This is a genomic window from Streptomyces sp. M-16 (genome assembly GCF_052114405.1).
Classification (GTDB): domain Bacteria; phylum Actinomycetota; class Actinomycetes; order Streptomycetales; family Streptomycetaceae; genus Streptomyces.
Genome location: NZ_JBFRER010000004.1, coordinates 1 through 57671 on the forward strand (window position 1 = coordinate 1; position 57671 = coordinate 57671).

A 57671-nucleotide genomic window follows, 5' to 3' on the forward strand; every position below is an offset into this window, starting at 1 on the left:
GCTTCCTTTGTACTCACCCTCTCGGGCTTTCCTCCGGGCTTTCGTTCTGTGTTCTTGCGTTTCCGACTCTATCAGACTCTTTCGTGTCCGATTTCCTCGGTGCTTTCGAGGTTCTGCGCATTCGCGCTTTCCCTTTCCGGCGGTTCCGACTCTATCAGATTCTTTTTCCTGGCCGTTACCGGCTGGATTGGAATTCCGATGGCCTTCGGGGGGCCTTTCCCTTTCGGGTGGAATCAGACTTTATCAGGTCTCCCTGGTTCTGATTCCCACCCGCCCGCACGTGGCAACGGGCACACGTGTGTGCCCGGGTCCCTGCGAGGTGGAGACGTAAACGTACTGGAGCGGGGCCCCCGGACGCAAATCCGGTTGCCCCGCTCCAGTGAGGTCGCTACGAACGCGGAGGTCAGACCTCTACGACGACCGGGAGGATCATCGGGCGGCGGCGGTAGCTGTCCGACACCCACTTGCCCATGGTCCGGCGGATGAGCTGCTGGATCTGGTGCGGCTCGGCGACGCCGTCGGCGGCGGCGCGGGCGATGGCTTCCTCGATCTTCGCGGCGACCGCGCCGAAGGCCGGGTCCTCGATGCCGGAGCCCCGGGCCTGGATGTTCGGGCCGCTCACGACCTTGCCGGTGGTGCTGTCGACCACGACGTAGACCGAGATGATGCCCTCGTCACCGAGGATGCGGCGGTCCTTGAGGGAGGCCTCGGTGACGTCGCCGACCGAAAGGCCGTCCACGTACACGTAGCCGGCCTGGACCTTGCCGGAGATCCGGGCCTTGCCGTCGATCAGGTCGACGACCACGCCGTCCTCGGCGATGACGATGCGGTCCTTCGGGACGCCCGTCATGGCACCGAGCTCGGCGTTGGCGCGCAGGTGGCGCCATTCGCCGTGGACCGGCATCAGGTTCCGCGGCTTGCAGATGTTGTAGAAGTACAGCAGCTCGCCCGCGGAGGCGTGGCCGGAGACGTGCACCTTGGCGTTGCCCTTGTGCACGACGTTGGCGCCCCAGCGGGTCAGGCCGTTGATCACGCGGTAGACCGCGTTCTCGTTGCCCGGGATGAGGGACGACGCCAGGATGACCGTGTCGCCGGGGACGATGCGGATCTGGTGGTCGCGGTTGGCCATGCGGGACAGGGCCGCCATCGGCTCGCCCTGGGAACCCGTGCAGACCAGCACGACCTCGTCGTCCGGCAGGTCGTCGAGGGTCTTGACGTCGACGACCAGGCCGGCCGGAACCCGCAGGTAGCCCAGGTCACGGGCGATGCCCATGTTCCGGACCATCGAGCGGCCGACGAACGCGACGCGGCGGCCGTACTCGTGGGCGGCGTCGAGGATCTGCTGGATGCGGTGGACGTGGCTGGCGAAGGACGCCACGATGATCCGCTTCTGGGCACCCGCGAAGACGCCGCGGATGGCGTTGGAGATGTCGCGCTCCGGCGGGACGAAGCCCGGGACCTCGGCGTTCGTCGAGTCCGAGAGGAGGAGGTCGATGCCCTCCTCGCTCAGACGCGCGAAGGCGTGCAGGTCGGTGAGGCGGTTGTCCAGCGGGAGCTGGTCCATCTTGAAGTCACCGGTGCACACGACCATGCCGGCGCCGGTGCGGATGGCCACGGCCAGGGCGTCCGGGATGGAGTGGTTGACGGCGATGAACTCGCAGTCGAAGGGGCCCAGGTTCTCGCGCTCGCCCTCCTTCACCTCAAGGGTGTAGGGGCGGATGCGGTGCTCCTGGAGCTTGGCCTCGATGAGGGCCAGGGTCAGCTTGGAGCCGATCAGCGGGATGTCCGGCTTCTCCCGGAGGAGGTACGGGACGGCGCCGATGTGGTCCTCGTGACCGTGGGTGAGGACGATGCCCTCGATGTCGTCGAGACGGTCCCGGATCGACGAGAAGTCCGGCAGGATCAGGTCGATGCCCGGCTGCTCCTCTTCGGGGAAGAGGACACCGCAGTCGACGATCAGCAGACGGCCGTCGAACTCGAAGACGGTCATGTTTCGGCCGATCTCGCCGAGACCGCCCAGCGGGGTGACCCGCAGGCCGCCCTTCGGGAGCTTCGGCGGCGGGCCCAGTTCAGGGTGCGGATGGCTCAAAAGTTTCTCCTTCACCACGCGCGCCACGTACCCCTGGAGGCACGCGGCGCGCATGTCATTCGTGCACTTGCTTTTGTCTATTCTGATCTTGGTTATTCAGTTGTGAAGTCTGTTGTCAGAGCTGTACCCCGCCGGCGGCAAGATCGATCTTGAGCTGCGCCGTCTCTTCGTCGCTGAGGCCGACGAGCGGGAGGCGCAGCGGGCCCGCGGGCAGGCCCTGGAGGTTCAGCGCGCCCTTGGTGGTCATCACACCCTGGGTGCGGAACATGCCGGTGAAGACGGGCAGCAGCTTCTGGTGGATCTCGGTGGCCTTCTGCACGTCGCCGCCCAGGTGGGCGTCGAGCATGGCACGCAGCTCGGGACTGACCAGGTGGCCGACCACGGAGACGAAGCCGACCGCGCCGACCGACAGGAGCGGCAGGTTCAGCATGTCGTCACCGGAGTACCAGGCCAGGCCGCTCTGGGCGATGGCCCAGCTGGCTCGGCCGAGGTCGCCCTTGGCGTCCTTGTTGGCCACGATACGGGGGTGCTCGGCCAGCCGGACCAGAGTTTCGGTGTTGATCGGGACACCGCTGCGGCCCGGGATGTCGTAGAGCATGACCGGCAGCTCGGTGGCGTCCGCGATGGCCGTGAAGTGCCGGTAGAGGCCCTCCTGCGGCGGCTTGCTGTAGTACGGGGTCACCGCGAGCAGGCCGTGGGCGCCGGTGCGCTCCGCCTGGCGGGCGAGCTCCAGGGTGTGCCGGGTGTCGTTGGTGCCGATTCCGGCCACGACGTGGGCGCGGTCGCCGACCGCTTCGAGTACGGCTCGTACGAGGTCGTTTTTCTCCGCGTCGGTGGTCGTGGGCGACTCACCGGTGGTGCCGTTGATGATCAGGCCGTCGTTGCCTGCGTCCACCAGGTGGACGGCGAGCCGCTGCGCGCCGTCGAGGTCAAGTGCGCCATCCGCCGTAAACGGCGTGATCATGGCGGTGAGGACCCGCCCGAAGGGGGTCTGCGGAGTCGAGATCGGAGCCATGGGTAACACGCTACTCGCTGCCATGCTCGCAGTGTCCCCTCGGGGGACGTCAACACTGGGTTGGAGCCCGGCACTGCCTGCTCGGGGGTTCAAGCAGTGCCGGGTCCGTTTGATCAGCCTAGATGAACTTTACGAAACGCCGCAATACGGACACTTGGGACTTGGTCCGCACATCTGTACGCCGCACGTGCATCGGGCCTTACGGGGCAACGCGACCGTTGCCGTTGAAGGCGGCGTAGGTCAGCGGCATGAGCTTGGCCCACTCCCGCTCCATCTTCTCGCCGACCATCTCGATCTCCCGCTGCGGGAAGGACGGCACCGCCGCCAGCTCGTGCTGGGTGCGCAGACCGAGGAAGTGCATGAGCGAGCGCGCGTTGCACGTGGCGTACATCGAGGAGAAGAGGCCCACCGGCAGGACCGCACGGGCCACCTCGCGGGCCACGCCGGCCGCGAGCATCTCCTGGTACGCCTCGTAGGCCTGGCGGTACGAGTCCTCCATGACCCGGCCCGTCAGCTCCTGCTGCGCCTCGGTGCCCTCGACGAAGACGTACTTGCCGGGACGGCCCTCCTGGACGAGCTTGCGCTCCGCGTCGGGGACGTAGAAGACCGGCTGGAGCTCCCTGTAGCGGCCGGACTCCTCGTTGTAGGACCAGCCCACGCGGTGGCGCATGAACTCGCGGAACACGAAGATCGGGGCGCTGATGAAGAAGGTCATCGAGTTGTGCTCGAAGGGGCTGCCGTGGCGGTCGCGCATCAGGTAGTTGATGAGGCCCTTGGACCGCTCGGGGTCCTTCTGCAGCTCCTCCAGGGACTGCTCGCCCGCCGTGGAGACGCGGGCGGCCCACAGCACGTCGGAGTCGGCGGCGGAGTGCTTCACCAGCTCCACCGTCACATCGCTGCGGAAGCTGGGTTTCTGGTCTGAAGCGGCGGTCTCGCTCACGCGGGGTCCTTCCGAACGGGTCTTTCCTGGGGCGCGCCCACTCTACGGCGCCGACCGGGGGCGGCCGCGCACGCGCCGGGCCCGCCGGAGGGCCGCTCCGGGCGCGCCCGCATCACCCGACCGGCTGACGGACCGCCATGAATTTTGGTTAATGTCCCGAATTCCGGCACCGATTGGGCCCTCCGCTCGTCCTACAGGGAGAACGTGTTCCGTCCCGTCCGCAGCGCCCCCAGGGGCCCGACCGTGAGGAGAGTCGCTCCCGATGTTTCGCCGGCGCGAACCCGTCCCCTTCGCCTTCGTCGCCGAGGCCGACCGATTCCGCAGTAACGTCACTCCGCCGCCGCGCGAGAGTCTGAGCAAGACCCAGATCGCCGCCCGTAGTCTGGTCGGACTGACCGTGGTGGCAGGGCTCGTCGGCTCGCTGCTCTTCGGGATGCCCGCGCTGCAGCCGTACAAGGCGACCGAGAAGGCGCAGCAGTCGGAGGCGTCCGAGGGGCGGTAGCCTCACGGGCACAGCCCAACCGAACGTGCATGTGAGTGAGGTCCAGCCGTGCCCCTGCCCTTCTTGACGGCCGACGGCGTATTCGACGCACAAGAGGACGAAGCCCTCCCGCATGCGGATCCCGAACGCTGGCGGCGCCCCTACCGGCCCGGCCCCTGGCGGGTCGCCGGCGCGGCGCTGCTGCTCCTGGTCTCCGCCTTCATGCTGCTGGCCACGGTGATCATCGCCTTCGCCGGCACCTGGGACGGCGCCGCCGTCGCCGGGGCCGCCTCGCTCACCGTGATCGGCTGCGCGTTGCGCATGCTGCGCACGGGCGTGTGGGTGAGCCCGGCGGGACTCCGCCGGGTCGGGTTCTTCGGGACCCGCTCGATCGCCTGGAGCGAGATCGACACGGTCCGCAAGGTCCAGCAGCCGGTGCGCTGGCTCGGGCTGCCGAGGACCGTGCAGGGACAGGCCCTGACGGTGGCCGGGCACGGCGGCGCGGAGCTCCCGGTGCTGCTGACCGACCACAGCGCCGACTTCCTGTCCCGGGGCGAGGCCTTCGACCGCGCGGCCGGCCGGGTGGAGGCGTGGGCCCGGGAGTACCGGGCCGTGCCCGCCTGACGGCGGGGAGCGGCCCGCCCGTGTGGGGCCCGTACGGGGATCAGACCTGTACGGGCCCTTCGTGTGCCGGCCGGGCGGCGGCGTGCAGGGCGATCGCCCGCTGCATCGCCTTGCGGGCCCGCGGGGTGTCGCGGGCGTCGTGGTAGGCCACGGCGAGCCGGAACCAGCTGCGCCAGTCCCCCGGAGCGTCCTCCGTCTCGGCCTTGCGGCGCGCGAAGACCTCGTCGGCGGAGTCCCGCAGGATCCGCCCGTAGCCGTCCCGTTCCAGTTCGTCGACGGGCAGGCCGCCCTCGGCCTCCAGCTCGGCCGCGAGCTGGTTGGCGCGGGTGACGAACCGGGTGTTCATCCAGAGGAACCAGATGCCGATGACCGGCAGGATCAGCACGGCCGCACCGAAGGTGACGGTGAGCCAGGTGCCCTGCTGGAGCAGCATCACGCCCCGGCTGCCGACCAGGACGAAGTAGACGACCAGGACGGCGGCCGTGAGGAAGTACGTGATCTTCGCGCGCATGGGAGCTACTGCCTCATCAGCCGAGGTCGAGGAAGTTTTCCAGGCCGAAGGTGAGGCCCGGGGTCTGCGTCACGCGGCGGGCGCCGAGCAGGATGCCCGGCATGAAGCTGCTGTGGTGCAGGGAGTCGTGACGGATGGTCAGGGTCTCGCCCTCGCCGCCGAGGAGCACCTCCTGGTGGGCCAGCAGGCCGCGCAGGCGGATGGCGTGCACGGGGACCCCGTCGACGTCCGCGCCGCGGGCGCCGTCGAGGGCCGTCGCGGTGGCGTCGGGCTGGGCCCCGAGCCCGGCCTCGGCGCGGGCGGCCGCGATGAGCTGGGCCGTACGGGTCGCCGTACCGGAGGGGGCGTCGACCTTCTTCGGGTGGTGCAGCTCGACGACCTCGACGGATTCGAAGTAGCGGGCGGCCTGGACGGCGAACTTCATGGTGAGGACCGCGCCGATGGAGAAGTTCGGGGCGATGAGCACCCCGGTCCCGGGGGAGGCGGCGAGCCAGGTGTCCAGCCGTGCGAGGCGGTCCTCGGTCCAGCCGGTGGTCCCGACCACGGCGTGGATGCCGTGGCCGATGAGGAAGTCGAGGTTGTCCATCACCGAGTCGGGGGTGGTCAGCTCGACCGCGACCTGGGCGCCCGCCTCGGCGAGCGCCTCCAGCTTGTCGCCACGGCCCAGGGCCGCCACCAGCTCCATGTCCTCGGCGGCCTCGACCGCCTTGACCGCCTCGGAGCCGATGCGGCCCCGGGCGCCGAGGACTGCCACGCGCAGCTTGCTCATGTTGCTTCCTTCGTGTCCGTACGGAACTAGGCGACCGCTTCGTCGAGGCGGGCGGCCTGCTTCTCCTTGAGCGGGCCGATCACGGCGAGCGAGGGCCGCTGTGCCAGTACATCCTGGGCGACCGCGCGGACGTCGTCCGGGGTCACGTCCGCGATGCGGGACAGCATGTCGTCCACCGACATCTGGTCGCCCCAGCACAGCTCGCTCTTGCCGATCCGGTTCATGATCGCGCCGGTGTCCTCCAGGCCGAGGACCGTGGAGCCGGACAGCTGGCCGATGGCGCGCCGGATCTCCTCGTCGGTGAGGCCTTCGGAGGCGACCTTGTCGAGCTCGTCGCGGCAGATCCGCAGCACGTCGTGGACCTGGCCGGTCCGGCAGCCCGCGTAGACGCCGAAGAGACCGGTGTCGGCGAAGGCCGAGGTGTACGAGTACACGCTGTAGGCGAGGCCGCGCTTCTCCCGGACCTCCTGGAAGAGGCGGGAGGACATGCCGCCGCCGAGGGCGGTGTTGAGCACGCCCAGGGCCCAGCGGCGCTCGTCGGTGCGGGCGATGCCCGGCATGCCGAGGACCACGTGGGCCTGTTCGGTCTTGCGGTTGACCAGGTCGACGCGGCCTGCGGTGCGGATGCGCTTGGTGCCGGTGCGGGGACCGATCGGCGCCGCGTCGGTGTGTCCGAGCGCGCCGGCCTTCTCGAAGGCCGCGCGGACCTGGCGTACGACCTTGTTGTGGTCGACGTTGCCGGCGGCGGCCACGACCAGGCGGGTGGGATCGTAGTGCTTCTTCCAGAAGCGGCGGATCCGGTCGGCGCCGAGGGCGTTGATCGTGTCGACGGTGCCGAGGACGGGGCGGCCGAGCGGCGAGTCCCCGTACATGGTCTGCGCGAACAGGTCGTGGACCATGTCGCCCGGGTCGTCCTCGGTCATCGCGATCTCTTCGAGGATGACCCCGCGCTCGGCGTCGACGTCCTCCTCGCGGATCAGCGAGCCGGTGAGCATGTCGCAGACCACGTCGATGGCCAGCGGCAGGTCGGTGTCGAGCACCCGGGCGTAGTAGCAGGTGTACTCCTTCGCCGTGAAGGCGTTCATCTCGCCGCCGACCGCGTCGATGGCGGAGGAGATGTCGAGGGCGCTGCGCGTGGCGGTGCCCTTGAAGAGGAGGTGCTCCAGGTAGTGCGTGGCGCCGTTGAGGGTGGGCGTCTCGTCCCGGGAGCCGACGTTCGCCCAGATGCCGAAGGTGGCGGAGCGGACGGAGGGCAGCGTCTCGGTGACGACGCGCAGGCCGCCGGGCAGGACGGTGCGCCGGACGGTGCCGATGCCGTTCTGCCCCTTGAGCAGGGTTTGGGTACGGGCGACGGCCCGCCCCTCCGAAGAGGGGCGGGCCGTCACACGCGAACTACGCGACGTCACTTGTCGGAGTCGTCCTTGTCAGCGTCGTCACCGGCGGCCTCGCCGTCGATCACGGGGATCAGGGAGAGCTTGCCGCGCTGGTCGATCTCGGCGATCTCGACCTGCACCTTGGTGCCGACCGCGAGCACGTCCTCGACGTTCTCCACGCGCTTGCCACCGGCGAGCTTGCGGATCTGCGAGATGTGCAGCAGGCCGTCCTTGCCGGGCATCAGGGAGACGAAGGCACCGAAGGTGGTGGTCTTGACGACCGTACCCAGGTAGCGCTCGCCGACCTCCGGCATGGTCGGGTTGGCGATCGCGTTGATCGTGGCGCGGGCGGCCTCGGCGGCCGGGCCGTCGGAGGCACCGATGTAGATGGTGCCGTCGTCCTCGATCGTGATCTCGGCGCCGGTGTCCTCCTGGATCTGGTTGATCATCTTGCCCTTGGGGCCGATGACCTCACCGATCTTGTCCACGGGGATCTTGACGGTGATGATCCGCGGGGCGAACGGGGACATCGCGTCCGGCGTGTCGATCGCTTCCATCATCACGTCGAGGATGTGGAGGCGGGCGTCGCGGGCCTGGGTGAGGGCCGCGGCCAGGACGGAGGCCGGGATGCCGTCCAGCTTGGTGTCGAGCTGGAGGGCGGTGACGAACTCCTTGGTGCCGGCGACCTTGAAGTCCATGTCGCCGAAGGCGTCCTCCGCACCGAGGATGTCGGTGAGGGCGACGTAGTGCGTCTTGCCGTCGATCTCCTGGGAGATCAGGCCCATGGCGATGCCGGCGACGGGGGCCTTGAGGGGCACGCCGGCGTTCAGCAGCGACATGGTGGAGGCGCAGACCGAGCCCATGGACGTCGAACCGTTGGAGCCGAGGGCCTCGGACACCTGGCGGATCGCGTAGGGGAACTCCTCGCGCGTCGGCAGGACCGGCACGATCGCGCGCTCGGCGAGCGCGCCGTGGCCGATCTCGCGGCGCTTGGGGGAGCCGACGCGGCCGGTCTCGCCGACGGAGTACGGCGGGAAGTTGTAGTTGTGCATGTAGCGCTTGCGGGTCACCGGGGAGAGGGTGTCCAGCTGCTGCTCCATGCGGAGCATGTTGAGGGTGGTGACGCCCAGGATCTGGGTCTCGCCACGCTCGAACAGCGCCGAGCCGTGCACGCGCGGGATGGCCTCGACCTCGGCGGCGAGGGTACGGATGTCCGTGAGCCCGCGGCCGTCGATGCGGACCTTGTCCTTGATGACGCGCTCGCGCACCAGGGCCTTGGTCAGGCTGCGGTAGGCGGCGGAGATCTCCTTCTCGCGGCCCTCGAAGGCCGGGAGGAGCTTCTCGGCGGCGATCTCCTTGATGCGGTCCAGCTCGGCCTCGCGGTCCTGCTTGCCCGCGATGGTCAGCGCCTGGGAGAGCTCGCCCTTGACGGCGGCCGCGAGGGCCGCGTACACGTCGTCCTGGTAGTCCAGGAAGACCGGGAACTCGCCCTCGGGCTTGGCGGCCTTGGCGGCCAGGTCGGCCTGGGCCTTGCAGAGGACCTTGATGAACGGCTTCGCGGCTTCGAGGCCGGAGGCGACGATCTCCTCGGTCGGCGCCTCGGCGCCGCCCTTGACGAGGGCGATGGTCTGCTCGGTGGCCTCGGCCTCGACCATCATGATCGCGACGTCGCCGTCTTCGAGGGTGCGGCCCGCGACGACCATGTCGAAGACGGCGTCCTCGAGCTCGGTGTGCGTCGGGAAGGCCACCCACTGGCCGCGGATCAGCGCGACGCGGACGCCGCCGATCGGGCCGGAGAAGGGCAGGCCGGCCAGCTGGGTGGACGCGGACGCGGCGTTGATCGCGACGACGTCGTACAGGTGGTCGGGGTTGAGCGCCATGATCGTCGCGACGACCTGGATCTCGTTGCGCAGGCCCTTCTTGAAGGACGGGCGCAGCGGGCGGTCGATCAGGCGGCAGGTGAGGATCGCGTCCTCGGAGGGACGGCCCTCACGGCGGAAGAAGGATCCGGGGATCTTGCCGGCCGCGTACTGGCGCTCCTCGACGTCCACCGTCAGGGGGAAGAAGTCGAGCTGGTCCTTGGGCTTCTTCGACGCGGTGGTGGCGGACAGCACCATCGTGTCGTCGTCCAGGTAGGCAACGGCGGAGCCGGCGGCCTGGCGGGCCAGACGGCCCGTCTCGAAGCGGATGGTGCGGGTGCCGAAGGAACCGTTGTCAATGACGGCCTCGGCGTAGTGGGTCTCGTTCTCCACTAGCGTTTTCTCCATTTTCGTCGTCTCCGTCCACCACCCGTGTGGTGGGGGACGGTTTCGGAGAAGCGCTCCTGGCGTGCGGGCCGGTCTTCGATCGAAGCACCCGGTTCCGATCCCCGTCACGGGGATTTCCGGATGCCACTACCGAGGACCGGCGGCGTAGGGCCGGCGCTCCTCCTCTTCGGTCGTGCGCTGTGTCCAGACTACAAAGCGTCCGGTACGCCGCGCACGTACAGCAAAGGGAGCGGCCCCATCGGTGTGGGAACCGCTCCCTTCACAGCGTCTTTACTTGGCGCCGGCCGCACCGCGACGGATGCCGAGGCGCTCGACCAGCGTACGGAAGCGCTGGATGTCCTTCTTGGCCAGGTACTGCAGCAGGCGGCGACGCTGGCCGACCAGGATCAGCAGACCACGACGGGAGTGGTGGTCGTGCTTGTGGGCCTTCAGGTGCTCGGTCAGGTCCGAGATGCGGCGGGAGAGCATCGCGACCTGGACCTCGGGAGAGCCGGTGTCGCCCTCCTTGGCACCGAACTCTGCGATGATCTGCTTCTTCGTAGCGGCGTCGAGCGGCACGCGTACTCCTCGTTTGGTCTTCGTAGCCACCGAGTGCCCCAGGTCGAATTCTCTGGGGATCTTCCGTAACTCGGGAGGCGGGGTCCGCTGAGCGCAGCCTCCAGAGGATGTCCGGGGGCGCGTACACAAACGGCCGTCACACAGCGTACCAGGCTGCCGGGTCGCGCCGTCTCAGCTGGTGAGAGAGCGGGCGCGGCCGTAGACGTCGAGCACGGCCAGGGTCAGCGGGACCAGGCTGAGCAGTACTGCGGCCTCGGTGAGGTCGAGCAGCCGTCCCCAGAAGGGTGACAGGCCCTTGCGGGGGATGACAAGCGCAATTCCCGCGAGGAGGGCCGCGCCGGCGGCGACGGCGGCCGAGAGCCAGATCGTACGGAGGTCCAGGCCGCCGCGGTCGTGGTAGCGCACGAAGTCGAACATCAGATCGATGGGCGGGTGCAGCGCGAGGCCCAGGACCAGCAGCGCCACGGAGGCCAGGCCGGCGACGAGGGCGCAGACCACCTGGGAGGTGTACCGGAAGAGTCGCGCCCGCAGCAGCATGGCCAGGCCCGCGGCCAGGGCCAGCAGCCGGCCCCAGGTGTTGTCGGAGAAGCCGAGGACGGCGGCCGAGCCCACGACCACGGCGGCGCAGCCCCCGACCAGGCCGAGGAGCATCTCGTGGCCGCGGCGGGCCTGGGCGGCGATCTGCTCGGCGTCGAGCGGGGCGCCCTGGTCGTGCCCGGGGGCGGCGGGGGCGTCCGGGTCGAGGCCGGGGGCGCTCTCGTAGCGGTCCGGGGTCCCTGCCGGGTACTCGATGTACTCGGCCGCGCTGCGCGGGGCGGCGTACCCGATGGGCAGCCGGGCGAAGCGGGCCGAGAGGCCGGGGAGGAAGGCGACGAGCCCGATGGCGACGGGGGCGCAGACGGCGGCGGTCGCGGTGGCGGAGGCCTCGGCGGCGATGGCGGCGAAGGTGGCCAGGGTCCCGGTGGCGGCGAGGAAGGTGGCCGCGACGAAGGGGGCGTCGCCGTGCGGGGTGAGCGCCACGAGGGCCACGGAGGCGACGAGCACGCAGAGGCAGCCGAGCAGGAACTGCAGACGGCCCGGACCGTGGCCCGCTCCGGCGGCGACGATGCCGGAGCCGGCGATCAGGAGGTGCGGCAGGCCGCCCAGGCCGAGCGCGACCGCGGAGCCGCGGTCGCGGTAGACGCGGGCGCGCACCCCGGCGGCGGCGGTGAGCAGGACGCCCACCGCCCCGGCGATGATCCCCGGCAGCCCGTGCATGTCGTGCCGGAGGGGGTCGGCGTACCAGAGGACGAACCCGAGCAGGACGAGCAGCAGGGCGGCGCCGGCCAGGCCCGCCCCGCGCAGCATGTCGTCGCTCCAGCGGTGCCGGTCGCGCACGACCGCCGCGGCGACGGCGTCGGAGACGTCGTCGAAGACGGCCGGCGGCAGGGACTCGGCGAAGGGGCGCAGGCTGAGCACCTCGCCGTCGAGGACCTGCTGGGCGGCGAGGGTGCGGGCTCCGTCGAGGACGGCGCCGGAGCGGCGCACGAGGTGGAATCCGGTGGGGGCGCCGACGGGCTGGGTCTGGCCGGTGAGGCGCAGCAGCTCCGGATAGACGTCGGCGACGGCGATGTCCTCGGGGAGGGCGACGTCGATGCGGCTGTCGGGAGCCACGACGGTGACCCTGCAGAACCCCGTCGCCTCGGCCGTACTCACCTGTGGGACCCCCTGATTGGCGCCGGTGGCGGCGTCGGATTCGCGGATGCGCATGCTGCGCGCGCCACCCTACCCGGCGGGGGTGTGACTGTCGGCAAGTAGGATCACCGGGCGCGGAGGAGTCCCCCTCCACGCCCGGGACTTGGGGGCGCCGGTTGCGACGTCCCGTCCGTTTTCAAGGGATTGATGCTCCGGTGAGCCAGATCGTCGTCAAACGCCCGCCCCGGTCCCTGCCGCCCGAAGTGCCTTCGGACGAGCTGAGGCTGGAGGCTCCGCCGGAACTCCCGCGGGGGCAGCAGGAGGGCATGCTGATGCAGCTCCTGCCGATGCTCGGCATGGGCTCGTCGGTCGTCTTCTTCTTCATGCCGGGTGCGGCGCCGTTCATGCGCATCATGGGCGTGCTGATGCTGGCGTCGACGGTGGGCATGGTCATCGCCCAGCTGGTGCGCTTCCGGCGCGGTACGCAGGGGCAAATGGCGGACGTGCGCCGGGACTACCTCAAGTACCTCGCGCAGACCCGCCGTCAGGTGCGCAGGACCGCGCGGGCGCAGCGTGACGCGCAGCTGTACCTGCACCCGGCGCCCGAGCAGTTGTGGTCGGTGGTGGCGGAGGGCTCGCGGCTGTGGGAACGCCGGGTCGGCGACGCGGACTTCGGTCAGGCGCGGCTGGGTCTGGGCGCGCAGCGGCTCGCGACGGCGCTGGTGGCTCCGGACACGGCTCCGGTGGACGAGCTGGAGCCGCTGACGGCGGGCGCGATGCAGCGCTTCCTGAAGGTGCACTCCTCGCTGGACGGGCTGCCGGTGGCGCTGTCGATCAGGGCGTTCTACCACGTGACGGTCTCCGGGGAGCCGGAGTCGGCGCGCGGGACGGTCCGGGCGCTCGTGGCGCAGCTGGCGACGCTGCACTCCCCCGAGGACCTGGTGGTGGCGGTGGTGGCGGCGCCGGGCGCGGTGCCGTCGTGGGACTGGGTGAAGTGGCTGCCGCACACGCAGGTGCCGGGTCAGGTCGACGGGGCGGGTACGAAGCGGCTGTTCGGCGACGACCTCGGTGAGCTGGAGGAGCTGCTGGGCTCCCGGCTGGAGGGACGGTCGCGGTTCAGCCGCGAGGTGTCCCCGGTGCTGGAGCAGCCGCACCTGGTGGTGGTCCTCGACGGTGGACTGGTGCCGCCGGACTCGGCGTTCGCGGCGGCCGAGGGCCTTCAGGGCGTGACCATCGTGGAGGTGGTGGCGGGCGAGCTGGACGAGCCGCGCGGCGGCCTGTCGGTCGTGGTGCGGCCGGGCAGGCTGCGGCTGGAGTCGGGCGCGGGCGTCGCGTACGAGGGCACGCCGGACACCCTGTCGCTGCCGGCGGCGGAGGCGCTGGCGCGTCAGCTGGCGCCGCTGCGCACGGGCGGCGGGGACGACGACGAACCGCTGCTGGCGAACCTGGACTTCACCGATCTGCTGAACCTGGGCGACGCGGCGGCCGTCGACGTGTCGCGGACCTGGCGGCCGCGTTCGGCCGGTGAGCGGCTGCGCGTGCCGATCGGCGTGGGCGAGGGCGGCGCGCCGGTGATGCTGGACCTGAAGGAGGCCGCGCAGGAGGGCATGGGCCCGCACGGGCTGTGCGTGGGCGCGACCGGTTCGGGCAAGTCGGAGCTGCTGCGCACGCTCGTGCTGGGCCTGGCGGTGACGCACACCTCGGAGACGCTGAACTTCGTGCTCGCCGACTTCAAGGGCGGTGCGACCTTCACCGGGATGGGTCAGATGCCGCACGTCGCGGCGGTGATCACCAACCTGGCGGACGACCTCACCCTGGTGGACCGGATGGGCGACTCGATCCGCGGGGAGCTCCAGCGCCGGCAGGAGCTGCTGCGCTCGGCGGGCAACTACGCCAACATCCACGACTACGAGAAGGCCCGCGCGGCGGGCGCCCCGCTGGAGCCGCTGGCCTCGCTGGTCCTGGTGATCGACGAGTTCAGCGAGCTGCTCACGGCGAAGCCCGACTTCATCGACATGTTCATCCAGATCGGCCGCATCGGCCGTTCGCTGGGCGTGCACCTGCTGCTGGCCTCGCAGCGGCTGGAGGAGGGCAAGCTGCGCGGGCTGGACACCTACCTGTCGTACCGGATCGGCCTGCGGACCTTCTCGGCGGCGGAGTCGCGCACGGCGATCGGCGTGCCGGACGCGTACCACCTGCCGTCGGTGCCCGGTTCGGGGTACCTGAAGTTCGGTACGGACGAGATGACCCGGTTCAAGGCGGCGTACGTGTCGGGCACCTACCGCTCGGGGGGGCCGGACCTGTCGGTGGGACCGTTCCCGGTGGAGCGGCGGCCGGTGCTGTTCACGGCGGCTCCGGTGCCGGTGGTGTACGCGGCCCCGGACCCGGCGTACCTGGCGGCGGGCGCGGTCCGGGAGGACGACGCGCTCGCGGACACGGTGCTCGACGTGATCGTGGGCCGGCTGGAGGGGCAGGGGGTGCCGGCGCACCAGGTGTGGCTGCCGCCGCTGGACCAGGCTCCGCCGCTGGACCAGCTGCTGCCCGCGCTGGCGCCCTCGGCGGAGCGGGGGCTGCACGCGGAGGGGTACACCCGGCCCGGTGGGCTGGTCGTTCCGCTCGGTCTGATCGACAAGCCCTTCGAGCAGCGCCGCGAGGTGCTCTACCGGGACTTCTCGGGGGCGGCGGGCCACATGATGGTGGTCGGCGGCCCGCAGTCGGGCAAGTCGACGCTGATGCGGACGCTGATCTCGGCGTTCGCGCTCACGCACACCCCGCGCGAGGTGCAGTTCTACGGGCTGGACTTCGGCGGCGGCGGTCTGTCGGCGGTGTCGGAGCTGCCGCACGTGGGCGGGATCGCCTCCCGGCTCGATCCGGAGCGGGTGCGGCGTACGGTCGCGGAGGTGGCGGGGGTCCTCAACCGGCGCGAGGAGTTCTTCAGGGCGAACGGCATCGACTCCATCGCCACCTACCGGCGGCGGCGCGCGGCGGGGGAGCTGCCCGGCGAGGCGTGGGGCGACGTGTTCCTGATCGTCGACGGCTGGGGTGGTTTCCGTACCGAGTACGAGGGCCTGGAGCCGGTGGTCACGGACCTCGCGTCCCGGGGTCTGGGCTACGGCATCCACGTGGTGGTCACGGCGGCCCGGTACATGGAGGTGCGGGCCGCGCTGAAGGACCAGATGCTGAGCCGGCTGGAGCTGCGGCTCGGCGACGTGATGGACTCCGAGTTCGACCGGCGGGTCGCGGCCAACGTGCCGACGGGGATGCCGGGACGCGGCCAGGTGCCGGAGAAACTGCACTTCCTGGGCGCCCTGCCGCGCGTCGACGGCGCGCACGACGCCGAGAGCCTCTCGGAGGCCACGGCCGCCTTCGTGGCGGCGGTGCGCTCGGGCTGGTCGGGGCCGGCGGCTCCGGGCGTCCGGCTGCTGCCGCGGCTGCTGCACGCCGACCAGCTGCCCAAGGGCGGGGAGTTCCCGGAGCGCGGGATCGCGATCGGCATCGACGAGACCGCGCTGGAGCCGGTGTTCGTCGACTTCGAGACGGACCCCTTCTTCCTGGTGTTCGGCGAGAGCGAGTCGGGCAAGACGAACCTGCTGCGGCTCATCGCCCGGCAGATCGCCGACCGGTACACCCCGGACCAGGCCAAGCTGGTCGTGGGCGACTACCGGCGCGGGCTGCTGGGGGCGCTGCCGGAGGAGTACCTGCTGGAGTACGCGCCGATGGCGAGCTCCCTGCAGATGCACATGGAGGCGCTGGGCGGAGTGTTCTCACGCCGGCAGCCGCCGACCGACGTCACTCCGCAGCAGCTGCGCGACCGCAGCTGGTGGACGGGCCCGGACGTGTACATCGTGATCGACGACTACGACCTGGTCGCGACGAGCCAGGGCAATCCGCTGGCGCAGCTGGTGGAGTTCCTGCCGTTCGCCCGCGACACGGGGGTCCGCTTCATCATCGCGCGCAGCTCGGCGGGCGCCTCCCGGGCGCTGTACGAACCTTTCATGCAGCGCGTCAAGGAGCTGGGCGCGCAGGGCGTGGTGCTGTCGGGCGACCCCTCCGAGGGCGATCTGCTGGGCACCGTACGGTGCCGCCCGATGCCGCCGGGCCGCGGTTACTTCGTCTCCCGCAGGCGCGGCACGTCGCTCGTCCAGCTCGGGCGGATGGCGGGGCCGTCCTGACGGGGAAGCCGGCCGCCGCCGTCGCCTCCGGGCGGGGCGGAGGCCGCCGCCCGGCGGGCGTCCTCGGTGATCATCGGGAAACACTCCCCCGCCCCGGCCGGCAGCACCGATAATCGGCAGACCGCGGTAGCACCGCACCACCGAGGGAAGGGCCGCACATGGGCACCCAGCAGGAGAAGGACGAGCTGTACGCGCTCGACATCAGCGGCGTCGAGTGGCAGGGCCCGCCCGGGACCAGCCCGGACGAGGAGCGGGTGGAGATCGCCAGGCTGCCCGAGGGCGCGGTGGCGATGCGGTCTTCGCTGGACCGCGACACGGTGCTGCGGTACACGGCGGCCGAGTGGGAGGCCTTCGTCCTGGGGGCCCGGGACGGGGAGTTCGACCTCACCTGAGGGCGGTCGTGCATGCGCGAAGGGGGCGCGCCCGCGGTGGGCGCGCCCCCTTCGCGCGGGCGCCGTGCGGAGGGGTACGGGGCTCAGAAGGCCTCGGTGAACAGGCGCGAGGCCTTCACGTCGGTGGCGCGGTAGTCGCCCTTGCCCTGCTCGATGATCCGGGCGACCTTTTCGAGCTCCTGCTGCATGTGGTCGGCGCGGCGGTGGTACTTCGTCTGGAGGTTGACGTACTCCATGTGCGCCTCACCGTCCCAGGTGTCGGTGACGACCTTCACGGCCGCCTCCATCTCGTCGAGGTCCTTGAGGATGTTCTTCGAGACGACGCGGATGCGGTCCGCCATCTGCTGGACGCTCTCGTACCGTACCCGGGTGTGGCCGTCGGTGCCGGACATGATCTTCTCCTTCGCGGTGGGGTTGCTGGGGACGGCGCCGGACTCAGATGCCGTCGAGGCCCGAACGGCCGCCGCTGCCGCCGCCGATCGAGTTGAACGCGGCGCGCACCTCGTCGTCCTGGGCGTTGGTCAGGTTCTTCGTCTGCGAGACGGCGTTGTGCAGGACGCCGAGCAGACGGCGGATCTCGTCGTGGTCGATGTTGAGGTCCGACTGGGCCTTCTTGAAGCCCTCGGCACCCACACCGGTCCAGCCCGCGCTGACGGTGGCCAGGATGTCGGCCAGCTCGCGGGACTGCGTGGTCACGGCATTGGCCGTCTCGGAGATCTTGTTGGCCGCCTTGACGACCGGATCGTCCGCAAGACCGAAGTTGTTCGTCATCCGAAGCTCCTCACTTCTCAATTCCCCGGCAGAACCGGCGGATTGCAGGGCGGAGCGGACCTTCGCGACGCGGAATTCCAGTCACGCGCGCCGCACTTCCCCCTCCGCTTCACGAATCCCCCGATCACAGTCGTGAAGCCTGCGGTCACTCTAGCCAGTTCGGGTCCCACGCCCAACACCGGTGGGCCGTCACCGTAGATGAACCGTGACCGTTCACTGCAAACGGCGTCGGCGGCGGCTCCGGGCCTCGCGGACGACCGTCGCGGTGGCGGCGATGACGGCGATGAGGACGGCGCCGACGCCGAGAGCGTACGTGCCGATCCGCTCCTCGCGCTCATGGGCGGTTTCCGACAGGGCGAGTTCGGCCGCCCGGGGCGCGGCCGCCGGGGGCGGGCCGGGGTCCGGGACGGGTGCCCGGGGCTCCTCGCGGTCCTGGGTGACGGCGCGTACCGGGTCCACCACGCCCCAACCGACGTAGTCGTCACGGCCGTTGACGGCGCGCTCGGCGGTGTTCTGGATCTGCCAGACCACCTCCTGCGGGGTCCACTGCGGGTGCTCGGCGCGCAGCAGGGCCGCGACCCCGGCGACGTAGGGGGCGGAGAAGCTGGTGCCGTTGTCGATGCACTGGCCGAAGCCGGGGACGGTGGAGACCATGTCGACACCGGGGGCGGCGACGCCGATGAAGTCGCCCGGCTGGGAGAACGCGGCCCGCTCGTTGTTGCGGTCGGAGGAGGCCACGGCCAGGACCCCGGGGAAGGCGGCGGGATAGGTCCGGCGCTTCTGGCCGTTCAGGCCGTCGTTGCCGGCCGAGGCGACGACCACCGCCTTGGCGTCCAGGGCCCGCTGGACGGCCTTGCCCAGGTCGGAGTCGGGGGTGAGCGGGGCGTCGGTGTCCTGGGAGATGTTGATGACCTGGGCGCCCTTGGCCACCGCGTGGTCGATGGCCTGGGCGAGGGTGGCCGCGTTGCCGTTGCCCTGCCCGTCGTTCTGCCGGATGGGGATGACGGTGGCCTCGGGGGCCAGGCCGACGAAGCCGGTGCCCTCCTGGGGACGGGCCGCGATCAGGCCGGCGACCTTGGTGCCGTGCCCGACGGTGTCGTTGGTGCCGTCGCCGCCCTTGGGGTCGAGGAAGTCCCGGCCGGCGCCGGGGTCGAGGGCGCCGGAGAGCTGCGGGTTGGCGCGGTCCACGCCGGTGTCGATGACCGCGACGCGGACGCCCTTGCCCTTGGTCCGCGCCCACAGCGCGTCCAGCATGAGCCGCTGGAGGGCCCAGGGCCGGTCGGCGATCTGCTTCTTCATGGGGAAGGTGCACTCCCCCGCCCCGGCGAGCCTCAGGGCGTACGGGGCCGGGGACGGCGGCGCGGACCGGGCGCCGGGCGCGGCGCCGACGGCGGCACCGTACGCCGCCACGAGGGCCAACGCGGTGCCCGCCAGCACGGCGCGGGGCGTCTGCGGCACGGGCGGCCTCCTCATGAACCCTGCGGCTGACGGGCGGAGTTGGTGTCGAGGCGGGGCCCCTTGGAGAGGAACTCCGACCAGGCGATCGGCACCATGGCGGGCACGACCCCGCCGTAGCCGAGCCGGATCTGCGCCTGGCTGGCCTCGGGGCGACCGTCGCCGGCCCCGCCCGGGGCCTGCGGGTCGGGCGCGCCGATCTTCGACTGCGCGGCGTCGCTGTCGCCGTTGGCCTGGACGGCGTAGCGCAGGCCGGTGTCGGTGACCAGGAACAGCGATCCGCCGGCCGTGGTCTGGCGGCCCTGGACCTGGGTGTAGAGCAGGCCCGTGCCGGGGGTGACGTAGGAACTGGTGCCGCTCGCGGCGATGTCGACGGGGAATCCGGTCCCGGCCCAGGTGCTCAGCGTCTGGTTGCCCTGCCCGTCGACCGAGCGCAGCACGTTGCAGACGGTGTCGCGCCGTTCGGCGCCCTGCGGAGCACCGGGGGTGTCGGCGACCCGGTTGACCTGCTTTCCGCGTTTGCGCGGCCACCGGGCCTCGTCCTTGAAGGGGGTGGCGTCGGAGCCCAGGGACTGCAGGTCGATCTCGTGGGCCTTGCCGTGCATGTTGAGGCTGTCGGTGGCCGGCGAGGAGATCAGCAGCCAGGCCACGAACTCCGAGACGGGGGCGACCCGGTCGGGCAGGACGACGTAGTGCTGCGTACCGGAGCCGGTCTGGGCCGTCAGCACCATGCCGACCTTGGCGTCGGCCGCGCCCAGGCCCGGGACCGCCGCGTTCGCGCCCGGGGTGCCGGGCAGTTGAGGGAAGGCCAGGTCGTCGCCCGCATTGAGGGTGGCGAGCCACTCCTCGGTGACCGGCTGCGGGGTGGCGCCGGTGCCGACCAGGGCGGTGGTGAGGGTCGCGGAGTCCGGTTTGCCCTCCGGGAAGCGGTACTTGGTGCCCGTCGCGTCCACGAGGAAGCGCTCCTTGGCCCCGCCGGTGCTCTGCACGTACAGCACCTGCCCGTCGGCGGTGCGGCGGGCGTCGTCGAGCAGTCCGGCCTCGCGGTCGGCGAGCACGAACGCCGCCGTCTGGACGCCCCGGCCGTTGCCGCCGGGCTGCTGGCAGACGGCCCAGCGCTTGGCCTTGCCGGCCTCCTGCTTCGCGGGGAGCCGGTCGGGGGCGTAGGGGATGCCGATGATGGGGCCGCGCGGGGGCTTGCCCGCGTCGAGCACCTTGTCCTCGACCTGGACGACCTTGAACTTCTGCGGGTCGAGGAGGAGCCGCGCGGAGGCCAGGTTCAGCACGGGGTGCAGCCGGGTCTGGTCCTTGCCGCCGACCTTGGTGGTGAGGACCACGTACCGGGTCGTCGACTGCTTGCCGACGATGACGGTGGCGCCGGGCTCGTCCCAGCCCTTGGGCGCCTGCGGTTTGAACATGCCCCAGGCTCCGAAGCCCGCGACCACGAGCGCCCCGATCACGACCCCGGGCACGACGGCGCGCAGCGGCCTGGGCGCACCCTCCTCGGTGCCGGTGGCCGAGGGCTGCAGGAACGCGGCCACCGTGCGCCGCTTCGCGAAGGTGTACGCGTTGAGCTCATCACGTCGTGATGCCATGACCGCCTGCTTCTCCCCGCACGGCCCGGCCGGTGGGGCCGCTCCCCGGGCCTTGGTTGTCGGACCGGGGACCTACTATGCCTCTTGACGGAGGGTCGGCAGGGGGCGGGTAGGCTGGGAAGTCCGCTCAGCGCCTTCCGGACCGGGGTAATTCAGGGCTTGTTGGGGTGGATCGGGGAGGTTCCGGAGCCGGCGGCCGCCGCCGCGCGGTGCCGGACGCGCCGGGTCCGCCCCCTTGATGGGGAGGTGTGCGAGTGAGGGCCACCGCGACGGAGCCGCAGGCGGCCGCGGCCGCACCCGGACGGGGCGGGGTGACCCCGCATCCGAAGTCGAGCCCGGGCCGGTTCGGGCCGTTCCGATTGCAACAGCTCGTACTCCTCCAGCTCGCCGCGGCCGTCCTGCTCGTGGCGTGGATGGGGGAGCCGCTGCTGCTGGTGCCCGCCGGCGTCCTGGCCCTCGTCCTGGTGCTGCTGGCCGTGGTACGCCGCCACCAGCGGTCCCTGCCCGAGTGGATCGGCGGCGCGCTCGCGCTGCGGGCCCGGCGCCGCAGGGCCGCGTCGCTCGCGGTGCCCGCGGGGACCGAGCCGGGGCTGGCCCCGCTGGTCGAGGCCGATCCCGCCCTGCGGACGCTGACCTTCAGCGACCGTGACCGGCGGCCGGTGGGCATGGTGGGCGACGGGACCTTCCTGACGGCGGTGGTCCAGGTGGACATGGACGCCACCGCGCTGCGGCCGGACCGGGGGGCGCGACCTCTCCCGCTGTCCGCGGTACGGGACGTCCTCGAAGTGGACGGCATCCGGCTGGAGTCGGCACAGCTCGTCCAGCACACGCAGCCCGCTCCGGCCCCGCACCTGCCGGCCCGGTCGATGGCCACGCTCAACTACGCCCCGCTCCAGGCCCGGACGGGCGCCCCGGCCGTGCGGCTGACGTGGATCGCGCTCAAGCTCGACCCCGAGCTGTGCCCGGAGGCCGTCGCCGCCCGCGGCGGCGGAATGGCGGGGGCCCAGCGGTGTCTGGTGCGGGTCGCGGACCAGCTGGCGAGCCGGCTGACCGGGGCCGGGTTCCGGGCCGCCGTGCTGACGGAGCAGGAGCTGACGGGCGCGCTCGCGACCTCCTCCTGCGCGAACCCGATGGCGATCACCCAGGCGGGACGGGCGGCGAGCACGGGCCGGCGCACGGAGGAGACCCCGCGGTCCTGGCGCTGCGACGACCGGCGGCACACCACGTACTGGATAGCCCGCTGGCCGCAGTTGGGCGGTACCGGGGCGGGGCTGCCGCAGTTCGTGGCCCTGCTGACCTCGCTGCCCGCGCTGGCGACGAACTTCAGCCTGACGATGGCCCCGGCGGAGCGGCAGGGCGTGACGCTGACCGGGCACGTCCGGGTGACCGGGCGCAGCGACGAGGAGCTCGTCGCGGCCCGGCGGGAACTGGAGCGGACCGCGCGGGGCGTACGGACGGGACTGGTCCGGCTGGACCGGGAACAGGTGCCGGGGCTGCTGGCCTCGCTGCCGTTGGGAGGTGCGCGGTGACGGGCTCGGCGAGGAACGCGGTCAGGGGCGGTTTCGGGCTGATCGGGCCGCGCCGGGAGCGGCACGTGGTCCCGGCGGGCGATCTGGACGCGCTGGCGCTGCCCGTCGGGGACGACGGGGTCGTCATCGGCGTGGACGCGGAGGGCCGCCCGGCGGTGCTCGGCGTGAACCGGCCCACGCCGTACGAGGTCACGCTGATCGGCGGCTTGTGGACGGCCCAGGTGCTGGCCCTGCGGACGGCGGCGACCGGGGCCCGGGTCGCGGTGGAGACCGGGCGCGGGCAGGTGTGGTCCGGGCTGGCCCAGGCGGCCGGCGGCGGACAGCAGTGCGTGACCCTGCACGACGTGGGCCGGGTGCCGCCGCAGGGCGCCTCGGCGGGCAGTCCGGTGCTGGTGATCCGGGACTGCGGGATGCGGCCGCCGCGCGGACGGGTGGTGGCCGGGCCGTGGCAGTCGGTGCTGACCCTGCTGCCGTACCTGAGCCCGGCGGCTCCGCGGCTGTGCCGGAACTCCGCGCTGGTGGGGGTGCAGCGGGTGTCCCCCGAGGAGGCGGAGCGGATCGGCGCCCTGATGGCGCTGCCGCGGGCGGCGGTGGAGTCCCTGCCGACCCTCGGGGACGGGGTGACGCTGTGGTGTACGCCGCGGGACCGGAAGTTCGTGATGACGCAGGGCACGGAAACGGAGACGGGCCTGCTGGGCGCGGCGCGGCGCATCGACTGAGACGGTGGTGCGCAATGACGGTTGCTCAGGGCGCGGGTGGCCTGTAGGCAGGAGTGCGGGGGCGCGACCTCGGGGGCCTCGGGGTCACGGGGCGCGATTAGGCTGAGCGCGGGCGCGGCGTCGAGTTGGGCGCCCGACCGGTGTTCGACAGACCAGGAGGACCAGTGAGCGGCGATCGGAACGAGAGGCGCGGCGGGACGTGGGACGTCCCGACGGACGATCAGTCCGACGCGGAGCCCGATGTGACGGGCGAGTTCACCATCGACTACACCCCGCCGGCCTGGTACACGCAGGGCGCGTCGGCGCCGGCCGCGCCGGTTCCGGGGCTGCCGGGGCTGCCCGAGGGCAGCGGATTCGAACCCCACCGGCCGTCGGACGTGGTCTCCCCGCCGACGATGCGGATCGCCCCGCCGGCCCCTCGCACCCCGTCCGACCCCCAGTCGGCGAGCGAGGCGCCGCTGTCCGCGTTCCCGGCTCCGGCGGACTCGGGCGCGCCCGCGTTCCCGGCTCCGACGGACGCGGTTCCGCCCGCGTTCCCGGCGCAGGGTCCGGCCGCCTTCCCGGCCCCGGCCCCGGCCGATGCCGTGCCGGCGTTCCCGGGTGCCGCTGCGGCCCCCTACCCGGCGCAGGGGGAGACCCCGGCGCCGTTCCCCGGTCAGGCCCCGCCCGCCCACCCGGGACAGGCGGGGAGTCCGGCTCCCGCCGGCGCGGCGGGGGACGCGGCCGCCCCCGCGCAGGCGCCTGCCGACGCGCCGTCGTCGCCCCCGGGGGAGCCCGCCGGATCTCCGGCCACTGCCGCGCCCTCGGCCTCCGAGGGCACGGCCCACGCCGACGCGCCCGCCCCGGACCAGCCCCGGGAAGCGGCGGCGGACGCCCCGTTCCGGGTGCCGGTGGTCGAGCCCATCGTCGTGCCCGCACTGCCGGAGGTCCCCGCGGCGCCCCGGACCGCCACGCCCGCCGAGGGCGTCAAGGTGCCGCAGGACGCCCCGCAGGGGCCGTACGCCCCCGCCCCCTCTCCCGCGGCTACTCCGTTCGGGGGACCCGGCCACGGGGGTGAGCTGCCTCCGCTGCCGCCCGCGTTCCCGTCCTCGGGTCCGCCCCAGGGGTACGGGTTCCCGCCCGTCGGCCAGCCGCAGCCCCAGGCCCAGGCCCCGCAGGGCTACGGCTTCCCGCCTCAGGCGACACCGCAGGCCCCCGTCGCCCCGTGGCCCCAGCAGCAGGCCGCGCAGCCACAGCCGCCGCAGCCGCAGCCGCCGCAGGGCCCGTACCAGCAGCAGCCCGGCCAGGGACCCGGCGCGCCGCTGGGCTACACCGCCGCCGTCGAGCTGTCCTCCGACCGCCTGATCCGCGCCAAGCAGAAGCCCAAGCCCACCCGCTCCGGCTTCCGCTTCGGCGGCAAGGCCGCCGAGGCCGACCGCCAGCGGAAGCTCGAACTGATCCGCACTCCGGTGATGTCCTGCTACCGCATCGCCGTCATCAGCCTCAAGGGCGGCGTCGGCAAGACCACGACCACCACCGCCCTCGGCGCGACCCTCGCCACCGAGCGCCAGGACAAGATCCTGGCCATCGACGCGAACCCCGACGCCGGCACCCTCGGCCGCCGCGTCCGCCGCGAGACCGGCGCGACGATCCGCGACCTGGTCCAGGCGATCCCGTACCTGCACTCGTACATGGACATCCGGCGGTTCACCTCGCAGGCCCCCTCGGGCCTGGAGATCATCGCCAACGACGTGGACCCGGCGGTCTCGACGACCTTCAACGACGAGGACTACCGCCGCGTCATCGAGACGCTCGGCCGCCAGTACCCGATCATCCTCACCGACTCGGGCACCGGGCTCCTCTATTCCGCGATGCGCGGGGTCCTGGACCTGGCCGATCAGCTGATCATCATCTCGACCCCGTCGGTGGACGGCGCGAGCAGCGCCAGCACCACCCTCGACTGGCTGTCCGCCCACGGGTACGCCGACCTGGTCTCGCGCTCGATCACCGTCATCTCCGGGGTCCGCGAGACCGCCAAGATGATCAAGGTCGAGGACATCGTGCAGCACTTCGAGACCCGCTGCCGCGGGGTCGTCGTCGTGCCCTTCGACGAACACCTGGCGGCCGGCGCCGAGGTGGACCTGGACCTGATGCGACCCAAGACCCGGGAGGCCTACTTCACCCTCTCCGCGCTGGTCGCCGAGGACTTCGTCCGCGCACAGCAGCAGGGCGCGCAGGCGCACTGGGGCGGACCCCAGCAAGCCCAGCAGCCCCAGCAGCCCCAGCAGCCCCAGCAGCAGCCGTACCCCCAGCAAGCCCCGCCGGCTCCGGCCCCGCAGCCGGCGGGCCCGTACCAGCAACCGCAGCAGCCCCCGTACGGCGGCCAGCCCTACCCGCAGCCCGGCCAGCCCTGGCAGCAGCCCCCGGGCCAGCCCCCGCGCGACCCGCGCCTCGGCTGAGCCGGGACACGGCAGACGAGCGAGAGGGCGCGTACCCACCCCAAGACGGGACGGGCCCGCCGGCTGCATCCCGTACAGGTCCAGGCCCACGCGGTCGATCGCGTACGCCTCCACGGTCCGCTCGGTGGCGTCGAACTGCACGTTCGTGCCGACCGAGATCGCCGCCGGCATCCGCTCGCCGTCCGCCGTCAGCCAGCCCGCGTACACCCCGTCGGCCGGGATCGCGGTGTGCGGCTGGGTCTCGACGTTCGCCGTCGGGTAGCCGAGCTCGCGCCCGCGCTGCGCGCCGCGCACCACGACGCCCTCGACCCGGTGCGGGCGGCCGAGGATCTCGGCGGCGCCGTCCATGTCCCCCTCGGCGACGAGCCTGCGCGCGAGGGTGGACGAGAACGGCACCCCGCCGCCCGCCTCGCCGCGCTCCACCAGGTCCACGACCTCGACCTCGTAGTCGTACGTGGCGCCCAGCTCCGTCAGGAAGTCGACGTTCCCGGCGGCCCGGTGGCCGAAGCGGAAGTTCGGGCCCTCGATGACGGCACGCGCGTGCAGCTTGTCGACCAGCACCTTCACGATGAAGTCGGCCGGGGACAGCTGTGAGAACTCCGCCGTGAAGGGCAGGATCAGCAGCGCGTCGACCCCGAGGCCGGCCATCAGCTCGGCGCGGCGGTCGTAGGGGGCCAGGATCGGCGGGTGGCTGCCCGGCCGGACGACCTCGCTGGGGTGCGGGCTGAAGGTGACGACCACCGAGGGCACGCCGAGGGCGCGCGCCTTCGCGACGGCCTGCCCGATGATCAGCTGGTGTCCCCGGTGCACACCGTCGTAGGAGCCGATGGTGACGACGCTGCGTCCCCAGTCCTGGGGGATGTCCTCCAAGCCACGCCAGCGCTGCACTGTGACCGCTCCTCGCCCGAACCCGTGTAGTCCCTGTACCGATTGCAGGTCTAAGACTGCCATGCCGGTGGCCGGGGCCCCGCATCGGCGTCCGCCTGAGGGCCGGGCCGCCTCATGTGACGTCCGGGGCGGCCCTGCTGAGGGTCTCCACGGTACGCCGGGCACCGGGTCCGAGGAGGGCCGCGGCATCGGCCTCCGCGTCCGTGAGCCAGCGTGCCACCAGCGCCCCGAAGGCCGGATCGGCGCGGGCCAGCTCCACCGTGCGGTGCTCGAAGACGACGGGCCCGCCGGGGGCCCGCAGCAGCCGGCGGCCGGTCCGCCGGAGCAGCTCCCGGGTGCGCTCCTCGGGGCGTACGGAGGCCGCGGCGGCGAGGGCCTCCAGGAAGGCACCCAGGACCGACGGATCGGCCTCCTCGCGCAGCAGTACGTCGGCCAGCTCGCCGCGCAGCGTCCGCGAGGGCTCCCCGCCCGGCGCGGCCAGCACCCGGGCCAGCTCGGACCGTACCGGCGGCGGGGCCGTGCGCAGCAGGTCCAGGACGAGGGCCCGCAGCACGGGCCCGGCGGCCGGGCCCTGTTCCAGACGCCGGTCGACGAACGCGGCGGCGTGCGGGGCGTCCTCGGGGTGGCCGGCCAGGTGGTCCCGTACGAGGTCGCCGGCGCGCCGGGCCAGCCCCGGAGTGGTCAGCCCGGCCAGCGCGCGCAGCACCTCGCCGTCGGCGCGGGCCCGCAGGGCGGCGAACACGGCGTCCGGGTCGGGCAGTACGGGCAGGGCGGCGACCAGCGCGGAGGCGGGCAGCCGGGAGCCGCTCCCGGGGTCGCGGAAGCAGTCGAGGGCGTCGGGCAGGTAGCGGGCCCGTACCTGGGGGTCGCGCAGCAGCACGGCGAGGGCGCTGCCGTGCAGGGAGGCGTCGCCGGGGCGGGCGAGCAGCGCCCGGGCGGCGTAGCGCAGCAGCTCGCGGTCCGCGGTGCTGCGCACGTGGGGGGCGGTGGCGAGGCCGTACGCGGCCGCGGCCACGCGGCGGCCGGGGCGCTCGTCGTGGGCCCAGCGGTCGACGGCGCGGGACATGGCGGAGGGCTCGTCCTCGGCGAGGACGGCGAGCAGTTCGTCGGCGCGGGGGTGACCGGCGCCGACGAGGGCCTCGGTGAGGTCGTCGACGGCCAGGGCCCGGTGGGTGTGCAGGAGGGCCTGGGCGGCGGTGGCGACGGTGGCTCCGGGGCGGCCGCGCAGGCGGCGTTCGTCGGTGAACCAGGCGCAGAGCAGGGGCAGGACGAGCTGCGGTGCGCGGGCGAGGCGGCGGGCGGCGGCCTCCAGGTAGTGGTGGTCGGAGGGCAGCAGGCGGCGCAGCAGGTCGAGCCGGTCGGACTCGGGCAGCCGCAGCCGGTTCCAGAACCAGCCGCCGAACTCCCCGGGACCCGCCCGGGCCACGTGCTCGGCGAGGGCGTGCAGGACGGGGAGGTGGGGGGCGGCGTCGGGTGCGGCGAGCAGGGTGCCGCGCAGCAGTCGGGCGGCCCACCAGAGGCGGTCGGGGTGGACCGGGCCGTCCGGCTCGGCCGGCTGTTCCGTGAAGGTGTTGAGGGCGCCGACCAGGCGGGTCAGCACACCCCGGGTCTCGGCGGGCGGGAGCCGCCGCAGGGCCTCCAGGACGGGTCCGATGCGGTGCCGGGGCACGGGCGGGCCGGGGGTGGCGGGGCCGCGGTGGACGAGGGTGTCCAGGGCGGTGGGAACGTCGAGGTGGGCCGCCTGGAGCCAGTCGGAGAGCTCCTCGTGCGCGAAGCGGTAGCCGGGGCCGGCGGGGACGAGCAGGCCCTCGGTGAGGACGGCGGAGGCCCAGCCGGTGCGCCAGGGGAACAGTTCCTCGAAGGAGGCCCGGTCCAGCTGGCCCTGCCCGGGGCCGAGGCAGCGCCGGGCGGCCTCGTGCACCCGCCCGGCCACCCGCGCGGCGAGCCGCCGCACCCCGGGCCCGTACACCACCCCCCGGCCGGCGCCGCCGCCCTCGGTCTCGGCACGGCTCTCGCCGGGCCCGGCGAAGCCCCGGCCCGCCCCCGCCCCGGCGCTCCGGTCCCCGGCGCGCCACGCCTCCTCCCGGCCGGGTCCGTGGCCGTCACCGGCCCCCGTCCACGGACCGGGCGACCCGGCGCTCCGCGGCCGCGGGATCCCGCCGTCCGGGGCGGGGCCCCGGCGGCTCCGCTCCCCGGCACCCCGGACGCCACCGGCCGCCTCCCCGGCGGGCCCCGCGCCCGTACCCCGGTCACCGGCGGTCCGGTGCGCGTCGGGACCGCGACCGGCGGCCCCGTCCGCGGCCTGCCCTTCCGGGTCCGGGCCGCCGCCATGGCCGCCGCCATGGCCGCCGCCGGAGTGCGTGCCGTCGGTATGAGTGCCGCCGGAAGGGGCGCCGCCGGAAGGGGCTCCGTCGGGGTGCGCGCCCCCGGTGTCGGCCCGGCCTCCCGCGTGCCGTCCGTCGGCGGGGCCCGTCGGCGGAGGGGTCCCGGGGCGCACGTCCCCCGCGGTCCACGCGGCCCCGGCCGGCGCGCCGCCGGTATCCGCGGCTCCCGCGGTACGGGTGCCCGCCCGCGGGCCCGCGGGGGGTGTGCCCGGGGGCTCCGGGCCCTCGGGGGCCCACGCCGGGGCGGTGTCGGCGACGGCGAGCCGGACGGCCACGCGCAGGGCCACCAGGTCCAGGTGCGCCGCGAACACCTCGTCCCGCCCCGGGCGGCCCGCCGTGACCTCGGCGGCTCGGATCCCGGCGAGCAGGCTCAGGGTGAGGGGGTGCCGGGCGTCGGCCTCCCGCACGGCGTCGTCCGGGATCCCCAGGCGGGCCCGCGCCGTCCGCGCCTCGTCCGGGGTCAGGTCCCCGACCGGGAGCGCGGGCGGCAGCCGCCGTGCCGCCCGGTCCGGGGCGTGCAGCATCCCCGGCGGGTACAGCTCCCCCGCGCGCTCCCAGTATTCGGGCCGGGCGGCGACCACCAGCCTGGCCCCGGTCCCGCCCAGCCACCCGGCGGTGGCTCCGGTCCACGGCGCGAGGCGGTGCGCGAGCTGCGGCGGCATCTCCTCGGGGGCGTCCAGCACGACCAGCAGCGCCCGCCCGGCGTCCGCCGCCAGCCCGGCCACCCGCTCGGCCGTCCCCGGCGGCACGGGCCCCGCCCCGCCGGCGGCGACGATCCGGCCGGCGGCTTCGAGGGCCCGTGTCACGGCGTCGGCCAGGGAAGCGTCCCCGCCCCGCAGGTCGGCCCCCCGCAGCCACAGCGTCGGCGCGGGGAGGGGGCCGCGCGCGCGGTCGGCGGCGAGGGCGGCGAGGGCGGTGGTGCGGCCGGTGCCGGGGGCGCCGACCAGACCCAGGACCTGGCGGTCCCCCGTGGTGAAGGCGGCCAGCCCGGCGGCGATCGCGGGACGCGGCACCGGTTCCGGCACGGCGCCGGGCGCGGATCCGGGCGCGGGCGCGGTGCCGGGGGCCAGGGGGAAGGCCGAGCCGAGGGTGATCGCGGTCAGCTCCAGCACGCCGGCGAGGTTGAGGTCGGCCCCGTACCCCGGCACGGTGGCGGAGTTGCGTGCCAGCAGGGCCGCGAGGGGGCCGTCGGGCACCGCCGCGGCGCAGGCGCGCAGGGGGACGGCGAAGCTTCCGGAGCGGTGCTCCGTGCCGAGAGCGGTGCCGAGGACCGCGAGGACCGCTCCGGTCTCCGCGTCGAGGACCGGCCCCCCGCAGGTCTCCGCGCCCCGCGTGAGGGCGTCCCGGCCGTCCGTGCCGATCGCCAACTCGACGGTGGCGGGCAGGAGGTGGGCGCGGCCGGCCGCGGTGTAGGTGACCTCCGTACCGGCCGCGAGCACCCGCGCCTGGCGCCAGCCCCGCGCGGGGAGGCGTACGTACGTCCCCGGAGGGATCACCTCCCGCATCGCGACCGGCAGCGGGCGCAGCCCCAGCCCGTCGGTCCGCACGAGGGCCAGCCCGAGGTCCGGCAGGGCGCTCACGTCCTGCGGGCCGGCGGGCCAGCGCCGGCCCCCCGGGCCGTGCAGCACCACCCGGGCCGGTCCGTCGACGGCCGCGTGGCTGGTGATCACCGTGCCGCGGTCGTCGGCCACGAAGCCGCTGCCGCGCGGTCGCCCGGCCTCGTCGCAGACCAGCACGAGCCCCACGGCGCCACCGGCCCCCGGTCCTCCCGCCCCGTCGCAGTCCGCGAGGACGCCCCCGGAGGCATCCCGGGAGGCGCCCCCGGGGACGTCCGTGGCGACGCCCGTCCCCAGGCGCGTGCCGAAGCCCGCGCCGAAGTCCGTGCCGGAGTCCGTCCGGGGCTCGGCCCCACGACTCCTCGCACCGTCGGTGACCTCGTCCGTCATCGCCGCACCACTCCCCTGCCGCGGGACCCCTGGTCACGACGGTAGGCAAGTGAAGATCAGCACGAAAAGCACGCGGGGCGAAAGCGCCCCCTTACGCTCCCCGCATTCACTCCGAGCGCCTGCTCGGACGGGTGAATACGGGGCTCCGGGTGGATAGAGACCTACCCGAGGGGGGTCGTGGAGCGGTGAGCGGCAGACCATGTGCGCTCACCGCTCGTCAGACGAAGACCGCGAGGGACTTCGCCTTGCCGTTCTTGCTCTCCACGAGCCCGAGCAGCTGCCCCTCGGGCCCGTAGACGGCGACCGTCCGGCCGTCCGGGTACTCGTCCGGCATGTCGATCCGGACCCCGTTGGCGAGCAGCGAGGCCCTCCGGGAGTCCAGGTCCCAGCGCGGGAAGGCGGCGGCCGCCGCCTCGCCGATCGGCATCACGGTCAGCTCCTCCTGGAGCTGGTCCAGAGTCCGCGCGCGGTCGAGCTTGTACGGGCCCACCCGCGTGCGCCGGAGCGCCGTGAGGTGGCCGCCCACGCCGAGGTCGGCGCCCAGGTCGCGGGCGAGGGCGCGGATGTACGTACCGCTGGAGCAGACCACGGAGACGACGAGGTCGACGACCTTGGTGCCGTCCTCGGCCTCCGCCTCCCGCATGTCGTACACCTGGAACGAGGAGATGGTCACCGGACGGGCCGGGATCTCGAAGTCCTCGCCGTCGCGGGCGCGCTTGTAGGAGCGCACGCCCTTGATCTTGATGGCGCTGACCTTCGACGGGACCTGCATGATGTCGCCGGTCAGCTTGGCGATGCCCGCGTCCACCGCCTCGCGGGTCACCCCGGAGGCATCGGCGGACGACGTGATCTCGCCCTCGGCGTCGTCCGTGAGGGTGTACTGCCCGAGACGGATGGTCCCGAGGTACTCCTTCTCGGTCAGGGCGAGGTGGCCGAGGAGCTTGGTGGCCTTCTCCACGCCGAGGACGAGGACGCCCGTCGCCATCGGGTCGAGGGTGCCGGCGTGGCCGACGCGACGGGTCTTGGCGATCCCGCGCATCTTGGCGACCACGTCGTGCGAAGTGAAGCCGGACGGCTTGTCGACGATGACAAGGCCGTCCGGAGTCTTCCCTGCGTTGGTGCTCATTCCGCGGCTGCGTCCTCGTCGTCCTCGTCGCCCGGCTTCTTGTACGGGTCGGCTTCGCCGGCGTACTGGGCGCCGGAGGAGACCTCCCGCACCTGGGCGTCGGAGGAGCGTGCCTTGTCGAGGAGGTCCTCGATGGTCTTGGCGTTCTCCGGGAGGGCGTCCGCGACGAAGGTCAGGGTGGGCGTGAACTTGGTTCCCGCCGCCCGGCCGACCGCGGAGCGCAGTACGCCCTTGGCGCTTTCGAGGCCCGCGGCCGCGCTGGCCCGGTCCTCGTCGTCACCGTAGACCGTGTAGAAGACCGTGGCCTCCCGCAGATCGCCGGTGACCCGGGTGTCCGTGATGGTCACGTGCGTACCGAGGCGGGGGTCCTTGACACCGCGCAGCAGCTTCTCGGCCACCACCTCCCGGATGAGGTCCGCCAGCTTCTTCGCCCGCGCATTGTCGGCCACTGGTCCGTCTCCTTCTTCCTTGCAGACAAGCAATCAGTCTTCATCACCGTGGAACCGCCGTCTCACGGACAGCAGCTCCACTTCCGGACGTGCCGCGACCAGCCGCTCACAGCGGTCGAGCACGTCCGATACGAACCCCGCGTCCCCACTCACCAGGGCGACCCCTATGCGGGCCCTGCGGTGCAGGTCCTGGTCGCCCACCTCGGCCGCGCTCACGGAGAACTTGCGTTGGAGCTCGGCGACGATGGGCCGGACGACGGAGCGTTTCTCCTTCAGCGAGTGGACGTCGCCGAGGAGCAGATCGAAGGACAGAGTCCCCACGTACATGCAGTTCCGGATGTCCCGCCGGTGCGGGTTAGGTGGCCCGCCGGGCCGTCGCCCGGAGGGATCTCCCGGTCGCGCGAGCGGCCGGTCACCAGAACCGTACACGCAACGGCCGGGGCCGATCGACGGATATTCCGCCGACCGGCCCCGGTGTTACAGCTGACTACGACACGGTGCGAACCGCCTCGCGCTTACGCGCGGGGCTTCTCGCGCATCTCGTACGTCGCGATGACGTCGTCGATCTTGATGTCGTTGAAGGAACCGAGGTTGATACCACCCTCGAAGCCCTCGCGGATCTCGGTGACGTCGTCCTTGAAGCGGCGCAGACCGGAGATGGTGAGGTTCTCGGCGATGACCTTGCCATCGCGCAGGAGCCGCGCCTTGGTGTTGCGCTTGACCTCGCCGGAGCGGATGAGGACACCCGCGATGTTGCCCAGCTTGGACGAGCGGAAGATCTCGCGGACCTCCGCCGTACCGAGCTCGACCTCTTCGTACTCCGGCTTGAGCAGACCCTTCAGGGCCGCCTCGATCTCCTCGATGGCCTGGTAGATCACCGAGTAGTAGCGGACGTCGACGCCCTCGCGGTCCGCCATCTGCGCGGCACGGCCCACGGCACGGACGTTGTAGCCGATGACGATGGCGTCGGAGCCCATCGCCAGCGAGATGTCCGACTCGGTGACCGCACCCACACCGCGGTGCAGGACGCGGATGTCGACCTCTTCGCCGACGTCGAGCTGGAGCAGCGAGGACTCCAGGGCCTCGACCGCACCGGACGAGTCGCCCTTGATGATGAGGTTGAGTTCCTGGACCAGACCGGCCTTGAGGACCGAGTCGAGGTCTTCCAGGGACACCCGGCGGACGCGCTTGGCGAAGTTGGCGTTGCGCTCACGCGCAGCACGCTTCTCGGCGATCTGACGGGCGGTGCGGTCCTCGTCGACGACGAGGAAGTTGTCGCCGGCGCCGGGGACGTTGGTGAGACCCAGGACCAGGACGGGGGTCGAGGGACCCGCTTCCTCGATGTTGTTGCCCTTGTCGTCGAGCATGGCGCGCACACGGCCGTAGGCGTCGCCCACGACCATCGTGTCGCCGACGCGGAGGGTACCGCGCTGGACGAGGACGGTGGCGACGGCACCGCGGCCACGGTCGAGGTGGGACTCGATCGCAATACCCTGAGCGTCCTGCTCGGGGTTGGCGCGCAGGTCGAGCGAGGCGTCGGCGGTGAGGACGACGGCCTCCAGCAGGGAGTCGATGTGCAGACCCTGCTTGGCGGAGATGTCGACGAACATCGTGTCGCCGCCGTACTCCTCGGCGACCAGACCGAACTCGGTGAGCTGACCGCGCACCTTGACCGGGTCGGCACCCTCGACGTCGATCTTGTTGACCGCGACGACGATCGGGACGCCGGCGGCCTTGGCGTGGTTGAGCGCCTCGATCGTCTGCGGCATGACGCCGTCGTTGGCCGCGACCACGAGGATCGCGATGTCGGTCGACTTCGCACCACGGGCACGCATGGCGGTGAACGCCTCGTGACCCGGGGTGTCGATGAAGGTGATCTTGCGGTCTTCGCCGTTGACCTCGGTGCCCACCTGGTAGGCACCGATGCCCTGGGTGATGCCGCCGGCCTCGCCCGCAACGACGTTCGTCTTGCGGATGGCGTCGAGCAGGCGGGTCTTACCGTGGTCGACGTGACCCATGACGGTGACGACCGGCGGACGCGGCATGAGGTATTCCTCGCCGCCCTCGTCCTCGCCGAACTCGATGTCGAAGCCCTCGAGGAGCTCGCGGTCCTCTTCCTCCGGGCTGACGATCTGAACCTGGTAGTTCATCTCGCCGGCCAGCATTTCGAGGGTCTCGTCGGAGACGGACTGCGTGGCCGTGACCATCTCGCCGAGGTTCATCATCACGGCGACGAGCGACGCCGGGTTGGCGTTGATCTTCTCCGCGAAGTCGGTGAGGGACGCACCGCGCGACAGGCGAACGGTCTCGCCGTTGCCGCGGGGCAGCATCACGCCGCCGACCGACGGGGCCTGCATGGCCTCGTACTCCTGGCGCCTCTGACGCTTGGACTTGCGGCCACGACGGGCCGGACCGCCGGGACGGCCGAAGGCACCCTGCGTGCCACCACGGGCACCGGGACCGCCGGGACGCCCGCCGAAGCCGGGACGACCGCCGCCACCGGCACCGGCCGGACCGCCGCCGAAGCCGCCGCCACCCGGACGCGGGCCGCCGAAGCCACCGCCCGCCGGACGCGAGCCCGGACCGGCCGGACGACCGGCGAAGCCGCCGCCGGGACGACCGGCGCCACCGGGACGGGGACCGCCCGCACCGGGACCACGGCCACCGGGGCCGCCACCGGGACGGGGACCGGGACCACCGGCAGCGGGACGCTGCGGCATCATGCCCGGGTTCGGACGGTTACCGCCGGGAGCACCACCGGGACGCGGGGCGCCGCCCTGCGGACGGGGCATGCCGCCCGGGGTCGGACGGGCGCCGCCGGGACCCTGCGGACGCGGAGCGCCACCGGGGCCGCCCTGCGGACGCGGAGCACCCTGGCCGCCGCCGGCGCCGGGGGCACCGGGACGGGGAGCGCCGGCCGGACGGGGCGCCTGCGGGCGCGCCATGCCGGTGGAGCCGCCGGAGGTGAAGGGGTTGTTGCCCGGACGGGGACCGGCCGGACGGGCGCCCTGGGGACGCGGGGCCTGAGCGCCACCGGGGCGCGGGGCCTGGGCACCGGGCGTGGAGCCGGCCGGACGCGGGGCGCCGGGACGGGCACCGCCCTGACCCTGCGCCGGACGCTGCTGCGCCGGACGGGGGCCGGGGGCCGCGGCGGGACGCTCGGTGCGCGCCGGGGCGGCCGGGGCCGCCGGAGGCGCGGAGAACTCGGTCGCCACGGGAGCCGCCGGAGCGGGCTTCGGGGCGGCCGGAGCCTTGGGACCGGGACGCGGGCCGGGGGCGGCCGGAGTCACCGGGGCGCTGACGGCCGGAGCCTCGGCGACGGGCGGCTTGGGGGCCACCGGCGCACCGGGCTTCGGGGCAGCAGGACGTGCCGCGGCGGCCGGGGAGGGCGCCGCGGGCTTGGCGGGCGCGGCCTTGCGGGGCGCGCCGGGCTTCGCAGCGGACTTGCCGGCGTTGCCGCCGGGCCCCTGCAGTGCGTCAGTCAACTTGCGTACAACCGGCGCCTCGATCGTCGAGGACGCCGAACGGACGAATTCACCGAGTTCTTGGAGCTTGGCCATGACGACCTTGCTCTCCACCCCGAACTCCTTGGCGAGTTCGTATACCCGGACCTTAGCCACTTCGCTCCTTTTAGGTCCGGGTTACGCCGGACCGTCGCTACTTCATGGGCGTACTCATCGCGTACTCATCGAGTGCTCATCGCAATCTCGACCTACTTCCAACTCGCGAGGTACCTGACCGCACGGGATGTCCGTGCCGTACTTCTTCTTACGGTGTCGCCTCGGCCTCGACGGCCAGGGCTGTGCGCAGTGCCGCCGTGTCGAGCGCTCCTGCGGACCGTAGGGCCCGGGGGAACGCTCTGCGGCGGACCGCCTGGTCGAGGCAGACCGCGGCAGGGTGCACATAGGCACCCCGGCCGGGCAGCGTACCGCGTGGATCGGGGACGCATTCGTCCCCGACCGCCACGATGCGCAGCAGATCGCTCTTGGCCGCTCGCTCCCGACACCCCACACAGGTGCGTTCGGGGCATGCGCGGGCTTGCGTCCGGCCAGACACGCCTAAGTCTACCTCCCCGTACCGACCTCACCCCTTCAGGTGATAAATCGAACGGACGTTGTTGTGATCCACGAGCGGGCCTCCAGGTGCGGGCACCGCTCCGTGTCCATGTCTACCGGCCGGAAACCTCCGGCCGGTACTGGTTTATTCCCGGCCCCGGCCCTGGCCGCGGTCGTGACCGCGGTCCTGCGCGCGGTCCTGCGCCCGGTCCTGGTTCCGGTCCTGGCCGCGGCCGCCGTCACCCTCGCCGTCCCGGTCCGGGGTCTCCTCGGTGTCCGGGCGGATGTCGATGCGCCAGCCGGTGAGCCGCGCGGCGAGGCGGGCGTTCTGGCCCTCCTTGCCGATGGCGAGCGACAGCTGGTAGTCGGGCACGGTCACCCGGGCGGAACGCGAGTCCCAGTCGACGACCTCGACCTTGCTCACCCGAGCGGGTGACAGGGCGTTCGCGACCATCTCCGCCGGGTCGTCCGACCAGTCGACGATGTCGATCTTCTCGCCGTGCAGCTCGGCCATCACATTGCGAACGCGGCTGCCCATCGGGCCGATGCAGGCGCCCTTCGGGTTCAGGCCCGAACGGGTGGACCGGACGGCGATCTTGGTGCGGTGACCGGCCTCGCGGGCGATCGCGGAGATCTCGACGCTGCCGTCGGCGATCTCGGGGACCTCCAGCGAGAACAGCTTCTTGACCAGGTTGGGGTGGGTGCGCGACAGGGTCACGGAAGGCCCGCGGACACCCTTCGCCACTCGCACGACGTACGTCTTGAGACGGAGCCCGTGCGTGTACTCCTCACCCGGGACCTGCTCCTGCACCGGCAGGATGGCTTCCAGCTTGCCGATGTCGACCAGGACGTTCTTGGGGTCCTTGCCCTGCTGGACGACGCCGGTGATGACGTCGCCCTCGCGGCCGGCGAACTCGCCGAAGGTCAGGTCGTCCTCGGCGTCGCGCAGACGCTGGAGGATCACCTGCTTGGCGGTCGTCGCGGCGATCCGCCCGAAGTCCGACGGGGTGTCGTCGAACTCCTTGGGCTCCTGGCCCTCTTCGAGGTCCCTCGGGTCCTCCGTCGCCCACACGACCACGTGACCGTTGGTGCGGTCGAGCACGACGCGGGCACGCCTGAAGCTGCCCTCGGTGCGGTGGTACGCGATGAGGAGGGCCGACTCGATCGCCTCGACGAGCAGGTCGAAGGAGATCTCCTTCTCCCGGACCAGACCCCGCAGGGCACTCATGTCGATGTCCACGGCTACGCCTCCTCTTCCTTCTTGTCCTTGCGGTTGAACTCGATCTCGACACGCGCCTTGGCGATGTCGGTGAAAGCGATGCGGCGGGTGGTCGCCTTGCGGCCCTTCACACCCGGTACTTCGAGGTCCAGGCCCTCGTCGTCGACGCCGAGGATGCGGGCGACCAGTTCCCCGGCACCCTTTTCACCGTCGGCGGACAGCTGAAACTTCACGAGACGACCGGTCGCCCGAACGTAGTGACGGTGCTCGCTGAGCGGCCGGTCCGCACCCGGGGAACTGACTTCGAGGACGTACTCGTCCTCACCCATCACATCGGAAGCGTCGAGCAGGTCGGAGACCTCACGGCTCAGCTCGGCACAGGCGTCCAGCTCCACGCCCTCATCGGAATCCACGACGATCCGCAGCATGCGGCGCTTGCCCGCCTTGGACAGTTCGATCTCTTCGAGGTCCAGTCCCTTGGCGGTGACGAGCGGCTCCAGCAGTCCGCGCAGCCTGTCGCTCTGGGTGGTGCTCATCCGGGTGACTCCTCGGCCGCGTGTGCTGTTGTGGTTTTCGTCGCGTGTCAGGTCAAAGGGTATCCGGTCGCGGAGGGTGTTGCCGTCCGCTCTCCCCACGGGCCCCCGGGTACCGTGATCACACCCTGCCCAGACCCCACCCCCGAGGACGGCGCCGTGCCCTGGACCCTGCCCCCCCGGCCCTCCCGAAGGAGCCTGCTCACCGGAGCCGCCGGCGCGGCCGGGGCCGCCCTGCTCGCCGGATGCACCGACGGGGGCGGCCCGTCCGGGGACGGCACCGGGATTCCACTCGAACGGCGGATGCGGGACGGCGCCGTTCGTGACAGTGCGCGGCTGCTCGAACGCTACGACGCCACCCTCGCCGTGCATCCCGCGCTGGCGGAGCGGCTCGCACCGCTGCGGGCCGCCGTCGCGGCGCACTCGGCGGCCCTGGCCTTCCCGGCCCCGGACGCCGGGGGCCGCACCCCGGCCGCCCGTTCCTCCTCCCCCTCGCCCTCCGCCTCCGCGGCCACCACCGCGCCGTCCGGGCCCCCGGCGGCGAGCCGTGCGGCCGTCCCGCCGAAGCCCGCCGAGGCGCTGAGCTCCCTCGCCGACGCCGAGCGGAGCCTGTCGCAGGCGCGCACCATCGCGCTGGCCGGGGCCCCCGGGGAACTGGCCCGGCTGCTGGCCTCCGTCGCCGCCTGCGGCGCCGTCCACGCGTACCTGCTCACCTCCACCGGAGCCGCCTCGTGAAGCCCGAACCCTCCCCCGCCGGCCGTGCGCTGCAGGCCGCCCAGGCCGCCCTGGCCGCCGAGCACGCGGCGGCGTACGGGTACGGGGTGATCGGCGCCCGGGTCGCGGCGGACCGCGCCGCCGAGGCCCGCGACGCGTACGGCACCCATGTGGCCCGGCGCGACGCGCTCACCCGCACGGTGCGCGGGCTGGGCGGCGCGCCCGTGGCCGCCGAGGCGGCGTACGCCCTGCCCTTCGAGCTGCGCACCCCCGAGGACACCACGCGGCTGGCCGCCGTGATCGAGGACCGGGTGGCGGGCGCGTACTCCGATCTGGTGCGGGCGGCGGACGGCCAGTTGCGCCGCGAGGCGGCCGACGCGCTGAGCGCCGCGGCCGTCCGCGCGGCACGCTGGCGCGGCAGCGGCGTAGCCTTCCCTGGGCTCACGGAACGCTCCGACCGAGCTCCCACCAGCTGAAAGGGACCACGCACGCATGGCTTTCGAACCGCCGCAGCGGCTTGTACGGGCGCTCGGCGAGCTGCCGGAGGAGGAGCGGGACACCCAGTGGCTGGGGCGCCTGCCCGAGCTCACCGAGGAGGCGCTGCACCGGCGGCAGGTCGTGGCCCAGCGGGTCCAGGCCCCCGGCGGCCGCAGCAGCCTGGTGCTCCTCGTCCGGTACGCCGACGGCACCCCGGCGGCCCTCAAGCTGGCCCCGCCCGGGGCCCGGCCGGACCGGGAGCTGGCGGCGCTCGCCCACTGGGGCGGTTTCGGGGCCGTACGGGTCCTCGACTCCCGCCACCACGAGGCGGACGGGGCCCTGCTGCTGGAGCGGCTGCACCCGGAGGTCTCGCTGCGTTCGCTGCCGGACGCCAAGGCCCTGCTGGAGGCGTGCGGCACGTTGCGGCGGCTGTGGGTGGAGCCGCCGCCCGGTCACCCCTTCGAGACGGTGGCCGAGCGCACGGCCCGCCAGGGCGAGGCGCTGCGCGCCGCGCCCGCGGAGGTGCGGGCGCTCGCGGACTCGGCGCTGGCGGTGCGCGCGGAGCTGACGGCGCTGCCGGGCGAGGAACTGCTGCTGCACGGGAACTTCCGGCAGGGCAAGGTACTGGCCGGGGAGCGGGCACCGTGGCTGACGGTGGGCCCGGACCCGCTGGTGGGAGAGCGGGCCTACGACCTGGCCCGGCTGGTGCGGGACCGGCTGGAGGACCAGATGGCCACCTCGGCGGGGGCGGCCGGGGCCCGGCGGCGGGTGCACCGGCTCGCGGACTCGCTGGGGGTGGACCGCGACCGGCTGCGGGGCTGGACGGTGTTCAGGGCGGTGGAGTCCGGGGTGCGGGCGCTGGCCGCCGGGCGGCGCGGGGACGCGGAGCTGCTGCTGGAGTTCGCCGCCTGGCTGTAGGGCATACCGTAGGTAAGAGGTATGAGTCCGGCAGGGGGCCGTCATGGTCGAGGAACTGCTGACAGCGGCGGTGGCCGCCGCCGCGGGTGTGATGGTGTACACGGGCGTGGCGGCCCGGGTGGTGAAGCAGTACGAGCGAGGCGTGGTCTTCCGCTTCGGCCGGCTGCGGGACGGCGTCCGCGGCCCCGGGTTCACGATGGTGCTGCCGTTCGTGGACCGGCTGCGCAAGGTGAACATGCAGATCGTGACGCTGCCGGTGCCGGCCCAGGAGGGCATCACCCGGGACAACGTCACGGTGCGGGTCGACGCGGTCGTGTACTTCAAGGTCGTGGACCCGGCCAACGCGATCATCGAGGTGGAGGACTACCGGTTCGCGGTCTCCCAGATGGCGCAGACCTCGCTGCGTTCGATCATCGGCAAGAGCGATCTGGACGACCTGCTGTCCAACCGGGAGCAGCTCAACCAGGGGCTGGAGCTGATGATCGACAGTCCGGCGGTGGGCTGGGGCGTGCAGATCGACCGGGTCGAGATCAAGGACGTGTCGCTGCCGGAGACCATGAAGCGGTCGATGGCCCGGCAGGCGGAGGCCGACCGTGAGCGGCGGGCCCGCGTGATCAACGCGGACGCGGAGCTCCAGGCCTCGAAGAAGCTGGCGCAGGCCGCCGCCGTGATGTCGGAACAGCCCGCCGCCCTCCAACTGCGCCTGCTCCAGACGGTGGTGGCGGTCGCGGCGGAGAAGAACTCCACCTTGGTACTGCCGTTCCCGGTGGAGTTGCTGCGCTTCCTGGAACGCGCCGCCCCCGCGACGGCCCCGGACACCCCGGCGGCGGCGCCCGCGCCCGCGCCGGACACCGCCACCCGGGGCCGGGCTCCGGGCGCGCTGACGCCGGTCGCGTCACCGCCCCCTCCGGCGCGGCCCGAGGAGCGGCCGGAGGGGTGGCCGGAGGAGCAGCCGGAGGGCTGGCCCGAGGAGCGGCCGGAGGGGCGGCGGGCGGAGCCTGCCTAGGCCTGGCCGGCCGGTGCGTTCAGGCGGGCGAGGGCCTCGTCCAGGGGGAGTTCCTCGCGGGTGCCGGCCGCGCGGTCCTGGAGTTCGACGACGCGGTCGCCCGAGCGGCGGCCCGCCACCAGGATCCGGGGCACGCCGATGAGTTCGGCGTCGGTGAGCTTGACGCCCGGGGAGAGTCCGGGCCGGTCGTCGAGCAGGACCCGGTGTCCGGAGGCGGCCAGCGCTTCGGCCGCCTCCTCGGCGAGCGCCAGCGGGACGGCCTTGCCGGCGGCCACGACGTGGACGTCGGCCGGCGCCACGGCGGCGGGCCAGCACAGGCCCCGGTCGTCGGCGGTCTGCTCGGCGAGCGCGGCGACGGCGCGGGAGACGCCGATGCCGTAGGAGCCCATGGTGACCCGGACGGGCTTGCCCTCCTTGCCGAGGACGTCGAGCCCGAAGGCGTCGGCGTACTTGCGGCCGAGCTGGAAGATGTGCCCGATCTCGATGGCCCGGTCCAGGCGCAGTCCGGCCCCGCAGGAGGGGCAGGGGTCGCCCGGCTCGACGACGACCACGTCGAGGTGGCGGTCGACCTCGAAGTCCCGGCCGCAGACCACGTTGCGGGCGTGCGTGTCGGCCCGGTTGGCGCCGGTGACCCAGGCCGTGCCGGGAGCCACGCGCGGGTCGGCGATGTAGGGCACCTTGTCCAGGCCCTGCGGGCCGACGTAGCCGCGTACGAGGTCGGGACGGCCGGCGAAGTCCTCGGCCGTCACCAGCTCGACCACGGCCGGGGCGAGGTGCTCGCCGAGCTTGCCGAGGTCCACCTCGCGGTCGCCGGGGACGCCGACGGCCGTGATCTCTCCGTCGACCTTGACGAGGAGGTTCTTCAGAGTCGCCGAGGCGGGGACGCCCAGGTGCGCCGCCAGCGTCTCGATCGTGGGGGTGTCGGGGGTGTCCACCTCCTCGATCGCCGGGTGTTCGGCGGTCACGGGCGTCAGCGCGAAGGTCACGGCCTCGGTGTTCGCCGCGTAGTCGCAGGACGGGCAGTCCACGAAGGTGTCCTCGCCGGCCGCGGCCGGGGCCAGGAACTCCTCGGACGCCGATCCGCCCATCGCCCCGGAGACCGCGGAGACGATCCGGTGGTCCAGGCCGAGTCGCTCGAAGATCCGTACGTAGGCCTCGCGGTGGAGCCGGTAGGACTCGGCCAGGCCCTCGTCGGACACGTCGAAGGAGTAGGAGTCCTTCATCTGGAACTCGCGCCCGCGCAGCACTCCGGAGCGGGGGCGGGCCTCGTCGCGGTACTTGGTCTGGATCTGGTAGAGCATGACCGGCAGGTCCTTGTAGGACGTGCACTGGTCCTTCACGACGAGGGTGAAGATCTCCTCGTGGGTGGGGCCGAGCAGGTAGTCGGCACCCTTGCGGTCCTTGAGTCGGAACAGCAGGTCGCCGTACTCGGACCAGCGGCCGCTGACCTCGTAGGGCTCCTTCGGCAGCAGGGCCGGGAGCAGCACTTCCTGCGCCCCGATGGCGTCCATCTCCTCGCGGACGATGCGCGAGACGTTGTCCAGGACGCGCTTGCCGAGCGGCAGCCAGGTCCACACCCCCGCCGAGCTGCGCCGGACGTAACCGGCGCGTACGAGGAGGCGGTGGCTGAGGGTTTCGGCGTCGGCCGGGTCCTCACGGAGGGTCTTGGCCATGAGGCGGGACATGCGCTGCACGTGTTGCGTAGACATGTCCGGAGGCTACCGGGGCGGGTGCGGCTCCCGGAAACCGTTTCGGGGGCCGAGCAGCGGGAGCCGCGCGCCCATGACCGCGTACGGGAGGCTCGCGCTCGGGAAGTGCACGCGGCGGGCCAGGTCCCGGTAGCCGAGGGCCGTGTAGAGGCCCCGGGCGGGACTGTCGGTGTCGATGGCGGAGAGGATCGAGTGGGCTTCGCTCGCCTCGTCGGTGAGCCGGGTGATGAGGGCGCGGCCGACGCCGTGGCCCTGGAACCCGGGGTGTACGTGGAGCTCGGTGATGACGAAGGAGCCGTCGAGCCAGCCGTCGGCGCCGCCGGCGCGCAGGTACGGCTCGACGATGGTGGACCACCAGTGGGCGCGGTCGTTGGGCATTCCGTAGACGAACCCGGCGAGGGTCCCGTCGTCGGTGTAGGCGCCGAGCGCGCGGGCGCCGGGGCAGGTCATGTGGCGCTGGACGATGTAGCGCCGGATGCCGACCTCCTCCTCGCTGAGCCCGAAGGCCACGGCCTGGACGCGCAGGGCCTCGTCCACGCGGCCGGCGAGGTCGAGGGGCCCGATGCGGAGTCCGGCGGGCCGTGCGGGGTCGTCGCCCCCGGGGGTAGGAAGCATGCGGCGACCTTACTGCGGGGTAGTGCCGCTCGGGTACGGCTTCCGCGAGGAAAAGGGGAGCTCGGGACGGGGGGAGGGAGCGGAGCCCGGGAGGGGACCCTCAGAACAGGATGCTCATGAACGCGCCGACCTCGCGGAAGCCGACCCTGCGGTAGGAGGCGCGGGCCGCGGTGTTGAAGTCGTTGACGTAGAGGCTGACGACGGGGGCGATGTCGCGCAGGGCGTACTCGACGACGGCGGCCATGCCGGTCTCGGAATGGCCGCGGCCGCGGAACTCGGGATCGACCCAGACGCCCTGGATCTGGCAGGCGCGGGGGGTGGCGGCGCCGATCTCGGCCTTGAAGACGACCTTGCCGTCCTCGACGCGGGCGAACGAGCGGCCGGAGCCGACCAGCTCGGCGACCCGGGCCTGGTAGAGGAGGCCGCCGTCGCCGGCGAGCGGGGAGATGCCGACCTCCTCGGTGAACATGGCCACGCAGGCGGGCATGATCAGGTCCATCTCGTCCTTGCGGACGCGGCGCACCAGGGGGTCGGCGGCGACCTGGGCGGACGGCTGCTCGATGACCATGAGGGGCTGGTGGGCGCGCACGTCGCGGGCCGGTCCCCAGCTGGGCTCCAGGAGCTTCCACAGCAGCCGGGTGGCCTCGGCGGGCCCGACGATGGAGGAGCAGCGGCGGCCGGTGCGGCGGGCCCGGTCGGCGAAGGCCCGTACGGCGTCGGGTCCGGCGCAGACGGGGACGAGGTTGGCGCCGGCGTAGCAGAGCGAGCGGAGCTCTCCGTCGGCGTACCAGCCCCACATCTCCCCGCCCAGGCGCCAGGGGTCGAGCCCCGCGACCTGGACCCGGGAGGTGACGAAGGCGTTCTCGACCGGCGCGCGTCCGAGGATGTCGAGCGCGGCGTCGAGATCACTGGGGTCAAGGACCCGGGTGGTGGTCTGCGTCAACACTGGGGCCTCACCGTGCAAGTCCGCTGATCTCCGCACTGTACCCGCCGTCGCCTGCGGATGCCCTGTCCCGCGGGTCACGAAAAGACCCCGGCCCCGCCCCCGAACTGCGGGAACGGGACCGGAAGGGGGTCCACCCGACCCCACGCGCAGCTCGCGCGGGGATCCTGAGCCGAAGGGGCGCGCCGTGCTCTTCGGGGCCTCGCGCGCAGGGCCGTGGGGAACGAGCGGTCCGAGCACGTGGCCCCCGAAGAGCACGGCATCAGCGCCCCGGAGGCGAAGGAGCCCGAAAGGGAAGGGAGCGCTCAGACGCCGATGGCGACGGTGGGCTCGCCGGAGGTGACGCCGTCCTTCTCCATCTGCTCGGCGATCTTCATCGCCTCTTCGATGAGGGTCTCGACGATCTTCGACTCGGGGACGGTCTTGATGACCTCGCCCTTCACGAAGATCTGGCCCTTGCCGTTGCCGGAGGCGACGCCGAGGTCGGCCTCGCGGGCCTCGCCGGGGCCGTTGACGACGCAGCCCATGACCGCGACGCGCAGGGGGACCTCCATGCCCTCCAGGCCCGCCGTGACCTCCTCGGCCAGCTTGTAGACGTCCACCTGGGCGCGGCCGCAGGACGGGCAGGAGACGATCTCCAGGCGGCGCGGCTTGAGGTTCAGCGATTCCAGGATCTGGTTGCCGACCTTGACCTCCTCGACCGGCGGGGCCGAGAGGGAGACGCGGATGGTGTCGCCGATGCCCTCGGAGAGCAGCGCGCCGAAGGCGACGGCGGACTTGATGGTGCCCTGGAAGGCGGGGCCGGCCTCGGTGACGCCGAGGTGCAGCGGGTAGTCGCAGGCGGCGGCCAGCTGGCGGTAGGCGTTGACCATGACGACCGGGTCGTTGTGCTTGACCGAGATCTTGATGTCGCCGAAGCCGTGCTCCTCGAAGAGGGAGGCCTCCCACAGCGCGGACTCGACCAGCGCCTCAGGGGTGGCCTTGCCGTACTTCTTCAGCAGGCGCGCGTCGAGGGAGCCCGCGTTGACACCGATGCGGATCGGGGTGCCGGTGTCCTTGGCGGCCCGCGCGATCTCCTTGACCTTGTCGTCGAACTGCTTGATGTTGCCCGGGTTCACGCGGACGGCGGCGCAGCCGGCCTCGATCGCGGCGAACACGTACTTCGGCTGGAAGTGGATGTCGGCGATGACCGGGATCTGCGACTTCTTCGCGATGACGGCCAGCGCGTCGGCGTCGTCCTGGGTCGGGCAGGCGACGCGGACGATGTTGCAGCCGGAGGCGGTCAGCTCGGCGATCTGCTGGAGCGTGGCGCCGATGTCGGAGGTGCGGGTGGTGGTCATCGACTGCACCGAGATGGGTGCGTCGCCGCCGACGGCCACGGAACCGACCTGGATCTTGCGGCTGACCCGGCGGTCGGCAAGCTTCGTCGGCACGGACGGCATTCCGAGAGAGATGGCAGTCATCTGCTGTGCAACCCCAAGGTGTGGATCAAGGTCCCGAGATCGGCGGGCTCCAGCCTTCGAGATTACGCCAATCCCCACGGTCCCCCCGCATCCGAGGGGGTTCGCCACCCGAACGTAGGGAGCCGGGCACGATGCGTGCCCGGCTCCCCGGCCCGTGCTGTACCGCGCTCCGCCGCTAGGTGATCTTGATCGGGTTCACCACGTCCGCGACGAGCACCAGCAGGGTGAAACAGACGAAGACACCGGCGACCACGTACGCGGCGGGCATCAGCTTGGCCACGTCGAAGGGGCCGGGGTCGGCGCGCCGGAAGAGCTTGGCGACGCTGCGGCGCAGGGACTCCCACAGGGCGCCCGCGATGTGTCCGCCGTCCAGGGGCAGCAGGGGCAGCATGTTGAACAGGAACAGGGAGAGGTTGAACATGCCCAGGACGTTGAGCAGGATCGAGAACTTCTGCTCGCCGGGCAGGTCCAGGGCGGCGATGTCCCCGCTCATGCGGGCCGCGCCCACGATGCCCATCGGGGAGTCGGGCTCGCGCTCGGCTCCGTCGAAGGCCGCGTTCCACAGGGCGGGGATCTTGGCGGGGAGCTTGACCAGACCCTGGATGCTGCCGTCCACGATCTCGCCCATGTGGTCCACGGACTCGCCGAAGGACAGGGCCGCGATCTCGTTCTTCGGGCTGAAGCCGAGCCAGCCGGCCGTCACGTACTCGCCCTTGACGTAGCCGCCGTGGCCGTCGGTCTTGGCGACCCGGTTCTCGATGAGGTTCACGGGGACGACCACCCGCTGCCCGTCGCGCACGACGGTGACGGTGGTGGCGCCGATGGTGTCGCGGATCCGCTTCTGCAGCTCGGACCAGTCGGAGACCGGCCGCCCGCCGAAGGCGACGATCTTGTCGTCGGCCCGCAGGCCGGCCTTCTTGGCCGGGGCCACCGGGTCACCGGCCTTGCAGACCTCGCGGTTCTCGCTCTGCTGGATGACGCAGGGCGAGACGCTCGCGATCTGGGTGGTCGTCCGGTTGATCCCGAAGGTCATCCAGACGCCGAAGAAGATCGCCAGGGCGAGCACCAGGTTCATGAAGGGGCCCGCGAACATCACGATGACGCGCTTCCAGGGCTTGCGCGTGTAGAAGAGCCGCGACTCGTCCCCGGGCTGGAGCTCCTCGTAGGCCGCCGAGCGGGCGTCCTCGATCATGGAGCGGAACGGGGAGGTGGAGCGGGCCGTGACCCTGCCGTCCTCACCGGGCGGGAACATCCCGATCATGCGGATGTAGCCGCCCATGGGGATGGCCTTGATCCCGTACTCGGTCTCGCCCTTCCTGCGCGACCAGATGGTCTTGCCGAAGCCGACCATGTACTGGGGCACGCGGATGCCGAAGAGCTTGGCCGTGGAGAGGTGGCCGAGCTCGTGCCAGGCGATCGAGAACAGCAGTCCGCCCACGAAGACGAGCACACCGATCAGATTCAGCACCAGCGTCATGCGCCCGCCTCCAAGGCGGCCCGCGCCGCCATCTCCCGTGCCCGGGCCCTGGCCCAGGTCTCCGCTTCGAGGACGTCCGCCACGGTCAGGGAGGTTCCCGACTCCGGCGTCCCGTGCTCGTCGACCACCGCAGAGACGGTATCCATGATTGCTGTGAACGGCAGCCGACCGGCCAGGAAGGCCTCGACGCACTCCTCGTTCGCCGCATTGAACACGGCGGGCGCGGTGCCGCCCAGGGTGCCGACGTGCCGGGCCAGGCCCACGGACGGGAAGGCCTCGGTGTCCAGCGGGAAGAACTCCCAGCTCGACGCCTTGGTCCAGTCGAAGGCGGGGGCCGCGTCCGGGATCCGCTCGGGCCAGCCCAGACCGATCGCGATGGGGCCGCGCATGTCCGGCGGGGTGGCCTGGGCGAGGGTGGAGCCGTCGGTGAACTCGACCATGGAGTGCACGTAGGACTGCGGGTGGACGACGACCTCGATCCGGTCGAAGGGGATGTCGTAGAGCAGGTGGGCCTCGATGACCTCCAGGCCCTTGTTGACCAGGGTGGCGCTGTTGACGGTGATCACCGGGCCCATGGCCCAAGTGGGGTGTGCGAGGGCGTCCTCGACCGTGACGGAGGCCAGCTCCGCGCGGGTGCGGCCGCGGAAGGGACCGCCGGAGGCGGTGACGACGAGCTTGCGGACGTCGGCGCGGGTGCCGGCGGCCAGTGCCTGGAAGAGGGCCGCGTGCTCGGAGTCCACCGGGATGATCTGGCCGGGCTTCGCGAGGGCCTTGACCAGCGGGCCGCCGACGATCAGCGACTCCTTGTTGGCCAGGGCCAGGGTGCGGCCCGCCCGCAGTGCGGCCAGGGTGGGCGCCAGGCCGATGGAACCGGTGATGCCGTTGAGGACGGTGTGGCATGCGGAGGCGGCGAGTTCGGTCGCCGCGTCGGGTCCGGCGAGGATCTCCGGCAGCGGCTCGGAGGCACCGTACTGCTCGCTCAGCGCCTCTTTGAGGGCCGGTACGGCGTCCTCGCGGGCGACGGCCACCTTCTCGGCGCGCAGCAGCCTGGCCTGTTCGGCGAGCAGCCCGACGCGTCCGCCGGCGGCGGACAGCGCGGTGACCCGGAAGCGGTCCGGGTTGCGCAGGGCGAGGTCGATGGCCTGGGTGCCGATGGACCCGGTCGACCCGAGGATGACGATGTCCCGGCGGCCGGCCGAGGCGTCGAAGAGGAGGTGCGGGTCGGCGAGGGGGGCTGGACTGTCGCTCATGCCCACCATTGTTGCCGCAACTCAGGGGCGCTCGGACAGGGAGTCCCCGTCCGCGACCCGCAGGAGGAGGTGCGGGAGCGTTCCGGCGAAGTCCGGGAGGGTCCGGGCCGCCTCCCACCAGGCGTCCGGATCCCCGTCCAGGGCCAGTGCGAACAGCCGGGCGGCCTCGGCGCGCGCGGCGAGCACGGCCTCCGGCCGGTCGTAGCGGTCGGGGTGGTCCACGTCGCCGAGCCAGTGGTCCTCGTCCAGGGCCCAGCAGGCGGGGAGCTTGTGCCGGATCACGTCGGTGCCGGTCAGCATCCCGCGGTCCAGGCAGTCCCGGACCCAGCGGATGTCCTCGTCGACGGTCTCCATGGGCACGGCGAGGCTGGTCAGGGCCAGTTCCCGCTCCACTCCCCCGGTCGGTTCGAGGGCGGCCGGGGCCAGGGCGCGCACGGCCTCGGCGAGGCCGTCGGCCGGCGGGCCGGGCGGGGGCCCGGGCAGGACGCCGTTCGCGACGCCGTGGGCGAGCGCGGTCAGCGCTCCCGGGAAGGACGGGGCCTGCCTCAGCAGTTCGGCCCACAGCCGCGGGTCGTCCCCCAGGGGTTCCAGCGCGCGGGTGGCCGCGGTGCGTATCTCCGCCCGCTCGGACAGGTTCCAGCGCAGGCCGCGGGTCCCGGTCGGGCGGCACAGCAGCAGGGCGCGGTGCGCGGGGGCGGTGTGGGCGACCAGTTCGGCCGGGGTGAGCAGGCCCATCCGGACGGCGCGGACGAACGGGCGGTGCCAGGCCCTGCCGTACGGGGCTGCGCCCGTGGTCGTCAGGAGCGCGCGCACGGTCTCCCGGGACGGCTCCGCGCGCATGAGCACGGCCTCCACGGAGCCGGGCGGCAGGGGCCGCCGCAGGTGCTCGGACGCCGGCAGCTCCGGGTCCGCCGTGTGCGGGAGCGCCAGGATGTCGAGCGGGACCCTGGGGTGGTGCGTGCCGTGGCGGCGGAGCAGGCCGATGAGCTCCTCGCCGCTCAGGGGGCCGTCGGCGGGGTCGCGGCCGAGTTCCGCGCGCAGCAGCGGCAGCAGCGCCTCAGGGGTGCGGCGGGCCGCGTAGCGTGCCGGGCCCGGCAGGCCGGGCAGCGGGCAGCCGCGCACGTAGGGGTTGCGGGCGACGAAGTGCCGGTCCCGGTCGGTGCCGTCGCGCACGAGGAGGGTGACGGCGGTGGCGGGCAGCCGCTCGTCGCGGCAGAGGTGGTCGCGGGTCTCGGGGTCGAGCCGGCCGATCAGGTCCGCTGCGATGTGCTGCGGTGCGTGGCGCAGTACGAGCGCCACGCACCAGGCCCGCCGCCGGCTGTCCCTGTGTCCGTCCATCGCCTTGCTCCGTGCCGCTCGTACGCCTGTCCGCTTCCCCGCCGTGCGGCGATGATCGCAGGTCAGCGCAGCGGACGGTGCACGTTTTTGTGTACGGAGGGGCCGGGGGCCGCCTCCGCGATCCACGGGCCGTCGCCCGAGGGGTCGAGGACGCCTTCCTCCAGCCAGGTGTAGGTGCCGCCGAGGACGCCTTCGACGACCTTGCGGTCGAGGTCGTCGGTGTTGGACCAAAGGCGGCCGAAGAGCTCCTCGACGCGGAGCCTGGACTGCCGGCAGAAGGCGTCGGCGAGCTGGTACGCCTCGCGGCCGTGGTCGCCGGTGGCGCGCAGGTGCTCGGCGCGGACGCAGGCGGCGCTCATGGCGAAGAGCTCGGCGCCGATGTCGACGATCCGGCCGAGGAACCCCTGCTTGGTCTCCATGCGGCCCTGCCAGCGCGCCATGGCCAGGAAGGTGGAGCGGGCGAGTTTGCGCGAGCCGCGTTCGACGTAGCGCAGGTGGGTGGCGAGGTCGGGGTGGCCCGCCGGGTGGAACTCCCGGTAGGTGCCGGGGACCTGGCCGGGGCCGGCGGCCAGCTTCGGCAGCCAGCGGGCGTAGAAGCCGGTGGCGCGGGCTCCGGCCCTGGCCTTGTCGGCAAGGGCCTTGTCGGGGTCGATGAGGTCCCCGGCGACCGAGAGGTGGGCGTCGACGGCCTCGCGGGCGATCAGCAGGTGCATGATCTCCGTCGAGCCCTCGAAGATCCGGTTGATGCGCATGTCGCGGAGCATCTGCTCGGTGGGCACGGCCCGCTCGCCGCGCGCGGCCAGCGACTCGGCGGTCTCGAAGCCTCGGCCGCCGCGGATCTGGACCAGCTCGTCGGCCATCAGCCAGCCCATCTCCGAGCCGTAGAGCTTGGCGAGGGCCGCCTCGATGCGGATGTCGTTGCGGTCCTCGTCGGCCATCTGGGAGGCCAGGTCGACCACCGCTTCGAGGGCGAAGGTGGTGGCCGCGATGAAGGAGATCTTGGCGCCGACGGCCTCGTGCCGGGCGACCGGGCGGCCCCACTGCTCCCGGACGCCGCTCCACTCGCGGGCGATCTTCAGGCACCACTTGCCGGCGCCGACGCACATCGCGGGCAGGGACAGGCGGCCGGTGTTGAGGGTGGTCAGCGCGATCTTGAGGCCGGCTCCCTCGGCGCCGATCCGCTGGGCGGCGGGCACCCGGACCCGGTGGAAGCGGGTGACGCCGTTCTCCAGGCCGCGCAGGCCCATGAAGGCGTTGCGGTGCTCGACGGTGATCCCCGGCGAGTCCGCCTCCACGACGAAGGCGGTGATCCCGCCGCGGTGCCCCTCGCTCTTCGGGACCCGGGCCATGACCACGAGGAGGTCGGCGACCACCCCGTTGGTGGTCCACAGCTTCACCCCGTCGAGCACGTAGGCGTCCTCGCCGTCCGGCACGGCCGTGGTGGCCAGGCGGGCCGGGTCGGAGCCGACGTCGGGCTCGGTGAGCAGGAAGGCGCTGATCGCGGAGGTGGCGCAGCGGGGCAGATAGGCGTCCTTCTGCTCCTTCGTGCCGAACATCTTCAGGGGCTGCGGGACGCCGATCGACTGGTGCGCGGACAGCAGGGCGCCGATGGCCGGGCTGACGGAGCCGACGAGGGCGAGCGCCTTGTTGTAGTAGACCTGGGTCAGCCCCAGGCCCCCGTACTCGGTGCCGATCTTCATGCCGAGGGCGCCGAGCTCCTTGAGCCCGCGCACCGTCTCGTCGGGGATCCGCGCCTCGCGCTCGATGCGGGGTCCGTCGATCTCGTTCTCGCAGAAGACCCGCAGCCGGGCCAGGAAGGCCTCCCCGCGCCGGACGTCCTCGTCGGCGGGGAGCGGGTGGGGGTGGATCAGGTCGAGCCGGAACCGCCCGAGGAACAGCTCCTTGGCGAAGCTGGGCTTGCGCCAGTCCTGTTCCCGGGCCGCTTCCGCGACCTGCCGCGCCTCGCGCTCGGTCACCTTGGGCTGTACGGGCTGTACGGGCTGCGTCGCTGACATCCGGGTGCTCACCTCGCCGTATCGGGGGGACTACCGATCGGTGCTACCTGTGAGTCGTACCCGTTCCGGGCACCCGGGAAAAGGCCCGTGCGGGTGGCGGGGAAAAGGGGGACGGCCGGAGCCCCCGCACAGTAGGCTCCGGCCGTCGGTCCGTGACCGTACGAGTCGGTCAGATGTCGAGGCCCGTGAGGACCAGGACGCGCTCGTACGTGTAGTCGTCCATCGCGTAGCGGACGCCCTCGCGGCCCACGCCGGACTGCTTGACGCCGCCGTACGGCATCTGGTCGGCGCGGTAGGACGGCGCGTCGCCGATGATCACACCGCCGACCTCCAGCTCGCGGTGGGCGCGGAAGGCGACCTGGATGTCGCGGGTGAAGACGCCGGTCTGCAGGCCGAACTTCGAGTCGTTGACGGCGGCGAAGGCCTCGTCGGTGTTCTCGACCTTCTGCAGGGTCAGGACCGGTCCGAAGACCTCCTCGACGGCGAGCGTGACGCCCTCGGGGAGTTCGGCGACGACGGTGGGCTCGTACGAGGCACCCTCGCGCTTGCCGCCCGTGAGCAGCTTGGCGCCGGCGGCGACGGCCTCGTCCACCCAGGACTCGACGCGCTTGGCGGCGTCCTCGGAGACGAGGGGGCCGACGTCGGTGGCGGAGTCGGACGGGTCACCGGTGACCTGCGCCTGGACCTTCGCGACGACCTTCTCGACGAGGCGGTCGTAGACGGAGGCGTCGGCGATCACGCGCTGCACGGAGATGCAGGACTGGCCGGCCTGGTAGTTCGAGAAGGTCGCGATACGGGTCGCGGCCCAGTCGAGGTCGGCGTCGGAGGACCAGTCGGCGAGGACCACGGCCGCGGCGTTGCCGCCGAGCTCCAGGGTGCAGTGCTTGTGGGGCACCGACTGCTGGATGGCGTAGCCGACCTTGTCGGAGCCGGTGAAGGAGATGACGGGCAGGCGCTCGTCCTTCACCAGGGCCGGCATCTTGTCGTTGGCGACGGGCAGCACGGACCAGGAGCCGGCCGGAAGGTCGGTCTCGGCCAGCAGCTCGCCCAGGATCAGGCCCGAGAGCGGGGTGGCCGGGGCCGGCTTCAGGATGATCGGCGCGCCGACGGCGATGGCCGGGGCCACCTTGTGGGCACACAGGTTCAGCGGGAAGTTGAACGGCGCGATGCCGAGGACCGGGCCCTTGACGAAGCGGCGGGTCAGGGCCAGGCGGCCGACGCCACCGGCGTCGGTGTCCAGGCGCTGGGCGTCTCCGCCGTTGAAGCGGCGGGCCTCTTCGGCGGCGAAGCGGAACACGGACACCGCACGGCCGACCTCACCGCGGGCCCACTTGACGGGCTTGCCGTTCTCGGCGGAGATCAGCTGGGCGATCTCCTCGGTGCGCTCGGTGAGCCGCTTGGACACGTGGTCCAGGGCGGCGGCCCGTACGTGGGCGGGGGTCGCGGAGAACTCCGCCGTCACGGCGTACGCCGCGGCCACGGCCTCTTCGACCTGGGCGTCGGTGGGCACGCTGACCGTGCCGACCAGACGGCCGTCCCACGGGTTGTGGACGTCGAAGCTGTCCTCGCCGGTGGCCTGGCGGCCGGCGAGCCAGAAGGCGTGGGTGGAAGTCATGCGAATCCCGGCCCTTCGGGTTGGTGCGGTGGGGTCCTTGTCCACACCACCGTAGGACTCCGCGGGGCCTTCGGTGTTTATCCGGCATGGAGCGCCGCCCTCCCGCCCTGCGCCGCTTTGTCACTGTCGCGGCCGGGACCTCCCGTGCGGTGGGGTGCCGTCGGGGGGCTACGGGTTCGTCGTACCCGCCTTCAGGGCGAGCCACAGCTCCATCCGTACGTCCGGATCGTCCAGGGAGCGCCCGAGGATCTCCTCGACGCGCTTCATCCGGTAGCGCAGCGTGTGGCGGTGCACGCCGAGGTCGGCCGCCGCCGCGTCCCACTGCCCGTGGCGCGAGAGCCAGGCCTGGAGGGAGGCCACGAGATCGCCCCGGCCGGTCGCGTCGTGTTCCCGCAGGGCCCGCAGGGTGCCGTCCGCGAAGGCCCGTACGGCGTCGTCGGCCAGCAGCGGCAGGACGGAGCCCGCCGCGAGGTCCTCGTGCTCGACGAGCGGCCGTCCGCGGCGGCGGGCCACGGCGAGGGCCTGGTCGGCCTGCTTGAAGGCGGCCGCCACGCCCGCCGCCGCGGCGGGCGCCGACAGCCCGACCACCAGCTCGTCCGGCTCGGGGCCCGTCGCGTCCCGGCCGCGCCGGGTCTCCAGCGCCTCGGCGTGGTCCGCGCACGCCTGTACGGCCGAACCCCCGTCGGCGGCGAGCACCACCAGCCGGCCCTCCTCCGGCACCACCAGCAGCGCCTCGCCGGTCCGCGCGGCCGCCGACTCGACCGCGTCGGCCAGCAGCGCCAGCCCCTCCGGCTGCGCGGTGCCCGGCAGCGCCGGTTCCGCGACGACGATCCGGAACGGCGCGTCCAGCAGGGCCCCGTACAGGTCCCCCGCCACCGCCCGGGCGTGCTCCGCCTCCCCCTCCAGCAGCATCCGCAGCACGGCCGCGCCGAGCCGGGACTCCGCGTCGTGCAGCGACCGGGAGCGCTCGGTGGTCAGGGTGAGCAGGGCGACGGCGGAGTGCACCGCGTACCGTTCGGCGGTGCCCAGCGGGGCCCCCGTGCCGACGGCCAGCGCGCCCCGGGCCCGCCGTCCGGTGCCCAGCGACTGGAGCTCGACGCGGTCCTCCGAGCCGCCGACGACCGCACTGGCCGGGGCGGGCCGCTCGCGCAGCCGCTCCACGTCGGGGGTGAGCCGCGCGGCCCGGCGCGCGGCCCACTCGGGGGCGGCGGCCACGACGGCGCCGGAGGTGTCGTACAGCGCGGCCCAGCCGTGCACGTGGGCGGCCAGCTTCGTCAGCAGGTCGGCGGGGCCGTCGGCGGAGAGCGCGGCCCGGGTCAGCTCCCGCTGCGCCTCGAAGCCGGCCGTCACGGCCCGGTACTGGTCCGCGGCGAGGGCCGCCGAGACGGCCTTGCTGATCGCGAGGAACGGGGTGCGCCGGGGCACCTCCAGCAGCGGCAGGTCCTCCTCGCGGGCCGCGTCGACCAGCGCCTGCGGGACCGCCTCGTAGTTGACGCCGACGGCGAAGCCGATCCCCACGACCCCGGCGGCCGCGAGGCGCCGTACGTAGCGGCGCATCTCCTCGGGGTCCTCGGCGTCCAGCTTCATCGCCGTGACGAGCAGCAGCTCGCCGCCCTCCATGTAGGGGACCGGGTCGGCGAGCTCGCTGACGTGGGCCCAGCGCACGGGGGTGTCGAGGCGGGTCTCCCCGGCCCGGACGCTGAGTTTGAGCGCCGAGTGCTGGACGAGCGAGGCAAGGGTGAGCGGCATCGGGTACCAGGGGCCTTCGGCGGGAGGGGAGGGAGACTGCGGGGCCTTCGGGATTTCGCCGTGTCGTATGAACGGCCCTTCTCGATTCTGCCACCCCGTACGGGTCGGCTCAGCCCGTTCCGGCCAACCGGACGAGCAGCGGCGCCGCCCGCTCCCCGCGGACCGAGGTCAGCGAGAGCACCGCGCAGCCGGGCGGTACGGCGTGCGCCAGCTCGGAGGCCGACCACCGCTCGCGCTCGACCTGGCGCACGGTGACGGCATCGGTGGTGACCGCCTTGCCGGTGACCATCTTGCGGAAGGCGTGGATGGCCCGGGTGAGCGGCTGGTCGGCGAAGACGGTCCGGTGGGTGACGTCCCGGGTCTCGACCCATTCGGTGCCCCAGGCCTCGGCGAAGCGCTTCCCGTCCCAGGTGGTGACGCCGGAGAAGGCCATCCGGCAGCCGACGGCGCCGAGCAGCGGGGTGCGCAGGGCCTCCGGTACGTCGTCCAGCGCGCGCAGGGTCAGCAGCACCCCGGCGTTCACCGACCGCAGCCGCTGCACCCCGCGGACCGTCTCGGGGGTCAGGGTGTGCGAGGCGTCGTCGAGGGCGAGGAAGGCGAAGAGCGAGCGGTCGGCGCGGGCGGTGGCGCAGGCGTTGAACTGGGCGAGGAGCAGCCGGGCCAGCATCCGGGAGGCGTCGGCGTGGCCCCGTTCGGGGAGGTCGATCCGGACCCGGACGGGGTGTTCCAGGGCGCGCATGGAGAAGGGGCGGCCCCGGCCCGTGGTGTCGAAGAACCCGGCGAAGGCGGGCCGGTCCAGCAGGGCGAGCCGGTCGGCCAGGGCGGGGCCGGGGTCGGCGGGGGCGCCGTGCTGGCGCGTGCGCGCGTCGAGCTCGCGGAGCATGGCCTGCTGTCCGGCGTCCTCCAGCGTGTGGCGCAGCGCGTCGAGGGCGGGCTGCAGCCCGTCGAGGAGCTCGCGCAGCTCCGGCACGGCGGGGAAGCGTCCGTACGCCGCCCGGTACGGGCCGAGCAGCTGCGCGAGGGCGGTCGCGGCGCGGCGCACGTCGATGCCGGGGACGTCTCCGACGAAGGCCTCGGCGAGGAGGGTGGCGGCCTCGTCGGGGTCGGCGGTGCCGCCGTAGAGGTCGAGGTCGTGGACGGAGTCGGGGTCGCCGACGCGCACGACGATGTCGTAGCCGCCGTCGGGGCCCAGCCCGGCGCCGGCGGAGCCGACGGCGATGACGGCGGCCTGGCCGGCCAGCGCCTGCAGCGCGAGGGACTCGACGACGGGCCGCACCAGCCGGGCGGTCTTCCCGGTCCCGGAGGGCCCGACGGCGAGCAGGGAGGTCCCGAGCACCGCGGGGTCGAGGGCGAGGGGGGTGCCGCGACGGGAGTAGGGGTTGCGCTCCTGGTCCTCGACGCTGCCGAGCAGCACCTGCCGGGCGAGCAGGTCGTGCCGGGCGGCGCGCACGGGCAGGTCCCGGTCGCCGGAGGGGTGGAGGCAGGCGGCGGCGCCCTTGTCGCGCACGGAGTCGGCGAAGGCCCGCACGCGGGTGGGATCGGCCTGGACGGAGTCCCAGGCGCGGCGGATGCGGGCGTAGTCCACGTCGTTCATCCGCCCGCCCACGACCTCCCCCCCGAGCCGGTCGGCCACCTCCGTGAGCCCGGCGGCGCGGAGCTGGGGCCACTGGGCCAGGTCCTCGGCAGGCGGTTCGGAGGGCGCGGAGCGGGCGCCCTGCGCGCCGGCGGCGGCCGAGGTGCCGCCACCGGTCGGCCGGATCAAGCGGCGCAGCAGTCGGCCGGCGCCGCCGAGCCAGGCGTAGGCCAGGACCACCGAGGCGTCGGCCACGGTCTTCATGGTCTGGTCGAGTCTGAGGTTCGCCTGCATGTCGTTCTTGTCGTACGGGGCGAAGGCGAGGAGCAGCTGCCGGACCGGCAGCTGGAAGTTGTCGACGAGCAGGAGGGTGACGTAGGCGAGCGGAACGACCGCGAGGGCCTGCACCCAGGGGCCGCGCGCGACGACCAGACGGGCCCAGGCCGCAGGCCAGCTGCCGAGCCTTCCGAAGCCGTAGAGGAGTACCGCGACGAAGAGCATTTCGTAGATCGGCTTGGCCTGGACTCCCCCGGTACCCCGGACGGGCTCTCCGCTCGCGGAGTACCAGCTGTCGGGCGTGAACAGGTTCAGCGGCGCGTCCCAGAAGGGAATGTAGGTGTTGCGCATGAGGGACCAGACGAGGACGCAGGCCAGGAAGGAAACGACGGCGCCGCTGGCGAGCGACCGGTCGGCCGTCCTCTCGGGTTCCACAGCCGCGCGCGGCACGTGGCCGTACCGCCAGACACCCGGCTGGGCGGACGGGCGTGGGATGCGCAGCCAGTCGGCGAGGGTCGGGCCCTGCCCGGGGGCGTAGCTCGGCTTCGGGGGGAGCGCGGG

General features: G+C 73.1%; 43 protein-coding genes and 1 pseudogene (1 of these 44 running past the window's edge). 11 read left to right on the plus strand and 33 right to left on the minus strand.

The window, feature by feature from the left end; all coding sequences use genetic code 11:
- Positions 1-403: 403 nt before the first annotated feature.
- From AB4039_RS02715 to thyX, 3 genes are all read right to left on the minus strand, one after another.
- Positions 404-2089 (minus strand): ribonuclease J, encoded by a 1686-nt coding sequence (locus AB4039_RS02715; protein ID WP_266842733.1) that lies wholly within the window; start codon positions 2087-2089, stop codon positions 404-406.
- Positions 2090-2204: 115 nt separating this feature from the next.
- Positions 2205-3104, minus strand: a complete 900-nt coding sequence (gene dapA, locus AB4039_RS02720; RefSeq protein ID WP_442269893.1) for a 4-hydroxy-tetrahydrodipicolinate synthase — start codon at positions 3102-3104, stop codon at positions 2205-2207.
- Between the two features lie 199 nt (positions 3105-3303).
- Complete coding sequence (gene thyX / locus AB4039_RS02725) at positions 3304-4044, minus strand: FAD-dependent thymidylate synthase (protein WP_030227608.1); 741 nt, start codon at positions 4042-4044, stop codon at positions 3304-3306.
- A 262-nt stretch (positions 4045-4306) separates the two neighbouring features.
- Here thyX and AB4039_RS02730 point away from each other — a divergent pair, with 262 nt between their 5' ends.
- Together AB4039_RS02730 and AB4039_RS02735 are read left to right on the plus strand one after the other, a co-directional pair.
- Positions 4307-4546 carry a hypothetical protein gene (locus AB4039_RS02730; protein WP_266573617.1) on the plus strand — a complete coding sequence of 80 codons (240 nt, stop codon included), beginning with the start codon at positions 4307-4309 and terminating at the stop codon, positions 4544-4546.
- A gap of 48 nt (positions 4547-4594) precedes the next feature.
- The gene (locus AB4039_RS02735) at positions 4595-5149 is read left to right on the plus strand and encodes a PH domain-containing protein (RefSeq protein WP_266842728.1); all 555 of its coding nucleotides are present in this window, start codon (positions 4595-4597) and stop codon (positions 5147-5149) included.
- Between the two features lie 40 nt (positions 5150-5189).
- Here AB4039_RS02735 and AB4039_RS02740 read toward each other — a convergent pair whose 3' ends face one another.
- The 6 genes from AB4039_RS02740 to eccD all read right to left on the minus strand — a co-directional run bounded on the left by AB4039_RS02740 (position 5190) and on the right by eccD (position 12376).
- Positions 5190-5660: a hypothetical protein gene (locus AB4039_RS02740; protein ID WP_266842726.1), complete on the minus strand. Its 471-nt coding sequence runs from the start codon at positions 5658-5660 to the stop codon at positions 5190-5192.
- A 16-nt stretch (positions 5661-5676) separates the two neighbouring features.
- Complete coding sequence (dapB, locus tag AB4039_RS02745) at positions 5677-6429, minus strand: 4-hydroxy-tetrahydrodipicolinate reductase (protein WP_266842725.1); 753 nt, start codon at positions 6427-6429, stop codon at positions 5677-5679.
- A 26-nt stretch (positions 6430-6455) separates the two neighbouring features.
- Entirely contained in the window at positions 6456-7835 is a 1380-nt protein-coding gene (locus AB4039_RS02750) for a M16 family metallopeptidase (RefSeq protein ID WP_266842723.1), read from the minus strand.
- Positions 7832-10054, minus strand: coding sequence for a polyribonucleotide nucleotidyltransferase (locus AB4039_RS02755; RefSeq protein ID WP_266844075.1), 2223 nt, complete (start codon positions 10052-10054; stop codon positions 7832-7834). Before AB4039_RS02755 ends, AB4039_RS02750 begins: the two co-directional genes overlap by 4 nt.
- Before the next feature lie 285 nt (positions 10055-10339).
- Positions 10340-10627, minus strand: coding sequence for a 30S ribosomal protein S15 (gene rpsO / locus AB4039_RS02760; RefSeq protein ID WP_030227598.1), 288 nt, complete (start codon positions 10625-10627; stop codon positions 10340-10342).
- Positions 10628-10798: 171 nt separating this feature from the next.
- A complete protein-coding gene (eccD, locus tag AB4039_RS02765; RefSeq protein WP_442269894.1) occupies positions 10799-12376 on the minus strand; it encodes a type VII secretion integral membrane protein EccD in 1578 nt (525 codons plus the stop codon).
- A gap of 140 nt (positions 12377-12516) precedes the next feature.
- Here eccD and eccCa point away from each other — a divergent pair, with 140 nt between their 5' ends.
- Together eccCa and AB4039_RS02775 are read left to right on the plus strand one after the other, a co-directional pair.
- A complete protein-coding gene (gene eccCa / locus AB4039_RS02770) occupies positions 12517-16473 on the plus strand; it encodes a type VII secretion protein EccCa (protein ID WP_442269895.1) in 3957 nt (1318 codons plus the stop codon).
- A 158-nt stretch (positions 16474-16631) separates the two neighbouring features.
- Entirely contained in the window at positions 16632-16865 is a 234-nt protein-coding gene (locus tag AB4039_RS02775) for a DUF397 domain-containing protein (protein ID WP_266842718.1), read from the plus strand.
- Between the two features lie 83 nt (positions 16866-16948).
- Here the strand turns inward: AB4039_RS02775 and AB4039_RS02780 are convergent, their stop codons facing one another.
- The 4 genes from AB4039_RS02780 to eccB all read right to left on the minus strand — a co-directional run bounded on the left by AB4039_RS02780 (position 16949) and on the right by eccB (position 20686).
- A complete protein-coding gene (locus tag AB4039_RS02780) occupies positions 16949-17257 on the minus strand; it encodes a WXG100 family type VII secretion target (RefSeq protein WP_266842716.1) in 309 nt (102 codons plus the stop codon).
- Positions 17258-17300: 43 nt separating this feature from the next.
- Positions 17301-17636 (minus strand): WXG100 family type VII secretion target, encoded by a 336-nt coding sequence (locus tag AB4039_RS02785; protein ID WP_030227588.1) that lies wholly within the window; start codon positions 17634-17636, stop codon positions 17301-17303.
- A gap of 213 nt (positions 17637-17849) precedes the next feature.
- Positions 17850-19109, minus strand: coding sequence for a type VII secretion-associated serine protease mycosin (gene mycP / locus AB4039_RS02790; protein ID WP_442269896.1), 1260 nt, complete (start codon positions 19107-19109; stop codon positions 17850-17852).
- Positions 19106-20686, minus strand: coding sequence for a type VII secretion protein EccB (gene eccB, locus AB4039_RS02795; protein WP_266842710.1), 1581 nt, complete (start codon positions 20684-20686; stop codon positions 19106-19108). The genes mycP and eccB overlap by 4 nt, the downstream gene beginning before the upstream one ends.
- Before the next feature lie 254 nt (positions 20687-20940).
- Between eccB and eccE the strand changes: the two genes are divergently transcribed.
- From eccE to AB4039_RS02810, 3 genes are all read left to right on the plus strand, one after another.
- Entirely contained in the window at positions 20941-22215 is a 1275-nt protein-coding gene (gene eccE, locus AB4039_RS02800) for a type VII secretion protein EccE (RefSeq protein WP_266842708.1), read from the plus strand.
- Entirely contained in the window at positions 22212-22934 is a 723-nt protein-coding gene (locus tag AB4039_RS02805) for a hypothetical protein (RefSeq protein WP_266842706.1), read from the plus strand. The genes eccE and AB4039_RS02805 overlap by 4 nt, the downstream gene beginning before the upstream one ends.
- A 164-nt stretch (positions 22935-23098) precedes the next feature.
- A complete protein-coding gene (locus AB4039_RS02810; protein ID WP_442269897.1) occupies positions 23099-25372 on the plus strand; it encodes an SCO5717 family growth-regulating ATPase in 2274 nt (757 codons plus the stop codon).
- Positions 25373-25429: 57 nt separating this feature from the next.
- On the opposite strand, the pseudogene AB4039_RS02815 reads toward AB4039_RS02810, so the two are convergent.
- The 9 genes and pseudogenes from AB4039_RS02815 to rimP form a co-directional block, all read right to left on the minus strand.
- Positions 25430-26260: pseudogene (locus AB4039_RS02815) on the minus strand (bifunctional riboflavin kinase/FAD synthetase); the annotation flags it as partial.
- A 112-nt stretch (positions 26261-26372) separates the two neighbouring features.
- Positions 26373-30590 (minus strand): hypothetical protein, encoded by a 4218-nt coding sequence (locus tag AB4039_RS02820; protein ID WP_442269898.1) that lies wholly within the window; start codon positions 30588-30590, stop codon positions 26373-26375.
- Positions 30591-30807: 217 nt separating this feature from the next.
- Positions 30808-31716 carry a tRNA pseudouridine(55) synthase TruB gene (gene truB, locus AB4039_RS02825; protein WP_266842700.1) on the minus strand — a complete coding sequence of 303 codons (909 nt, stop codon included), beginning with the start codon at positions 31714-31716 and terminating at the stop codon, positions 30808-30810.
- Positions 31713-32165, minus strand: a complete 453-nt coding sequence (rbfA, locus tag AB4039_RS02830) for a 30S ribosome-binding factor RbfA (protein ID WP_266842698.1) — start codon at positions 32163-32165, stop codon at positions 31713-31715. Before rbfA ends, truB begins: the two co-directional genes overlap by 4 nt.
- 33 nt (positions 32166-32198) lie before the next feature.
- Positions 32199-32492 carry a DUF503 domain-containing protein gene (locus AB4039_RS02835; protein WP_030227569.1) on the minus strand — a complete coding sequence of 98 codons (294 nt, stop codon included), beginning with the start codon at positions 32490-32492 and terminating at the stop codon, positions 32199-32201.
- A gap of 188 nt (positions 32493-32680) precedes the next feature.
- The gene (gene infB, locus AB4039_RS02840) at positions 32681-35785 is read right to left on the minus strand and encodes a translation initiation factor IF-2 (RefSeq protein ID WP_266842696.1); all 3105 of its coding nucleotides are present in this window, start codon (positions 35783-35785) and stop codon (positions 32681-32683) included.
- A gap of 148 nt (positions 35786-35933) precedes the next feature.
- Positions 35934-36221: a YlxR family protein gene (locus AB4039_RS02845; protein ID WP_266842695.1), complete on the minus strand. Its 288-nt coding sequence runs from the start codon at positions 36219-36221 to the stop codon at positions 35934-35936.
- Between the two features lie 144 nt (positions 36222-36365).
- On the minus strand, positions 36366-37460 hold the full coding sequence (gene nusA, locus AB4039_RS02850) for a transcription termination factor NusA (protein WP_442269899.1): 1095 nt from the start codon (positions 37458-37460) through the stop codon (positions 36366-36368).
- Positions 37461-37462: 2 nt separating this feature from the next.
- Positions 37463-37975 (minus strand): ribosome maturation factor RimP, encoded by a 513-nt coding sequence (rimP, locus tag AB4039_RS02855; RefSeq protein ID WP_266842692.1) that lies wholly within the window; start codon positions 37973-37975, stop codon positions 37463-37465.
- Between the two features lie 156 nt (positions 37976-38131).
- Here rimP and AB4039_RS02860 point away from each other — a divergent pair, with 156 nt between their 5' ends.
- The 4 genes from AB4039_RS02860 to AB4039_RS02875 are packed head-to-tail and all read left to right on the plus strand — an operon-like array spanning position 38132 to position 41087.
- Complete coding sequence (locus AB4039_RS02860) at positions 38132-38707, plus strand: hypothetical protein (protein ID WP_442269900.1); 576 nt, start codon at positions 38132-38134, stop codon at positions 38705-38707.
- Entirely contained in the window at positions 38704-39162 is a 459-nt protein-coding gene (locus tag AB4039_RS02865) for a DUF4439 domain-containing protein (RefSeq protein ID WP_266842688.1), read from the plus strand. Before AB4039_RS02860 ends, AB4039_RS02865 begins: the two co-directional genes overlap by 4 nt.
- A 16-nt stretch (positions 39163-39178) precedes the next feature.
- Positions 39179-40081, plus strand: a complete 903-nt coding sequence (locus AB4039_RS02870) for an aminoglycoside phosphotransferase family protein (protein WP_442269901.1) — start codon at positions 39179-39181, stop codon at positions 40079-40081.
- A gap of 43 nt (positions 40082-40124) precedes the next feature.
- Complete coding sequence (locus AB4039_RS02875) at positions 40125-41087, plus strand: SPFH domain-containing protein (RefSeq protein ID WP_266842685.1); 963 nt, start codon at positions 40125-40127, stop codon at positions 41085-41087.
- Here AB4039_RS02875 and AB4039_RS02880 read toward each other — a convergent pair.
- The 11 genes from AB4039_RS02880 to AB4039_RS02930 all read right to left on the minus strand — a co-directional run.
- Positions 41084-42796, minus strand: a complete 1713-nt coding sequence (locus AB4039_RS02880; protein ID WP_266842683.1) for a proline--tRNA ligase — start codon at positions 42794-42796, stop codon at positions 41084-41086. The genes AB4039_RS02875 and AB4039_RS02880 overlap by 4 nt on opposite strands.
- A 9-nt stretch (positions 42797-42805) precedes the next feature.
- Positions 42806-43411, minus strand: coding sequence for a GNAT family N-acetyltransferase (locus AB4039_RS02885; RefSeq protein WP_266842681.1), 606 nt, complete (start codon positions 43409-43411; stop codon positions 42806-42808).
- Positions 43412-43511: 100 nt separating this feature from the next.
- Positions 43512-44357 carry a GNAT family N-acetyltransferase gene (locus AB4039_RS02890; protein ID WP_442269902.1) on the minus strand — a complete coding sequence of 282 codons (846 nt, stop codon included), beginning with the start codon at positions 44355-44357 and terminating at the stop codon, positions 43512-43514.
- A gap of 302 nt (positions 44358-44659) precedes the next feature.
- Positions 44660-45817 carry a flavodoxin-dependent (E)-4-hydroxy-3-methylbut-2-enyl-diphosphate synthase gene (ispG, locus tag AB4039_RS02895; RefSeq protein ID WP_266842678.1) on the minus strand — a complete coding sequence of 386 codons (1158 nt, stop codon included), beginning with the start codon at positions 45815-45817 and terminating at the stop codon, positions 44660-44662.
- 175 nt (positions 45818-45992) lie between these two features.
- Complete coding sequence (locus AB4039_RS02900; RefSeq protein ID WP_266842677.1) at positions 45993-47294, minus strand: site-2 protease family protein; 1302 nt, start codon at positions 47292-47294, stop codon at positions 45993-45995.
- On the minus strand, positions 47291-48553 hold the full coding sequence (dxr, locus tag AB4039_RS02905) for a 1-deoxy-D-xylulose-5-phosphate reductoisomerase (protein WP_442269903.1): 1263 nt from the start codon (positions 48551-48553) through the stop codon (positions 47291-47293). The genes AB4039_RS02900 and dxr overlap by 4 nt, the downstream gene beginning before the upstream one ends.
- Positions 48554-48565: 12 nt before the next feature.
- Positions 48566-49882 carry a hypothetical protein gene (locus tag AB4039_RS02910; RefSeq protein WP_442269904.1) on the minus strand — a complete coding sequence of 439 codons (1317 nt, stop codon included), beginning with the start codon at positions 49880-49882 and terminating at the stop codon, positions 48566-48568.
- A 62-nt stretch (positions 49883-49944) separates the two neighbouring features.
- Positions 49945-51897, minus strand: a complete 1953-nt coding sequence (locus AB4039_RS02915; protein WP_266842672.1) for an acyl-CoA dehydrogenase family protein — start codon at positions 51895-51897, stop codon at positions 49945-49947.
- 169 nt (positions 51898-52066) lie between these two features.
- Entirely contained in the window at positions 52067-53512 is a 1446-nt protein-coding gene (locus AB4039_RS02920; protein WP_266842670.1) for an aldehyde dehydrogenase family protein, read from the minus strand.
- A 168-nt stretch (positions 53513-53680) separates the two neighbouring features.
- Complete coding sequence (locus AB4039_RS02925; protein ID WP_266842668.1) at positions 53681-55261, minus strand: PucR family transcriptional regulator; 1581 nt, start codon at positions 55259-55261, stop codon at positions 53681-53683.
- A 109-nt stretch (positions 55262-55370) separates the two neighbouring features.
- Positions 55371-57671, minus strand: partial view of an ATP/GTP-binding protein gene (locus AB4039_RS02930; protein WP_442269905.1) — the 3' portion only. It continues 69 nt past the right edge of the window; only the last 2301 of its 2370 coding nucleotides appear in the window; its start codon lies beyond the right edge, outside the window; it ends in the stop codon at positions 55371-55373.

Bases quoted from the DNA above. Each gene is read 5' to 3' on its own strand.
- dapA (WP_442269893.1), bottom strand. From the start codon at position 3,104: ATGGCTCCGATCTCGACTCCGCAGACCCCCTTCGGGCGGGTCCTCACC.
- AB4039_RS02730 (WP_266573617.1), top strand. From the start codon at position 4,307: ATGTTTCGCCGGCGCGAACCCGTCCCCTTCGCCTTCGTCGCCGAGGCC.
- AB4039_RS02740 (WP_266842726.1), bottom strand. From the start codon at position 5,660: ATGCGCGCGAAGATCACGTACTTCCTCACGGCCGCCGTCCTGGTCGTC.
- dapB (WP_266842725.1), bottom strand. From the start codon at position 6,429: ATGAGCAAGCTGCGCGTGGCAGTCCTCGGCGCCCGGGGCCGCATCGGC.
- eccD (WP_442269894.1), bottom strand. From the start codon at position 12,376: ATGCGCATCCGCGAATCCGACGCCGCCACCGGCGCCAATCAGGGGGTC.
- AB4039_RS02775 (WP_266842718.1), top strand. From the start codon at position 16,632: ATGGGCACCCAGCAGGAGAAGGACGAGCTGTACGCGCTCGACATCAGC.
- AB4039_RS02780 (WP_266842716.1), bottom strand. From the start codon at position 17,257: ATGTCCGGCACCGACGGCCACACCCGGGTACGGTACGAGAGCGTCCAG.
- AB4039_RS02785 (WP_030227588.1), bottom strand. From the start codon at position 17,636: ATGACGAACAACTTCGGTCTTGCGGACGATCCGGTCGTCAAGGCGGCC.
- mycP (WP_442269896.1), bottom strand. From the start codon at position 19,109: ATGAGGAGGCCGCCCGTGCCGCAGACGCCCCGCGCCGTGCTGGCGGGC.
- eccB (WP_266842710.1), bottom strand. From the start codon at position 20,686: ATGGCATCACGACGTGATGAGCTCAACGCGTACACCTTCGCGAAGCGG.
- AB4039_RS02820 (WP_442269898.1), bottom strand. From the start codon at position 30,590: ATGACGGACGAGGTCACCGACGGTGCGAGGAGTCGTGGGGCCGAGCCC.
- truB (WP_266842700.1), bottom strand. From the start codon at position 31,716: ATGAGCACCAACGCAGGGAAGACTCCGGACGGCCTTGTCATCGTCGAC.
- AB4039_RS02835 (WP_030227569.1), bottom strand. From the start codon at position 32,492: ATGTACGTGGGGACTCTGTCCTTCGATCTGCTCCTCGGCGACGTCCAC.
- rimP (WP_266842692.1), bottom strand. From the start codon at position 37,975: ATGAGCACCACCCAGAGCGACAGGCTGCGCGGACTGCTGGAGCCGCTC.
- AB4039_RS02870 (WP_442269901.1), top strand. From the start codon at position 39,179: ATGGCTTTCGAACCGCCGCAGCGGCTTGTACGGGCGCTCGGCGAGCTG.
- AB4039_RS02875 (WP_266842685.1), top strand. From the start codon at position 40,125: ATGGTCGAGGAACTGCTGACAGCGGCGGTGGCCGCCGCCGCGGGTGTG.
- AB4039_RS02880 (WP_266842683.1), bottom strand. From the start codon at position 42,796: ATGTCTACGCAACACGTGCAGCGCATGTCCCGCCTCATGGCCAAGACC.
- AB4039_RS02885 (WP_266842681.1), bottom strand. From the start codon at position 43,411: ATGCTTCCTACCCCCGGGGGCGACGACCCCGCACGGCCCGCCGGACTC.
- ispG (WP_266842678.1), bottom strand. From the start codon at position 45,817: ATGACTGCCATCTCTCTCGGAATGCCGTCCGTGCCGACGAAGCTTGCC.
- AB4039_RS02900 (WP_266842677.1), bottom strand. From the start codon at position 47,294: ATGACGCTGGTGCTGAATCTGATCGGTGTGCTCGTCTTCGTGGGCGGA.
- dxr (WP_442269903.1), bottom strand. From the start codon at position 48,553: ATGGTGGGCATGAGCGACAGTCCAGCCCCCCTCGCCGACCCGCACCTC.
- AB4039_RS02910 (WP_442269904.1), bottom strand. From the start codon at position 49,882: ATGGACGGACACAGGGACAGCCGGCGGCGGGCCTGGTGCGTGGCGCTC.
- AB4039_RS02915 (WP_266842672.1), bottom strand. From the start codon at position 51,897: ATGTCAGCGACGCAGCCCGTACAGCCCGTACAGCCCAAGGTGACCGAG.
- AB4039_RS02920 (WP_266842670.1), bottom strand. From the start codon at position 53,512: ATGACTTCCACCCACGCCTTCTGGCTCGCCGGCCGCCAGGCCACCGGC.
- AB4039_RS02925 (WP_266842668.1), bottom strand. From the start codon at position 55,261: ATGCCGCTCACCCTTGCCTCGCTCGTCCAGCACTCGGCGCTCAAACTC.